This window comes from Enterococcus sp. BWR-S5, from assembly GCF_016745255.1.
Classification (GTDB): Bacteria; Bacillota; Bacilli; order Lactobacillales; family Enterococcaceae; genus Enterococcus_L.
Map to the genome: position 1 here is coordinate 1 of NZ_JADOEQ010000012.1, position 57,671 is coordinate 57,671.

The 57,671-nt window shown below is 39.9% G+C and carries 52 protein-coding genes (1 of these 52 running past the window's edge); 41 read left to right on the forward strand and 11 right to left on the reverse strand.

Annotation, left to right across the window (positions count from 1 at the left end):
* Positions 1 to 172 precede the first annotated feature (172 nt).
* Positions 173 to 598 carry a helix-turn-helix domain-containing protein gene (locus IW510_RS13615; RefSeq protein ID WP_202060547.1) on the reverse strand — a complete coding sequence of 142 codons (426 nt, stop codon included), beginning with the start codon at positions 596 to 598 and terminating at the stop codon, positions 173 to 175.
* A 175-nt stretch (positions 599 to 773) separates the two neighbouring features.
* On the opposite strand from IW510_RS13615, the gene IW510_RS13620 reads away from it, so the two are divergent.
* Positions 774 to 1,979, forward strand: a complete 1,206-nt coding sequence (locus IW510_RS13620; protein ID WP_202060549.1) for a serine/threonine-protein kinase — start codon at positions 774 to 776, stop codon at positions 1,977 to 1,979.
* Positions 1,980 to 2,638: 659 nt separating this feature from the next.
* Here the strand turns inward: IW510_RS13620 and IW510_RS13625 are convergent.
* Complete coding sequence (locus tag IW510_RS13625) at positions 2,639 to 3,862, reverse strand: YdcF family protein (protein WP_202060551.1); 1,224 nt, start codon at positions 3,860 to 3,862, stop codon at positions 2,639 to 2,641.
* A 298-nt stretch (positions 3,863 to 4,160) separates the two neighbouring features.
* Here IW510_RS13625 and IW510_RS13630 point away from each other — a divergent pair, with 298 nt between their 5' ends.
* The 6 genes from IW510_RS13630 to icd all read left to right on the forward strand — a co-directional run bounded on the left by IW510_RS13630 (position 4,161) and on the right by icd (position 11,405).
* Positions 4,161 to 4,541: a PH domain-containing protein gene (locus IW510_RS13630; protein ID WP_202060553.1), complete on the forward strand. Its 381-nt coding sequence runs from the start codon at positions 4,161 to 4,163 to the stop codon at positions 4,539 to 4,541.
* Positions 4,542 to 4,595: 54 nt separating this feature from the next.
* Positions 4,596 to 5,042 carry a hypothetical protein gene (locus IW510_RS13635; RefSeq protein ID WP_202060554.1) on the forward strand — a complete coding sequence of 149 codons (447 nt, stop codon included), beginning with the start codon at positions 4,596 to 4,598 and terminating at the stop codon, positions 5,040 to 5,042.
* A gap of 276 nt (positions 5,043 to 5,318) precedes the next feature.
* The gene (locus IW510_RS13640; protein ID WP_202060555.1) at positions 5,319 to 5,858 is read left to right on the forward strand and encodes a GNAT family N-acetyltransferase; all 540 of its coding nucleotides are present in this window, start codon (positions 5,319 to 5,321) and stop codon (positions 5,856 to 5,858) included.
* A 438-nt stretch (positions 5,859 to 6,296) separates the two neighbouring features.
* Positions 6,297 to 8,975, forward strand: coding sequence for an aconitate hydratase AcnA (acnA, locus tag IW510_RS13645; RefSeq protein WP_202060556.1), 2,679 nt, complete (start codon positions 6,297 to 6,299; stop codon positions 8,973 to 8,975).
* A gap of 13 nt (positions 8,976 to 8,988) precedes the next feature.
* Entirely contained in the window at positions 8,989 to 10,131 is a 1,143-nt protein-coding gene (locus IW510_RS13650; protein WP_202060558.1) for a citrate/2-methylcitrate synthase, read from the forward strand.
* 20 nt (positions 10,132 to 10,151) lie between these two features.
* Complete coding sequence (gene icd / locus IW510_RS13655) at positions 10,152 to 11,405, forward strand: NADP-dependent isocitrate dehydrogenase (RefSeq protein ID WP_202060792.1); 1,254 nt, start codon at positions 10,152 to 10,154, stop codon at positions 11,403 to 11,405.
* 102 nt (positions 11,406 to 11,507) lie between these two features.
* On the opposite strand, the gene IW510_RS13660 is transcribed toward icd, so the two are convergent.
* From IW510_RS13660 to IW510_RS13680, 5 genes are all read right to left on the reverse strand, one after another.
* A complete protein-coding gene (locus IW510_RS13660; RefSeq protein WP_202060560.1) occupies positions 11,508 to 12,503 on the reverse strand; it encodes an RnfABCDGE type electron transport complex subunit D in 996 nt (331 codons plus the stop codon).
* A gap of 2 nt (positions 12,504 to 12,505) precedes the next feature.
* Positions 12,506 to 13,816 (reverse strand): electron transport complex subunit RsxC, encoded by a 1,311-nt coding sequence (rsxC, locus tag IW510_RS13665; RefSeq protein ID WP_202060562.1) that lies wholly within the window; start codon positions 13,814 to 13,816, stop codon positions 12,506 to 12,508.
* A gap of 206 nt (positions 13,817 to 14,022) precedes the next feature.
* On the reverse strand, positions 14,023 to 14,223 hold the full coding sequence (locus tag IW510_RS13670; protein ID WP_086275065.1) for a cold-shock protein: 201 nt from the start codon (positions 14,221 to 14,223) through the stop codon (positions 14,023 to 14,025).
* A gap of 496 nt (positions 14,224 to 14,719) precedes the next feature.
* Entirely contained in the window at positions 14,720 to 15,121 is a 402-nt protein-coding gene (locus tag IW510_RS13675) for a hypothetical protein (protein ID WP_202060563.1), read from the reverse strand.
* A 240-nt stretch (positions 15,122 to 15,361) separates the two neighbouring features.
* Complete coding sequence (locus IW510_RS13680) at positions 15,362 to 16,492, reverse strand: baeRF6 domain-containing protein (protein ID WP_202060564.1); 1,131 nt, start codon at positions 16,490 to 16,492, stop codon at positions 15,362 to 15,364.
* A 545-nt stretch (positions 16,493 to 17,037) separates the two neighbouring features.
* Between IW510_RS13680 and IW510_RS13685 the strand changes: the two genes are divergently transcribed.
* From IW510_RS13685 to IW510_RS13705, 5 genes are all read left to right on the forward strand, one after another.
* Positions 17,038 to 17,640, forward strand: a complete 603-nt coding sequence (locus IW510_RS13685; RefSeq protein ID WP_202060565.1) for a TetR/AcrR family transcriptional regulator — start codon at positions 17,038 to 17,040, stop codon at positions 17,638 to 17,640.
* A gap of 223 nt (positions 17,641 to 17,863) precedes the next feature.
* Positions 17,864 to 18,544 (forward strand): metal-dependent hydrolase, encoded by a 681-nt coding sequence (locus IW510_RS13690; RefSeq protein WP_202060567.1) that lies wholly within the window; start codon positions 17,864 to 17,866, stop codon positions 18,542 to 18,544.
* 9 nt (positions 18,545 to 18,553) lie between these two features.
* Positions 18,554 to 19,888, forward strand: a complete 1,335-nt coding sequence (locus IW510_RS13695; protein ID WP_202060568.1) for a DRTGG domain-containing protein — start codon at positions 18,554 to 18,556, stop codon at positions 19,886 to 19,888.
* Positions 19,889 to 19,900: 12 nt separating this feature from the next.
* On the forward strand, positions 19,901 to 20,854 hold the full coding sequence (locus IW510_RS13700) for a DHH family phosphoesterase (protein WP_202060569.1): 954 nt from the start codon (positions 19,901 to 19,903) through the stop codon (positions 20,852 to 20,854).
* 444 nt (positions 20,855 to 21,298) lie between these two features.
* Positions 21,299 to 21,640 (forward strand): zinc ribbon domain-containing protein YjdM, encoded by a 342-nt coding sequence (locus tag IW510_RS13705; RefSeq protein ID WP_202060570.1) that lies wholly within the window; start codon positions 21,299 to 21,301, stop codon positions 21,638 to 21,640.
* A 159-nt stretch (positions 21,641 to 21,799) separates the two neighbouring features.
* Here the strand turns inward: IW510_RS13705 and IW510_RS13710 are convergent, their stop codons facing one another.
* From IW510_RS13710 to IW510_RS13720, 3 genes are all read right to left on the reverse strand, one after another.
* The gene (locus IW510_RS13710) at positions 21,800 to 23,200 is read right to left on the reverse strand and encodes a glutamate decarboxylase (protein ID WP_202060572.1); all 1,401 of its coding nucleotides are present in this window, start codon (positions 23,198 to 23,200) and stop codon (positions 21,800 to 21,802) included.
* Positions 23,201 to 23,267: 67 nt separating this feature from the next.
* Positions 23,268 to 23,918 (reverse strand): putative ABC transporter permease, encoded by a 651-nt coding sequence (locus IW510_RS13715; protein WP_202060574.1) that lies wholly within the window; start codon positions 23,916 to 23,918, stop codon positions 23,268 to 23,270.
* Positions 23,919 to 24,032: 114 nt separating this feature from the next.
* Positions 24,033 to 24,362, reverse strand: coding sequence for a hypothetical protein (locus IW510_RS13720; RefSeq protein ID WP_202060576.1), 330 nt, complete (start codon positions 24,360 to 24,362; stop codon positions 24,033 to 24,035).
* A 192-nt stretch (positions 24,363 to 24,554) separates the two neighbouring features.
* Between IW510_RS13720 and IW510_RS13725 the strand changes: the two genes are divergently transcribed.
* The 4 genes from IW510_RS13725 (at position 24,555) to ribF (ending at position 29,234) form a co-directional block, all read left to right on the forward strand.
* The gene (locus tag IW510_RS13725) at positions 24,555 to 25,742 is read left to right on the forward strand and encodes a VanZ family protein (RefSeq protein ID WP_202060578.1); all 1,188 of its coding nucleotides are present in this window, start codon (positions 24,555 to 24,557) and stop codon (positions 25,740 to 25,742) included.
* A 13-nt stretch (positions 25,743 to 25,755) separates the two neighbouring features.
* Positions 25,756 to 27,147 carry a DEAD/DEAH box helicase gene (locus IW510_RS13730; protein ID WP_202060580.1) on the forward strand — a complete coding sequence of 464 codons (1,392 nt, stop codon included), beginning with the start codon at positions 25,756 to 25,758 and terminating at the stop codon, positions 27,145 to 27,147.
* A gap of 212 nt (positions 27,148 to 27,359) precedes the next feature.
* Entirely contained in the window at positions 27,360 to 28,280 is a 921-nt protein-coding gene (gene truB, locus IW510_RS13735; RefSeq protein WP_202060582.1) for a tRNA pseudouridine(55) synthase TruB, read from the forward strand.
* A gap of 18 nt (positions 28,281 to 28,298) precedes the next feature.
* Positions 28,299 to 29,234 (forward strand): riboflavin biosynthesis protein RibF, encoded by a 936-nt coding sequence (gene ribF / locus IW510_RS13740; protein WP_202060584.1) that lies wholly within the window; start codon positions 28,299 to 28,301, stop codon positions 29,232 to 29,234.
* A 71-nt stretch (positions 29,235 to 29,305) separates the two neighbouring features.
* Here ribF and IW510_RS13745 read toward each other — a convergent pair whose 3' ends face one another.
* Positions 29,306 to 29,935: a DUF3885 domain-containing protein gene (locus tag IW510_RS13745; protein ID WP_202060586.1), complete on the reverse strand. Its 630-nt coding sequence runs from the start codon at positions 29,933 to 29,935 to the stop codon at positions 29,306 to 29,308.
* Positions 29,936 to 30,395: 460 nt separating this feature from the next.
* Here IW510_RS13745 and IW510_RS13750 point away from each other — a divergent pair, with 460 nt between their 5' ends.
* The 25 genes from IW510_RS13750 to dnaK form a co-directional block, all read left to right on the forward strand.
* On the forward strand, positions 30,396 to 31,100 hold the full coding sequence (locus tag IW510_RS13750) for an alpha/beta hydrolase (RefSeq protein WP_202060588.1): 705 nt from the start codon (positions 30,396 to 30,398) through the stop codon (positions 31,098 to 31,100).
* Between the two features lie 585 nt (positions 31,101 to 31,685).
* The gene (locus tag IW510_RS13755) at positions 31,686 to 32,801 is read left to right on the forward strand and encodes a tyrosine-type recombinase/integrase (protein ID WP_202060590.1); all 1,116 of its coding nucleotides are present in this window, start codon (positions 31,686 to 31,688) and stop codon (positions 32,799 to 32,801) included.
* A 228-nt stretch (positions 32,802 to 33,029) separates the two neighbouring features.
* Positions 33,030 to 33,974: a hypothetical protein gene (locus IW510_RS13760; RefSeq protein WP_202060593.1), complete on the forward strand. Its 945-nt coding sequence runs from the start codon at positions 33,030 to 33,032 to the stop codon at positions 33,972 to 33,974.
* Positions 33,904 to 35,052, forward strand: coding sequence for a hypothetical protein (locus IW510_RS13765; RefSeq protein WP_202060594.1), 1,149 nt, complete (start codon positions 33,904 to 33,906; stop codon positions 35,050 to 35,052). The genes IW510_RS13760 and IW510_RS13765 overlap by 71 nt, the downstream gene beginning before the upstream one ends.
* A gap of 105 nt (positions 35,053 to 35,157) precedes the next feature.
* Positions 35,158 to 35,880, forward strand: a complete 723-nt coding sequence (locus IW510_RS13770; protein ID WP_202060596.1) for a winged helix-turn-helix domain-containing protein — start codon at positions 35,158 to 35,160, stop codon at positions 35,878 to 35,880.
* A gap of 139 nt (positions 35,881 to 36,019) precedes the next feature.
* Entirely contained in the window at positions 36,020 to 36,325 is a 306-nt protein-coding gene (locus IW510_RS13775; RefSeq protein ID WP_202060598.1) for a hypothetical protein, read from the forward strand.
* Positions 36,318 to 37,571, forward strand: coding sequence for a glucosaminidase domain-containing protein (locus IW510_RS13780; protein WP_236674752.1), 1,254 nt, complete (start codon positions 36,318 to 36,320; stop codon positions 37,569 to 37,571). Before IW510_RS13775 ends, IW510_RS13780 begins: the two co-directional genes overlap by 8 nt.
* Before the next feature lie 56 nt (positions 37,572 to 37,627).
* Positions 37,628 to 38,323, forward strand: coding sequence for a prepilin-type N-terminal cleavage/methylation domain-containing protein (locus IW510_RS13785; protein ID WP_202060600.1), 696 nt, complete (start codon positions 37,628 to 37,630; stop codon positions 38,321 to 38,323).
* A gap of 10 nt (positions 38,324 to 38,333) precedes the next feature.
* Positions 38,334 to 39,023, forward strand: coding sequence for a PulJ/GspJ family protein (locus tag IW510_RS13790; RefSeq protein ID WP_202060602.1), 690 nt, complete (start codon positions 38,334 to 38,336; stop codon positions 39,021 to 39,023).
* Positions 39,010 to 41,013 (forward strand): hypothetical protein, encoded by a 2,004-nt coding sequence (locus tag IW510_RS13795; protein WP_202060604.1) that lies wholly within the window; start codon positions 39,010 to 39,012, stop codon positions 41,011 to 41,013. Before IW510_RS13790 ends, IW510_RS13795 begins: the two co-directional genes overlap by 14 nt.
* Before the next feature lie 110 nt (positions 41,014 to 41,123).
* Positions 41,124 to 42,689 (forward strand): GspE/PulE family protein, encoded by a 1,566-nt coding sequence (locus IW510_RS13800; RefSeq protein ID WP_202060606.1) that lies wholly within the window; start codon positions 41,124 to 41,126, stop codon positions 42,687 to 42,689.
* A 27-nt stretch (positions 42,690 to 42,716) separates the two neighbouring features.
* On the forward strand, positions 42,717 to 43,931 hold the full coding sequence (locus IW510_RS13805; RefSeq protein ID WP_202060608.1) for a type IV pilus twitching motility protein PilT: 1,215 nt from the start codon (positions 42,717 to 42,719) through the stop codon (positions 43,929 to 43,931).
* On the forward strand, positions 43,931 to 45,142 hold the full coding sequence (locus tag IW510_RS13810; RefSeq protein WP_202060610.1) for a type II secretion system F family protein: 1,212 nt from the start codon (positions 43,931 to 43,933) through the stop codon (positions 45,140 to 45,142). Before IW510_RS13805 ends, IW510_RS13810 begins: the two co-directional genes overlap by 1 nt.
* A gap of 137 nt (positions 45,143 to 45,279) precedes the next feature.
* Complete coding sequence (locus IW510_RS13815) at positions 45,280 to 45,741, forward strand: type II secretion system protein (RefSeq protein WP_202060611.1); 462 nt, start codon at positions 45,280 to 45,282, stop codon at positions 45,739 to 45,741.
* A gap of 47 nt (positions 45,742 to 45,788) precedes the next feature.
* Positions 45,789 to 46,544, forward strand: a complete 756-nt coding sequence (locus IW510_RS13820; protein ID WP_202060612.1) for a prepilin peptidase — start codon at positions 45,789 to 45,791, stop codon at positions 46,542 to 46,544.
* Positions 46,545 to 46,585: 41 nt separating this feature from the next.
* On the forward strand, positions 46,586 to 47,620 hold the full coding sequence (pilM, locus tag IW510_RS13825; protein WP_202060613.1) for a type IV pilus biogenesis protein PilM: 1,035 nt from the start codon (positions 46,586 to 46,588) through the stop codon (positions 47,618 to 47,620).
* Positions 47,621 to 47,623: 3 nt separating this feature from the next.
* Entirely contained in the window at positions 47,624 to 48,238 is a 615-nt protein-coding gene (locus tag IW510_RS13830; RefSeq protein ID WP_202060614.1) for a hypothetical protein, read from the forward strand.
* Positions 48,231 to 48,848 carry a hypothetical protein gene (locus tag IW510_RS13835; protein ID WP_202060616.1) on the forward strand — a complete coding sequence of 206 codons (618 nt, stop codon included), beginning with the start codon at positions 48,231 to 48,233 and terminating at the stop codon, positions 48,846 to 48,848. The genes IW510_RS13830 and IW510_RS13835 overlap by 8 nt, the downstream gene beginning before the upstream one ends.
* Positions 48,849 to 48,963: 115 nt before the next feature.
* Positions 48,964 to 52,872 carry a pectate lyase-like adhesive domain-containing protein gene (locus IW510_RS13840; RefSeq protein ID WP_202060617.1) on the forward strand — a complete coding sequence of 1,303 codons (3,909 nt, stop codon included), beginning with the start codon at positions 48,964 to 48,966 and terminating at the stop codon, positions 52,870 to 52,872.
* 5 nt (positions 52,873 to 52,877) lie between these two features.
* Positions 52,878 to 53,213 carry a DUF7006 family protein gene (locus IW510_RS13845; protein ID WP_202060619.1) on the forward strand — a complete coding sequence of 112 codons (336 nt, stop codon included), beginning with the start codon at positions 52,878 to 52,880 and terminating at the stop codon, positions 53,211 to 53,213.
* Between the two features lie 165 nt (positions 53,214 to 53,378).
* The gene (locus IW510_RS13850; protein WP_202060621.1) at positions 53,379 to 53,783 is read left to right on the forward strand and encodes a hypothetical protein; all 405 of its coding nucleotides are present in this window, start codon (positions 53,379 to 53,381) and stop codon (positions 53,781 to 53,783) included.
* 520 nt (positions 53,784 to 54,303) lie between these two features.
* Complete coding sequence (gene hemW / locus IW510_RS13855) at positions 54,304 to 55,467, forward strand: radical SAM family heme chaperone HemW (RefSeq protein ID WP_202060623.1); 1,164 nt, start codon at positions 54,304 to 54,306, stop codon at positions 55,465 to 55,467.
* A gap of 156 nt (positions 55,468 to 55,623) precedes the next feature.
* Entirely contained in the window at positions 55,624 to 56,667 is a 1,044-nt protein-coding gene (hrcA, locus tag IW510_RS13860; protein ID WP_202060624.1) for a heat-inducible transcriptional repressor HrcA, read from the forward strand.
* A 61-nt stretch (positions 56,668 to 56,728) separates the two neighbouring features.
* Positions 56,729 to 57,253 (forward strand): nucleotide exchange factor GrpE, encoded by a 525-nt coding sequence (gene grpE / locus IW510_RS13865; protein WP_442896431.1) that lies wholly within the window; start codon positions 56,729 to 56,731, stop codon positions 57,251 to 57,253.
* Positions 57,254 to 57,321: 68 nt separating this feature from the next.
* On the forward strand, positions 57,322 to 57,671 hold the 5' end (the start) of the coding sequence (gene dnaK, locus IW510_RS13870; protein ID WP_202060627.1) for a molecular chaperone DnaK. It continues 1,480 nt past the right edge of the window; 350 of the gene's 1,830 nt are visible here — the first part of the coding sequence; it begins with the start codon at positions 57,322 to 57,324; its stop codon lies beyond the right edge, outside the window.

Below are 57,671 nucleotides of genomic sequence, written 5' to 3' on the forward strand. Positions count from 1 at the left end.
TAGAAAAAAATAGAGAGATAGCGGTTGGCGGTCTCTTAAAAAGCTCCCTTGAAGGGAGCAGCAAGTAATGAGCCCTTCTAGGGCTATTAAAAAGCCACCCGCTATGCGGGTGGATAATTACTTGTTCTTCGGTTAATTATCGCATCTTCTTTTTTAGAGTCTGAAAAAGGGTTTAAGTAAAAGTTTTCAATCCTTCTTCGTACAGCAGCTCATCAATTTCAGCAATCGAAAGCTGGCGACTAATTCCGTAAATAACAATAGCATCCCAATGATGTTTCGGGTATAGCTGAGCAAAGCCGCTTTTTTTTAGAAGTGTATTTGTCTCTTCCAATGTAAGCTCAAATCCAATGGAAAGAGCGATCATTTTTTCTCTAGGAGGCTTTCTTTTTCCATCGAAATATTGATAGCCAGTCGTTTCTGTGATTCCTGATTTTCTCAATACCTTGCCTTTGGTTAAGTTTTTCTTTATGAGCCAATCATTTAAATGTTTACTAGTTTCGTTATCAATCGTGTAAGGCTTTGTATCTGAAAGTGCTGCTTGGAAGTTTTCTGCTTTCTTTAGAGAATGTAGCAGCTTATCTGTATCCTTTTCTTTCATCGTTAACTCCTTTAAATAGTTATAAAAATAGTATACAATGACTTAGTGAAAGTTGGTAGAATATTCGAGCATATTTAAAAAAATTTAGCTATGACTACGTTTATTTTTTTGATAGGCTCTAACTGGGTTGGTGAAAAAAACAAGTGAGGTTGTTAAACAAATGGAGAACAATGAAATGAACAGTTGTGCTGCAAATGGGTATAAATATATTGAGCAATTGACCGATAAAGAAAATGGTCCCCTTATGGTACGTAATAATAAAACACAGAAATTTTGGGTACAGAAGGAGTATCCCGGATTTTTAGCAGATAGCTTGGAAACATTGAAAAAAATACAACATAAGAATCTTCCGAAAATTGAAGAGATTATTGTTTCGGGAGATAAAGTCTTTTTATATGAAGAGTATATTCATGGAAAGACATTGAGTGAGATTATCTATGCTTCTGATTCAATGTCGGGAGAAGAAATTTTGAGATTGGCGCAGAATATCTTAGCTGCACTAGCTGCTTTGCATAAAGAGGGCCTGATTCACAGAGATATCAAACCATCTAATATTATGCTGACCAATGATCAGACAGTCAAACTAATTGATTTTGATGCAGTCCGCAGAATAAGTGGGGATAAGGAGAATGACACGATTCAGTTAGGCACGGTAGGGTTTGCTGCGCCGGAGCAATTTGGTTTTGCCGAATCGGATGCCCGCAGTGACATCTACTCACTGGGCGTAGTCATGAATATTTGTTCTACACGAGATTATCCTAAAAATCGGTTGACGGAAGATCCTTTGATACAGTCAATTGTTATTCAGGCAACAAAAATAGATCCCAAAGATCGCTACCAACAGGTTGCAGAGATGGCAGCAGCAGTAGAAGCGCAGCTTTCAGGAGCAGCCGCTGGAGGTCATGGGGAGCCGTACAATGCGAGTCAACTGGAAGAGGAGTTACAGGAACAAACTGCCAAGGCTGAACTTTACGAAGAGGAGGAGCTGGCCTTTGCTAAGGATAGGAAGTGGAAAAGGGAGTTTTCACTTGTAAGTATCATTCGTGGCGTCCTTCGAGCTTTTCAATACATTCCGGGATTTCGAACAAGACAGATTTGGAAAATGTTTCTGGCTATCGTAGGTTATGCTTTCCTGTTCATGATTATGACATCCAGTTCATCCTATGAGGATACCTTTGAGAAGCGAATCCGTTGGGCAATCGATTGTCTGTTTATCTTTATCTTGCCGCTTCTTTTATATGCCAATTTTCTTGATTTTCATAAGCATATTTCCTTGTTGAACTCAAACTCTGTTGTGAAAAAGTTTTTCGGGTATGTATTTCTAACGATTGTCTGGTTTGTGTTGGCTATTGTGTATACACTTTATTTGAGAGGAACCTGAGAATAAGTCTCTCGGAAAGCTGGAGACACTTTCCACTAGTTATCAAACGATTTCTTACTTTTATCTTATGCATATTGCATAAGATTTTTTCTTTTCTATTCAGTATGATAAAAATAGAAAGATGAACTAAATAACAGAAGAAATGAAAAGGTTGGTTTAATTAGACTTCAGTTTTGAAAAGTAAAAAGGTGGAAAAAACGGAGCGAAGAGATTGAAAACAGGTGTTGATTACTTACTCTAATAATGGTTCTAGGAGAACAATTATTGTCTAGGTATGTCACCATCTCTTTTAATCGAATCTCATTGTGAAGTTATTCTGTTGTTATCCCCGTGTAACAAACTCCTTGTTTATAGAAAGGCGAGTAGCTCTTGTCCCTATCAGGAGCTGCCTGCTTTAATAAGATAAGTTATCTGTCCCTTTTTTGTAATCTGCATGAATTATTGTTTGTTGGTAGCTGCTCAGTATGAAAGTGACAGAGCTTATAAGAGAATAGTTAAATGGAGAGCTATAGCTATGTTATTTAGTTCATTATTTCTAATAACCGAAAATTAGATAGAAATGGTAATCCAAAGAGATAGTGAAAGAGTTAATTCAAAGTATAAAAAAAAGGAAATGAAGCTGGTGAGGATTGCTTCATTTCCTTTTTGGTGCTTTTTTATTAACCGGCAGATAAAAAAGTGGTAAGCAGCTGAAGCAAGGACACAAGAAGGATCAATACAACGATTGTTCCGCAGATAAGCATATGTCTTTTTTTCCTCATCAGGACGATTGCTGCGAACTCTCTTAAAAAGGCGTTCGGAAGAAAATAAAACGCAGTTTTTGCTCCAATACCATCTGCTTTTAATCCTGCTTGTCGAGCAAACAATCCGGCACGAAATAAATGAAAATTGTTGGTTGTAAAAATTGCGTGATACTTATCACTGCCAAAGTCTGTGTTCATAATTTCCTTGGAGAAGCGCATATTTTCTAAGGTGTTCACAGAATTTGCTTCCACAAGAATATCCTCCTCAGGAATCCCTTTTTCCATAGCAAACTGTTTCATCGCCAATCCCTCAGCCAGATGCTCGTCATCTCCTTTGCCTCCCGACATCACGAGCTTTAGTGCTTTTTTGTTCTTTTTCTTTTGTTTATTATAGAACTGTATCGCCTTTTCAATACGGTTGCCAAGAAGCGGAGGCACACGTTTTCCATCAATCAAGCCAGCGCCTAAAACAATAATATAGTCTTGATTGTATCTAGGTCTGTTGAACTGATAGAGAATTGAGATTGTCAAAAAGTTGTAGAAGACAATTGCAAAATACCCTAATAGTATAGGAATAATGGAAAAGAGTGAAGCCATCCACGAAGGTAAAAAATGACCGGAAACATAATTAAGTATCAGAAGCGCCGTTAGCCCAACTGCAAGAAACAGGGTAAGCAGGTTTGCCAACGAGTGACCTTCCTTTCGCCAAACAATCAGAGCGTTCCAGTAAAGGAAGATAATCAAGGCGTACAGCCCAACCAGAGCCAAAAGCAAGAGCCCGAAAAGGACGCTAACCAGAAAAAGGATGAGAAGCGAATCCTGTGTCTGAATAGCCAGCAACCCCAAATAGCCGCCAAAGCTGACAAGAAAAATATTGAACAGTAAACCGTTGCTCAGTTTTCGTTTTTCTTTTTTATAGAGAAAGAAAAAGATTCCCAGAAAAGCAAGCGGGATACCGATAAGATAGCTTCCCGCTTTTACTTCAAGCTGAAGTATATAAATGAGAAAGCAGATGCCGAACCATCCCAGCTCGTACAACAGCCAATTGCCTTTTTCTTTTCGTGTCTTATTCCATATAGGAATAAGAACAAGTCCTAAAACAAAAAAAATAAATAATGACATTTCGAAATAAAACTTCATGTAAATAACTCCTTTACCTATAAGCTAGACAATTCCTGTAAATAGGTTTATATAGTGAAAGCCATTGCTTCCGTTCCGCTGTCGTATAGCCTTTTTACAGGATTCTATATACTTAGTATAGCGAAAATAGCGTGGAAAAGATAACATAATCTCTCTTATTCTTTCACTTGGCTTAGGCAATAAAGGAAAGCAAGCTTCTCTAAAATGAATAAATCGGATGAGACGATTTCGAGCAGTTTTTGCTCTGTCTGGTGGGATTTGCTATAATTGATTCAATAACTTCAAGGAGGAACAGTACATGGGATTATTCAGCGGGATGATTGGAAATGCTTCTGCACATTCAACCGAAAAAGTAGAAGATAAATTAAGGGATTTTTTAGCGCCGGGGGAACGTGTTGAGCTAGCCTATAAGTTGATTAGAGATATGGTCGTATTTACAGATATGCGTTTAATTTTGATTGATAAGCAAGGGATGACAGGGAAGAAGACAGAATATAAATGTATTCCATATCGTTCGATTTCACGCTTTTCAGTGGAAACGTCGGGTCATTTTGATTTGGATTCAGAGTTAAATATTTGGGTGGGCAGCAGTGCTGAGCCTGCTGAGGTTTTGCAGTTTGGCAAAGACAAGAATATTTTGGAAGTTCAACGTGCGTTGGCTACTGCTGTCTTGAGATAGTCTTTTTGATTGATTTGGAAAGAAATCATACGAAGAATAGTGAGGTAAGTGATCGTGTCTGAGTCTTATACATATATTATATCGGCAGACCCCAGACATCGACTATCAGAGGATACCGCTGAGCAGATGCTGGAGCTGTTGAGGAGACATGTTCTATCAGATACGGCAATTACCTATGAGCAGTTTCCTCAGCTGCGCTTTATCGATAGTGGTCAAAATTTTTCACAGGTCTGCTGTCCTTATTGCAATAAAACGATTACCGATTGGTGGAGTGCAGAAATGGAGCGCTGCCATTCTTCTGGGTTCTCTGATTTGTATGTGGTTGTCCCCTGCTGTCAACTGACAACCATGCTTAGCCAATTACAGTATTCTTGGCCTTGTGGTTTTGCAGAATATGCCTTTCGTATTGGGAAGGCTGAAAAAAGACTGTCTTCAAAGCTGTTGACGGAGATAGAGGCTTTGATTGGTACAGGGCTGGTTTTGATTTATCAGCATGTCTAATCTGTAGAAATATAGAGGAAAGAAAAACTGGTCATGTTTTACAGTTGAGGTTGTTTCTCTTTTTGATACCTTTTATAATAGTAGATATATGAAGCGGATCAATAGTTTTATTGTTGAGGAATCACTAGTGTAGGAAGTGAACACGATGTATTTTTCCCAGCACAAACATATTCGGGCTTTGTACAGTTTGTAGAAGGAGGCTTTTGTTTGAAAAACTTATGTTTATTATCGGTAATCTGCTTTTCTCATAGATAATCAACGAGGAGAGTGTAGAAGATGAACAGATATGTAAAAGAAGCAAATAAAAGTGATAAAGAGACAGTTTATAGCATAGAAGAATTAGCTTTTGGCGAAACCGATGAGGCGATTTTGGTAGAAAAGTTAGTGGCTGATTCAACAGCTGAGCCCAATATGTCACTGCTGGCCTATGAAGGACAACAAGCGATTGGCCATATTTTATTCACCAAAGGAAGTATAGTTGGTGCTGAAGAACAGTTATCGGTCATGATTTTAGGGCCGCTGGCTGTCTTGCCTGACTACCAAAAACAAGGAATTGGCGGACTGTTGGTTCAAGAAGGCTTATCTCGATTAGAGCGGATGGGTGTTGATCTTGTTTTCGTTTTAGGCCATATTGAATATTATCCGAGACACGGGTTTAGACCGGCATTGCCGCAAGGCTTCCAACCGCCTTATCCGACAAAAAAAGGTCTTGAGGATGCATGGATGGTTTTAGATTTATCTAAGAAACAGAAGGCAGTAGATTGCCGCGGGAAGGTTCGATGTTCCGATGCATTTATGCTTCCTGAATATTGGTAATAAAACTGCGGTGGTAAAAATTAATTCATGAAAAATAGAAAACTGCGCTTTGCTTGTATTTACAAGCACGGCGCAGTTTTTTTCTGTCTCCTAGTGCAAGCAGTTTAGATAGCTGTTATTTAATAATCATTTTGATAAAAACATTTAAATGGAATAAAGCGGCTTCATTTTATCCAATCATCGATCACTACTTTCTAATGATGTAAAGTGAAAAAAGTATTAAAAAACAATGAGTTTTTGTGGTTTTACTTCTATATAAATACTAAGGGAATGATAAATAACTATTGCATGAGAAACGTATGCTGACATTGATGTGGGATGGTTGTGTGACCTGACTTACGGCTTCAAAAGGGCTAAAGTGTTTACATTTTATTTTTAAGTAGGTATAATAACTGAAAATTAGAAAAAAATGAGAAAACGAAGAGAGGAAGACGTTGGATGTTGCATAAACACTTCTTTGAGCGAAAGGGAACAAAATATTATTATGATTCATTAGCAGCATTAGAAGAACAGTATGGGATTACTCTTTCAAAGCTGCCTTATAGTATTCGAGTATTATTGGAAGGGCTCATTCGCCAAAAAAATGATTTTGAGATTACAGATGCGCATATTCGTGCACTGGCTTTTTGGAACCCTGAAAAGACAGTGGAGGGAGAAGTTCCTTTTAAACCGGCTCGCGTCATTCTGCAGGATTTTACAGGGGTTCCGGTTATTGTCGATTTAGCCTCTTTGCGGGAGACTTATGCAGCATTCGGCGGAGACCCACAGAATATCAATCCTGAAATTCCAGTTGATTTAGTAATTGATCACTCTGTTCAGGTAGATGTTGCCGGAAATAAATATGCATTAGAGCGTAATATGAAAATGGAATTTCAAAGAAACCAAGAGCGGTATAAGTTTTTGAATTGGGCTCAGACTGCTTTTGATAACTATCGTGTGGTTCCACCTGCTACTGGAATTGTTCATCAAGTGAATATCGAATACTTAGCAGATGTGGTGATTCAAAAGAGAATAGATGAAGAAACGATAGAAGTGTACCCTGATACGTTAGTTGGAACAGACTCCCATACTACGATGGTCAACGGTCTTGGCGTGCTTGGCTGGGGAGTGGGAGGTATAGAAGCTGAAGCCTGTATGTTGGGGGAACCGTCCTATTTTCCGGTACCGGAGGTTATTGGTGTACGTTTTATCAACCAATTAGCAACAGGAGCAACGGCAACGGATTTGGCTTTGAAAGTCACACAAGTTTTGAGAGAAACCAAGGTCGTTGGAAAATTTGTTGAGTTTTTTGGTGAAGGACTGTCTTCTTTAACTCTTGCAGATCGGGCAACAGTTGCCAATATGGCACCGGAGTATGGCGCAACCTGCGGCTTTTTCCCAGTTGATGATGAGACGATTCGTTACCTAGAGTTAACGGGAAGAGATGAGGAATCTATTGCTGTTGCTCAAACCTATCTGAAGGAAAATCATCTCTATTACTCAACAGATGATGCTATCAGCTATTCCCAAACGGTGGAAATAGATTTAAGTACCATTGAACCGAATTTGGCTGGTCCAAAAAGACCGCAGGATTTGATTCCTTTATCTAAAATGAAGGAGACCTTTGAGAAGACGTTTAAAGCGGACGACGTACAAAGTGAAGCAATCTCCGTCAAGCTAGACGGGGAAGAATATAAGCTGAAGGACGGGGCGGTTGCGATTGCTGCAATTACGTCCTGTACAAACACCTCAAATCCGCATGTGATGCTCAGCGCCGGACTAGTAGCGAAAAAAGCCGTAGAAAAAGGACTAAAGGTTCCTAAGTTTGTTAAGGCCTCATTAGCACCAGGCTCAAAGGTTGTGACTGCTTACTTGGAAAATGCTGGTTTACTCCCTTATCTTGAGAAGCTGGGATTTTATGTCGTCGGTTATGGCTGTACCACATGTATTGGAAATTCAGGCAGCTTAAGAGAAGAAATAGAAACGATTATGGAAAAGGAAGAACTGCTTCTTGCGGGTGTGTTAAGTGGTAATCGAAATTTTGAAGGCCGTATCCATCCGCTGGTCAAAGCGAATTACTTGGCATCGCCTCCTTTAGTGGTACTTTATGCGCTGGCAGGAACGACGGATATCGATTTGGTTAATGAACCCTTAGGGCATGACTCATCAGGCGAACCGGTTTTTCTGAAGGACATCTGGCCTGAAGAGGAAGAGATTCGTCAATATGTAAATGACTGGGTAACGCCTGAATTATTTCAAACCCATTATCAGCAGGTCTTCGATGCAAATGAAGAATGGAATAATTTTCATTCAGAGCCAACGCCGCTGTATAACTGGCAGGAAAGCTCCACATATATTGCGAATCCACCTTATTTTGAAGGAATGGCTACCGAAATTGGAGCGATTAAGGAGTTGAAAGGGCTGTCTGTACTTGCTAAATTTGGTGATTCAGTGACGACAGACCACATTTCTCCAGCGGGAATCATTCAGCGAAATAGTCCGGCAGGCAGTTATCTGACAGAGCATGGTGTCACCGTTCGAGATTTTAACTCCTATGGCTCTAGAAGAGGACATCATGAGGTAATGATGCGGGGAACGTTAGCAAATATTCGGATTAGAAATCAGCTGGTACCTGAAATAGAAGGTGGTTATACAAAGTATTTTCCAACAGGAGATACGTTGTCGATATACGATGCTGCGATGAACTATAAAGAACAAGGGACAGGAACAATTATTCTTGCCGGTGAGGACTACGGAATGGGGTCATCTCGGGATTGGGCAGCCAAAGGGGTTCAATTATTGGGTGTTCAGGCTGTAATTGCCAAGAGCTATGAGCGTATCCATCGTTCGAATCTAGTGATGATGGGGATTCTGCCTTTACAGTATCAAGCGGGAGAAGATGCTGAGTATTTAGGTTTAGATGGAACAGAGCAATTTGATGTAGCTATTTCGGAGGATGTCTCTGTAGGTGATGAAATTGTTGTAAAAGCATATAAAAAAAATGGAGAGGTCGTTACGTTTACGACGATTGTCCGTTTTGATTCAGCGGTTGATGTCAGCTACTATCAGCATGGCGGTATTCTGCCGATGGTCATTCGCAAAAAGCTTTCCAAAGAAGCTGTAAGTAATCAAAAGTAAGGGAGGAACACAAATGAAGGTTCACAAAGGACTGGACGGCGTAGTCGTTTCTGAAACACGAATCAGTGCGATTGTAGATAACCAATTATTGTTTGCCGGATATAATATTGATGAGTTGATTGAAAATGAGATTCCTTTTGAAGAAGTAATCTACTTGCTATGGTACTTACAGGTACCTACGTCAGAAGAGCTGGCAGCCTTTCAACAGGTTCTTTATGCTCAAATGCCGGTTTCAGATACAATTATTACAAGCTTGAAGATTCAGACTCGTGAGCATCTTCATCCAATGAGTGTCCTTCGTTCGACAATTTCCCTTTTGGGTGTTTTTGATCCGGATGCAGAAGAGACAGACCGTGAGGCAATCTATAATCAAAGTATCGCAATTCAAGCAAAGATGCCGACGATTATTGCGGCATACGCACGATTGCGGCGAGGGCTTGACCCTATTCCTCCTAAGCAGGATGGAACGCCTTTAGCTGCCAATTTTCTGTATATGCTGACAGGGGAAGAGCCGGATAGTGAGCATGTGAAGGCGATGAACCGTTCGCTGGTTCTTCATGCCGATCATGATTTCAATGCCAGCACATTTACTGCACGTGTTTGTGCTTCAACTCTATCCGATGTTTATTCCTGCATCACTGCTGCGATTGGTTCTCTAAAGGGACCTCTTCATGGCGGTGCAAATGAGAAAGTTTTTGATATGCTCAGAGAGATTGATGAAGGGGAGCTTACAGCTGAAGAATACCTTGACCAAAAAATGGATCGTAAAGAAAAGGTTATGGGGTTTGGTCATCGCGTATATAAAATAGAAGACCCGCGTAAGAAGCACCTGAAGAAGATGGCTCAGGAGCTGACTACTTCCACCGGAAAACAGCAATGGTACTTCTTATCGTGTCAAATTGAACAGTATCTGAAGGAGAAAAAAGGCTTGATTCCAAATGTCGATTTTTATTCAGCAACGGTTTATCATTGTCTTAATATTGATAGTGACCTCTTCACTTTACTCTTTGCCATGAGCCGAGTTTCCGGCTGGCTAGGTCATATTTACGAACAAAAAAATGAAGATTGTCTGATTCGACCACGTTCGCTTTATGTGGGAGAAAGGCATGAGCAGTATCCGGTTAATCGGAGAGAAGAAGGGGGAATGGAAGCTTGAAGCATGAAGGACAACTGACAATGAATCAAGGGAAAATACAAGTGCCTAATCAGCCAATCATTCCATTTATTGAAGGAGATGGCATTGGTCCTGAAATATGGGCTGCCAGCAGAAAGGTATTTGATGCAGCGGTAGAGAAAGCGTATCAAGGAACACGTAAGGTTGCTTGGAAAGAGGTGCTTGCGGGAGAGAAGGCGCACCGAGAAACAGGTGACTGGCTGCCGGAAGAAACACTGGAAACAATCCGAAAGCATCTCGTTGCCATCAAAGGCCCGTTGACAACACCAATTGGCGGAGGCTTTCGTTCGCTGAATGTAACGCTTCGTCAAGAACTGGATCTTTATATTTGCTATCGACCTGTCCGCTATTTCAAAGGGGTGCCATCTCCATTGAAGCACCCTGAACGAACGGATATGCAGATTTTTCGAGAAAATACTGAGGATATTTATGCGGGTATCGAATTTCCTGCTGAAAGTGAAGAGGCCCTTAAGCTCATTTCATTTTTGAAAAATGAGTTGGGCAGCGAGAAAATTCGCTTTCCAAAAACCTCGGCAATTGGCATCAAGCCTGTATCAAAGGAAGGCACAGAACGACTTGTCCGAGGCGCAATTGAACAGGCAATCAGTCAAAACAGGACATCTGTTACACTTGTTCATAAAGGCAATATCATGAAATTTACAGAAGGTGGATTTAAGCAATGGGGCTATGAGTTGGCGGAAAAGGAATTTGGCACTCAAGTTTTTACTTGGCCTCAGTATCTAGCTGTTAAAACAGCTGAAGGACTTGAAGCTGCTGACCGAGCATTGGCTGAAGCGAAACAAGCAGGCAAGCTGATTATCAAGGATCGTATTGCTGATATCTTTTTGCAGGAGATATTGATTCGACCGGAAGAGTATGATGTTATTGCTACCTTGAACTTGAATGGCGATTACATTTCGGATGCTTTAGCGGCTCAGGTGGGCGGCATCGGAATTGCTCCGGGAGCCAACATGAATCTCCAATCAGGTCATGCGATATTCGAAGCAACCCATGGCACGGCTCCTGAATATGCCGGCTTGGATCAGTTGAATCCGTCCTCACTCTTATTATCTGGCGCATTATTGTTTGATTATCTGGGTTGGTCGGAAGTGGCAACCCTTATTACAGAAAGTATTGCTGAAGCGATAGAAAACAAGACCGTGACGAAAGATTTTGCCGATCAGATGGAGGCAGCTGAAAGCTTGAAATGCTCTGAGTTTGGTGAGTTGCTGGTTGAATTGATTCAAAGGAAATAGTTAACTAAAATAAAAAAGTAGAAAAGGTTCGTTTGTTCTTCTCAAATTTGAAGAATAGAAACGGAGCTTTTCTACTTTTTATGTTCAGGGTAGTTATACAGTTCAATTGTTTTTTATAGATTGCCCATAGGGTTTAGGGATAACGAAGTAATCAATTACAGGAACAAAGCAATTCATGATTAATAAAACAAAGGTCATTCCCTCCGGCATAGAAGTGAATGTACGCCAAATCATCAAAAGAGCTCCACAACAAATACCATAAAGTATTTGTCCGTTTGAAGTAGTAGGAGAAGTGCTATAATCCGTGGCCATAAAGAAGGCTCCCAGCATTGTTGCTCCACCAAATATATGAGCAAAAGCAATCGTCCAATCACCATTTCCTGCAATCAAAGCTAAAATAGCAACTGTTCCAATCATGCAGATGGGAATTTGCCAAGTAATCACTTTTTTGTAAAGTAAGAAAAGGCCGCCTAATAGAAGTAAGAGAGCTGTTGTTTCAGCATTTTTACCGGGAATTAATCCTATGAGGTTATCAAGCATTTGCCTTTGTGAGAAGCCATCACCGGATTCAGCAATCATCAATGGTGTTGGAGAAGAGACGACGTCTAATCCATGGGTAGAGAAAAATAGTTGTGGTTGAACATTTTCCGACATTTCTTGAACGAAAAGTAAACGGAGTACAGCTCTACCAGCTAAAGCGGGATTCAATATATTTCTTCCGATACCGCCAAATAGTTCTTTGGATAAAATAATTGCAATGCTTCCTCCTAAAATAGGAAACCACAATGGAACACTGGCTGGTAAACTCATTGCCAACAAAGTTGCTGTGACTATTGCAGAATGGTCATTTAATGCTTCTATTTTTTTTATCTTGAACCAAAGATACTCTGATGCTAAACAAGTTATAATAGAAATTGCATAAAGTAAAAGTGAGTGAAGACCATAAAAAAGGAAAGAAGCTATGATACTTGGTAAAAGAGCGAGTAAAACAAGATCCATAAGATTTCTTGTTTTTTCTTGAACGAGCAGATGAGGTGAAGCTTCCATCATAGGGTATCGCTTACTACGGAATGACTCAAACTGTTGGTTTCTTTCCATGATTATGCCTGCCTTTCTTCAATAATCTTCTGCCCGGCAATAATATGTTTTGCTAAATGTCGGCGGGCAGGGCATATATAAGTGCAGCACCCACAATTGATACAACGGTCAGCATACAGCTTTTTCATGCGTTTCCAATTCTGTTTTAGGTAATTTTTTTCTAATTGATGAGGGAGTAGTCCTATTGGACAGACATTCACGCAACGAGCGCAGTCAATGCAAGGGCTTGGTGTACTGTCTTCATCATGCGTCTCATTGATAATAATCAATCCGTTTGCTGCTTTTGTTAATGAAGCATCCAATGTATCGATGGTTCGACCCATCATAAAGCCTCCGATAATCACTTTAGAAGGCGGTCCATCAAATCCACCACAAAATTCAATCATATCACTAACAGTAGTCCCCATTGGAAAACGAACATTTTTTTGATTTTGGACATCACCGACAACCGAACAAATTCGATGACTTAAAGGTGTGCCCTCCATCACTGCATCATAAATTGCTGCGGTAGTAGATACATTAATGACTAAATAGCCTAAATCTCTGGTAGATCCGCCAGTAGGTTCCTCTAAACCTGTCACTGCTTTAAAAAGAAGTTCGGTACTCCCTTGTGGATAAATGGAAGGGACTTCAAGTACGGTAAGATTTGGTATGCAGTCACACCATTTACGCATGACTGAAATTGCTTCTTGCTTATCGTCTTCGATGACGATAATCCCTTCTTTGGCGGCTACTGCTTTTAGTACTAATTGGCATCCCTTGGATAATTTTTCACCTTGTGTAGCCATTAAGGCTGCATCTGCCATAAGTAAGGGTTCACATTCTGCGCCATTAAAAATGCATGTATGAATATTTTCCCTAGGGCTCAATTTTACATGACTAGGAAAAGTTGCTCCACCTAAACCAACGACACCAGCAGCTTCTACACGATCGACAATCATTTCTTGAGTGAATCTATCCATTGAATAGGGCTTTTCTTTGCATACTGTTTCTTGAAAATCATTTTCGATTACAACACAAAGTGATTTGTCTCCTTGTCCTTGATCAATCGGTTTTACAGCAACAATTGTTCCAGATACACTTGCGTGAATATGAGCGCCTAATCCATCCCCGCTGGTTGCAATTGTTTGTCCTAGTGTGACTGTCGCTCCAATTTCCACTACTACTTCTGAAGCATCACCAATGTGTTGTTGAACAGGAATATATACTCTTTTAGGCTGAATTGTTTCAATAGCTTTATAGTTATTGATTCCACGTAAGTGCAAGACATCATTTTCATGAAGATTCAATCCGCCATTAAACGATTTTCTCATGTCACTTCCTCCAATATATATCATAATTTCATTATAACATGGTCTATTTGAGGTAAAAAAAATAGAGCCTTTGGTGCCATCATAAAATTGGAAAGTGTTTAGTTTGAAGAATACATTGGAAGATGGAAAAAGGATGGGGAGATGAATAAAAGAATAATATAAAACAAAAAAGCCTGACCGAAGTCAGGCTAAAAGTTTAATTTGAATTAAGCTTTGTTAACGTTAGTAGCTTGTGGTCCGCGTTGTCCGTCTTCGATGTCGAAAGTAACTGCTTGACCTTCTTCTAAAGTTTTAAATCCGTCGCCTTGGATAGCTGAGAAATGTACGAAAACGTCGTTTCCGTTTTCAGCAGTGATGAATCCAAAACCTTTGTCTGAGTTAAACCATTTTACTGTACCTGTTTCCATGATAGAAAATCCTCCTTATGTTTCAAAAAATTATTTTGCAATTACTTGAAAGGTGAAAATGTGGAGGATGTTTACTATATCAATGAAACAACTACACATATATTACCGAACAAAAACTACATTTATTACTATAACATACATTTTTCCATTTGCATAGTAAATAGACCAATTATTAAATTTTTCATTAGTGTAAAATATTTTTCCTCCTATCAAAAAAATTAATGGTATACTATATACAAGTTAAGCATTTGAATATGAAAGCGAAACAGTAATCGTCTTGATGAAATCTATTCCGAAGGCGCAGTCTTGGAGCTGCATAGATTTGAAAGTAGGAAGGGTTCAAATTGTTTAGATGAGAGTGATTAGCTGAGCGCTAATAGATAGTTTTACCTGAGTTTCTAGCTAATAAAGTATTTAATGAACTTAATATCAAAAAGTACCCGCAACGCTTGAATAAGCCTTGCGGGTACGTCTAATTTTCGGGATGTTTTTTTTTCTAGCGTCGCTTTGGCAGAATGGATTTGAACATCAAATTAGCGCCGCCGATAATTAGAGTGAGCATCACGATATAGGAAAACAAAGACGTCCTAGACAAACGAATATGGACAGTCATAACGATGCTGACAACAATCAGAAGTGCACCGGCGATGGCTAAAATCCGACCAATAATTGATTTAGTATTATTGAATATCATAACAATACCAATAACTAGAGGGATAACTGTCCAGCCATTTGAAATACCAAAGCCGCCAATTCGAAACATGCTGTAGCTAAACCAAGAAGAACTAACAGTGAGCTGATTGAAAAATAGAAATAAGCCAATCGCCAGTAACGCCATTCCAATGAAAAAATTTGGCGGTTTAGGTTCTTTTCTACTGTATTTTTTGGGGTTGTTCATTTTGTTTCTACTCCTTTCATCATCCGACAGGAAAAATCAATAAAACTACGGGTAATCTCTTATCTTATACCATAACAATCTTTTTCTTTTTACATTCAGTAAGTCGCTGTCAGACGGTTTTCTCTTACTTTATCATAAAATGAACAGGTTTTGAACCTGCAAAATGCATACTTTGACAAGCGAAAAGACACGAAGCTGGTTGATTACTCAGCTTCGTGTCTTTTTTAGTTGCAGAAAGTATCAGTATCTTAAAATAGCTGCTAAGGATTTTTCATCAGGTGCTGCCTGTTGGTCTAAGACAAACACTTTTCCACCTGTTTTGATAACAGCATAGGCCGTATTATTCAACAGCTTTCTTCGATCAAATTCAATAGACGACATTTCTGTCGTTTCGTTAATAAAATTGGAAGTAGCAATAAAGAAGTGAGACAGTCGTCCTTCACTGGCTGCCGGAACAATATCAACCAGCTGATCGACAAACTTCTTATCCAACAGTTCATTATAAGAGGCTGTTTCCAGTTGTTCCAGCTCCTGAGTAATCTTTTGAGCACCGACTTTGATTTCTTTTAGAGAAACCTGTGCCGGTGAAGCTGAGACAGCTGCAGTTGTATTTAAATAAGGATTTTTTGCCAGTTTTTTGAACATCGCTTGGTTTTCAGGCAATGCGTAGAGGAAAATCGGCAGCTTGTCAGGATTTTCAAAAGTATCCTTGAAATAAGTGTCAATTGCTTGATAGTAATTAACCCAATCGATTTCAACCTCTTCATCTTTAGGGTTAATCCCGTGATAAGCAACACCTTCTTTTCCGGAACCATTGTAGCCTGAACCGGCTTTCGTTGAATAATTCAGATTGCCTCCGGTCAGCTCATCACCAAGCGTACCGACCAAATCAGTAGGAGCATCCTCCGGTAATTCTACCGCAGATACCTGCTGTCCATTCACAAGATAAAGTGACATAGAATCTCTATTCAAAGCAAGGAGGTAGTAGTCATAGGTGAACTGCTGATCCTTAATAATCCCTAATAGATAAGGCTTTTTCCCAACATAGTATTGGTCATCCACCGGGACATTTAATTTATATAAGAACGTTTCATCTTTTGTAAAAATAATCGTGATGCTTTTTGTTGTATTCCTCCAAAATGCGGCATCCGCTTCTAAATCATTGATTTTTTTCTGGAAAGGAGCCCAGTCAAAATCGGCAAAACGTTTTTCAAAACGTATTTTTGCAGCTTTCGCCAAATTCTTGAAGGCAAGAATGTCTTTACTGATATCTTGATGAGCGACATGGGTATTCAAAACAAACGTGACAAAAGGACCTTGAATTTCATCTGAGAATAGTTCATTAAAACGAGTTTTTCCATTATCTGACATAATCGATTCCTCCTATAGTGAAACGTTTTCTAGCGCTATACAACCTGCTAAATAGTAGTATTTCTTTGCTTGTACGATCAGTAAAGGAAAGATGCTGTATTTAACAAGATTTATATATAAAAAGTGTAGCACAAGGACAAGAATGTTTAAAATGATATGATTAACTGAAAATAGGGACAAATAGCGGTTTTCTCATGGAAAATTTAATAAATCCATAGAGCTTCCTCATGTTTGCCGTTTCAATCTGTAATAAAATAGGTGTATGCCAATTATCCCGAATTGGTTTTTCATACTTACTCCTACCAAGAGTAAATAACAACCTTCATTTCCACCACATTACCCGATGTGGTGGTTTTTTTTTGTGCTCTACATTCGTAAAAAGCTAAGCAGTAATTTGAAGCAGTCGATTTCTCAACACACTGTTGATTTTTTATTCCAGCTATCTTATCATGAAGAAAATAGAAGGGATATTTCTTAAGGTCAAAAAATGAGAAGTACCTTGTCATTTGAAAAGAAATTTTGATTTTAGGAAAATGGGAGAGTATATGTCAACGAAAGCAGAAAAAACCAGAAGGCATATTGTTGATGTCTTTATGAAATTACTAAATGAATGCGGCTTTGAAAAAATTACCGTTGCGAGTATAGCAAAGGAAGCGAAAATCAATCGAGGCACCTTCTACTTACATTTTACAGATAAATATGCTGTATTAGAGGAAGTTCAGGAGGATATTTATCGAAACTTTGAGGAGATAGTGACGAAATATATTGGTGTTTCTCTTATAGAAAAGCAACTAGATGAGTCAGCAACCTTGGAAGAGCTGTTTCGAGTTGCTTGTCTGCAGCTAATGAAGTTTTTGTATGACCGAAAAGAGGTGGCGCAAATTTTTCTTGGAGTGCACGGTGACAGCCAGTTTATAGAGCGACTCGAAAAGGTCTACACGGATGTAGTTAGAGGGAAAATAAAGAAAAAAATCTCTGTTTTAGAGGATTTTCAGTTAGAATTTGTTTTTGCCGGTGCAATTGCAATTGTAAAAAAATGGATTCGTGAAGGTGCGATACAGCCTCCGGAGGAAATGGCCAGATTGTTAGCAGAGTGTATGACATCATCGCCTATTGAAATATTTGAACGAATTGAAGTGGCAAAATAGGCAAAGTATAACAGTGGATAGTAAAAAATGATAAAGAAATAATTCAAAGACTGCTGCAGGATTCTTGCGGGAGTCTTTCTTTATTTTTTTAGAAGAATAAGCATCTGTTATACTGCCAATCAAAAACTGTACTAAAATTTGTTTTTTTCTGCTATAATTTACAGAGAAGAGATACAGCATACTGTAGAGGGCTGATGCTTTTGTTTGAGCAGGGAGGCAGAAAATGAAACTGATTTTTCATGGTCATTCATGTGTAGAGATACAATTAAGCGATGGAAGCAACCTTTTGATTGATCCATTTATAACTGGAAACCCAGTCAGTGATTTGATTAGCGATGAGGTAAACACAGATGTAATTCTTGTTACACATGGTCATGATGACCATCTTGGCGATATGGTTCCCATTGCAAAAAAGAATGATGCGTTACTTGTAAGTATAGTAGAAATTGCTAATTTTGCAGAGAAACAGGGCATTTCGAGCCACGGTATGAACTTAGGCGGCAAACATGAATTTTTCTTTGGACGAGTGCAGTTTGTACCGGCATTACATAGCTCCGGTTATGATTATCAAGGGGAGACCTTATATATGGGAGAACCGGCAGGCATCATTTTTCAGGCAGAAGGAAAAACCATTTATCATGCCGGCGATACGGCGTTATTCACGGATATGGCTTTGTTGAATAAGTTTTATGATATTGATATTGCTTTTCTTCCTATTGGAGATAATTTCACGATGGGACCTGAAGAAGCAGCCATTGCAGCTGAGTACATCAATGCCAAAACAGTTGTGCCGATTCACTACAATACCTTTGAGCTGATTCGTCAGGATGCTTCGGCATTTGTTGAGCGGTTAAAACCGGGTGTTGGCAAAATCATGATGGTTGGAGACAGTATAGAACTATAGGAGGATACTATGGCGACAAAACATGATCAAATTTTACAGCATATTGAAGGCCTGCCAATTGGCGATAGAATCTCAGTTAGAAGCATCGCAAAAAACTTGGGTGTCAGTGAAGGAACGGCCTACAGGGCAATCAAGGATGCTGAAAATATCGGGTTGGTTTCTACGATTCAACGCGTAGGGACGATTCGAATTGAACGAAAACTAAAAAAACATATAGAAAAGTTGACCTTTGGAGAAGTGGTCCGAATCATTGAAGGAGATGTCTTGGGCGGTTCTGCTGGGCTTGATAAGGTATTAAACAAGTTTGTGATTGGGGCGATGACCAAAAAGGCAATGGTGCGCTATATTACACCAGGCTCGTTGATGATTGTCGGAAATCGTCATGAGGTTCAAAAGCTTGCCTTGGAGAATGGCGCAGCAGTACTAATCACCGGAGGATTTGACACCGACGAAGAAATTGAAAAGCTGGCGGATGAACTGGAAATGCCGGTGTTGCGGACAACGTACGATACGTTTACGGTTGCCACAATGATTAACCGTGCCTTGAGCGATCAGCTAATCAAAAAGGATATCATGCTAGTCAGTGATATTTATACGACGCTTGAGAAGACAAATTATTTAAGTGTTACGAACACAATTGCGGATTATCAAAAGCTGTCCGAAGGAACTACCCATTCTCGTTTTCCTGTTGTTAATAAAAACATGCGGCTTGTTGGAATCATTACGGCAAAGGATGTCATTGGCAAAAATGATGTGACAACGATTGATAAGGTGATGACAAAAGAACCGATTGTCGTCAAAAAGACGATGAGTGTGGCTAGTGTCAGTCACCAAATGATTTGGGATGGACTGGAAGTCATGCCAGTGGTAGAGGATGATTTCTCTTTAATCGGTTTGGTTTCTCGGCAGGACGTCATGAAAGCAATGCAGCTTGTGCAACGGCAAACTCAGATAGCAGATACGATTTCCGATCAAATCTCAGGTGAGGTTGTAATTGCAGAAGACCAGAATCAGGAGAAGGGGAAACTGGAAACACCATCCTTTACTTTCCATGTAACTCCGCAAATGGTTAATGGGGTCGGAACAATTTCTTTTGGTGTGTTAAGCGAAATTGTTTCTAATGTCACGCAGCGGACAATGATTGTCAATCAAAAAAGAAATGTGCTGATTGAGCAAGTCAATCTTCACTATCTGCGTTTGATTCAGCTGGAAAGTGATTTAGATATTCGCCCAAGAATTTTAGAACTAGGAAGACGTTCAGCCAAGCTGGATGTAGAAATTTATCTGGAAAATGCGTTGGTAGCGAAAGCTATCGTTGTATGTCAGGTAATGGAGCGTTCGTAGGAGGAAGAAAGAATGAGTGTGAGAAATGATATTCTCTCGATGATTAAAAGTTATGAAACAATTATTATCCATCGCCATCAACGACCGGATCCTGATGCTATCGGCTCACAGGTCGGTTTGGCAGAAATGCTTCGTGCCAGCTTTCCTAAAAAAACGATTTATCAGGTTGGTGGTCCAGTAGAAGGCTTGGAATTTTTAGCCGTGATGGAGGATGTGGAGGATAGCGTTTATCAGGATGCTTTAGTCATTGTAACAGATACAGCGAATTCTCCGCGGATTAGTGACAATCGCTATTCACTAGGAGAAAAGCTAATTAAAATCGACCACCATCCAAATGATGAGCCTTATGGAGATTTGGTGTGGGTAAACACGAATGCAAGCAGCTGTAGTGAGATGATTATGGATTTTTATCTGGCATTTCAGGATGAATTGGTTTTGACGGATAATGCGGCCAGATTACTATATGCGGGAATCGTTGGTGACACGGGGCGTTTCCTATATCCTGCAACAACCGCTCATACCTTAGAGGTTGCTGCTGTATTGCGTGGGTATGCATTTGATGCCACAGCGCTGAACCGAGAGTTAGAGCAGATTTCTATGTCTGTTGCGAAGCTTGCCGGTTACGTATATCAAAATCTTGCTGTCGATGCCGTCGGAGCAGGGAAAGTCCTTATTTCTCAAGAGAAACTTACAGAGTTTGGAGTGGTTGATTCAGAAACCGCCGCTGTTGTTCCATTGCCTGGAACAATTGATGAAGTGCTGGCATGGGGGCTGTTTGTTCAACAGCCGGAAGGATATTATCGTGTTCGCCTTCGCTCGAAAGGGCCTGTAATTAATGAAATCGCGAAACGTCATCATGGGGGCGGTCATCCGCTGGCAAGCGGAGCCAATGCCAGAGATATGGACGAGGTTAATGAAATCTATGCGGAAATTCAGCAGGCTTGTCAGGCGTTCCGTAAGGAGTAGAGAGTAATAACAGAGTAAAGAGGATTGGAATGAGTAATCTGCCAATCCTCTTTTTTTGTGCTTAAGAATAGAAATGGTTTTTATAGCTACCTGATGCCTTTGGGTAGCTGTTCCAAGTGTTCAGCTACGCCCATATTTATTCCTCTGAAAAAGAGTTTTTGGCTACTCTTTTCTTTTTGACTGAAATACGATAGAATGAAAAAGATGTTATTTAGTATCAATAATGCTAAGGAAAACCCCAGCATCTTTAGCGTTTTCACAAATTCGAAAGCTTTGAGCTTGATGCCATGGCTCACTTGAAAAAGTGCTTCTACGAGTCTCACGTCATTTCGATTCTCGAAGCAAAGCACAAAGCCTAGCTTGCTTGGCTATCGGACCAAAGGAAACAAAGAATCGGCTAGTTACCTAGCAGATTCTATCATTAATTTATAAAGGAGAACGAACATGGAAACTTTACCAAACTGTCCGGAATGCGGATCAACGTATACATATGAGGATCGGGGAATGATGATTTGCCCAGAATGCGCTCACGAATGGACACCGGGAGATGCTGTGGAGGAAAATGATTCAGCAATTAAGGATTCGAATGGCAATGTACTTGCTGATGGCGATACAGTCACTGTCATCAAAGATTTGAAAGTAAAAGGAGCAAGCGGAGCGATTAAGCAAGGAACAAAGGTTAAAAACATCCGTTTAGTTGAAAGCAGCGATGGTCATAACATCGATTGTAAAGTAGATGGCTTTGGACCAATGAAGCTGAAATCTGAGTTTGTTAAAAAGGCATAAAAAATAAGGGTAGCTTGAAATTTGCTGCCCTTATTTTTTTTTAAGAGAATTAAAAGATAGGAGTAGAGTACCCATTTATAAGTGTCGATAATCAATTGTGCCTCAAGCCCCTGATGTTGTGAACCTACTACTATCCTCGTGATAATAAATAACGGTGTCTTAATGGCTGAAGCCATATTTTTTGATTTCTTCCGGTTTATGGTAGACAAGATGTGCGTTATTTAAGGCGTGAATTGCTTCATTGAAATCCTCAATAAAATCGGCAGCCATATTCATGCCAAAATCACCACGAACAACGATTCGTTGAATAACGGTTGTGTCCAGCGCTTTAGGAAGCGGATATGCTGGAATTTGCCACCCCTTCATCAATAAACGATCAGATAAATCATAAAGTGTCCATTCTGTTTTTGAATCGGCTTTTAATTTGTAGCAAATCAATGGTAACTGTGAGCCATCATTGATAATGTCAAAGCAATTTGTTTTTTGAATTTCCTTTGCTAGAAAAACAGCAATTTCATGGGTTCTCTCGTGTATTGCCTGGTAGCCATTGAAGCCATAGCGTACAAAGTTATAATATTGACCGATTAATTGTGCAGCGCTATGAGAAAAATTGATAGCCATTGTCGGTAGCTCTCCTCCCAAATAGCTGACATCAAAGACAAGCTCGCTAGGTAGATACAGCTTATCTCGCCAAACAATCCAACCGACACCAGGGTATACTAGTCCATATTTGTGACCAGAGGCATTAATGGAAAGAACATTTTTCAGTTGAAAATCCCAAATCAAATCGGGTTCTACAAAAGGTGTATACAGACCACCTGATGCTGCATCGACATGAATATATACTTTGTGCTCAGTTTGAGAGTTATAGGCTTCAACGAGATTGTTTAAGGCTTTGATATCATCATAGCGGCCGGTGTAAGTAATACCCAATATACCAACGATGCCAATGGTGTATTCATCAACATAATCCATGACGGTACCTAGGTTGAGTGACATATGGTTTTCATCAATGGGTACTTCACGCAATTCGATATCCCAATAGACACAGAACTTTTCCCAGCAAACCTGATAAGCGGATGAAATAACCAAGTTTGGTTTTTTTACAGCGGTATCCACTCCTAATTTTTCCGCACGCTTTCGCCATGAGAATTTCATGGCTAAGCCGGCCAACATACATGCTTCAGACGAGCCAATCGTTGATGTACCTATAAATTGTTCGGTCTCTTGGGCATGCCACAATGAGGCAATCATATTTACGCAGCGATTCTCAATTTCAGCAGTTCGTGGGTATTCAGATTTATCCACTGCATTTTTATCTAATGTCAAGCGCATCAATTCAACTGCCTCAGGCTCCATATAGGTTTGGCAAAAGGTTGCCAGATTTAAACGAGCATTTCCTTCATCTAGCATTTCATCCTGAACAAGCTGAAATGCGGTGCGGGGTTCAATTGATTCTTCATTCAATTTGTATTTAGGTAAATCAACCTTTTCGCTTTCTGAGCCAAAAATTGGTTCTAAAAAGTCAGTTTCATCACGATCTCTTTTTCCATAAAGCATTGCTACCAACCTCCAGATATAGTGATTTGATTTGGCGTAGAAAAGTAATTATAGTACCGAGATTACATCAATTTGGGATAATTCCGGGGGCAATTACATATTTTGTTAAGGAACAAATAACGAAATAAATTGTAAGCAGAATAATGATGGTACTAAAATGTGCTCTTTTTCGCCACTTGTAATAAAGTTTATCTACTTGAGGCTTGAGCCATTGAATGGTGATAACAGATAGAAGTCCCCAGACAATTGCTGACTGCAGGCAAATACGCCCCTGAAAATTCATGAATTCATGGGAATAATTCCAGTAAGAATGATGGAGAATGTCGGAACAGAAATAACTGCCCAAAAGCTCAAAAAGAGTCATGAAGCTCATTCCCCAGAAAAACAGCTTGATTGGTTCATTTTTTAAATGTCGAAGCGAGTAAATAATTAAAATTGCTCCATAGCCGTACATATCAATTACCGGCAATCCCCAGATTACACGCATGCTTCCCAGTACTGAATCTACTGGAAGGTTAGGTAAATAATAGTGAAGGTCTCTGTAGGCAAAAAAGAGTCCTCGAAAGGTGAACTCATGGAAGTTGATGAGTACCACTGTGGTTTCAAAAAGCCAGCCAAAAAAACCGAAGACGAATAAGTAAGTTAGTAGCTGGATGTAGTGAAAGGTTTCTAAATCCTCTATAATTCTTTCAGCAATGGACAGCTCGTTATTTTTCATAATCGTATCCTTTTCACATAAAAAGTACTGTAATCTGTGTGGTTATCCTGTAGTCGGCAAAGTGAAATCGATTGCGGATTCAGTTATCTACCAATGGATAAGAGTATAGAGTAATCAGCCTGTATGGTGTTCCTTCCGCTCTTGCTGAAATTGGTAAATCCTTCTGATACCACGCCAGCAGTTCAACACGACTAGCAAGAGACCCATAATCAAAGGAAGCCATAAAATCTCGGGAGAGTAGCCAAGCTGAAGCTCTAAATGTGTATCTGCTGACCAGAATTCCTGAAGCACCTGAAAGCTGAAAACGGTCAGAAACGAAGCAATCAATAACAGAATGAATCCAAGATAATATTGAATATGTGATTTTTTTCTAATCCATTCAACGATTAAGTAGAGAAGAATCAAAAATAAAGGAACGCCGAAAGCAAAATAGCCGTTGAGCATGATTTTTCCTCCTTGCAATCAAATTATGCAGTATTTTTCAGGGTGGATATGAATAGGCAGACCGCTAAAAAACTCTTCTCCTTATGATACCCGTAATCGTCATAATTTTCAAAAAATCCCTTTTCTAGTCGCTTGAAATGACAAATCGGTGTTTTTTTTATAGACTGGAGATAACGAAGGGGGAGAAACAGTATGCAGGCATATGAAGGGCCAATCAAAACAGCTATTTTTATTTTTCCATTTTTGGCATTTGCTATTTCATTTGTTTTCATCATTTATGAGTATAGAAAGTATGGAACCTTTCTATTTCGAAGAGCACTCATTCTTTATTCATTTGTCTTCTATTTATTGTGTGCATATTTTCTAATTATTTTGCCATTGCCCCCTCGAGCGGAAGTGGCTCATTATACGAGCCAGATTATTGAACTACGTCCGTTTTATACTGTTGTTCGCTTTTTAGATGAGACAACCTTAGTTCTGGGGAATCCCAGTACCTATCTTCCCGCATTAAAGCAGGGTGTTGTTTTAGAGCCGCTCTTTAATATTTTATTGCTAGTACCCTTTGGTATTTATTTAAGGTATTATTTCAAATTCTCGTTTAAAAAAGTTGTTTTTTCAGGATTCCTACTCTCACTCTTTTTTGAGTTGACACAGCTTAGCGGATTGTATTTTATCTACCCACGTCCTTATCGTTTGGCAGATGTAAATGATCTGATTAATAATACATTAGGTGCTGCGATTGGATACGCAGTGACCCCGGTATTTACATTCTTGTTGCCGACACGAACGGATATTGATGAGGCTGCGTATAAAAAAGGACAGGATGTTACTATTTTTCGAAGGTTTGCTGCATTCATGATTGATTGGATAATGATTTGGTTCGTGTCGTTTATACTTGAGATTTTCCTGCAGCTGATTCCTCAATATAAAGCATGGGATGCACAGGTTCATGTGTTTGACAGCCGTTGGATGTTCTTCCTCACTGTTTTTTTAGTATTCATGGTGCTTCCTGCCTGTTGGAATGGGCAGACGGTTGGGAAAAAGATTGTACGAATCAGAGTGATGGAAGAAGGACAGCCTAACGTTCGTTTTCGGGCACTATTGATGAGATATGGCTATTTTTATTATATTTTTAGTCTTAGTTCGGCTTTTTTAGCCTATGCTTCAAATTGGCTGAACTCAGGCAATCGTTGGCTTCAAATTGTCAGCTTCATTTTGACGATACTTTGCTTTTTGTTGAACACACTTTTTGTTGTTAACATTGGCTACTCTATTTTGAAGAAAAGAAGACGGCTATTTTATGAGAAAGCCAGTCACACTTATACTGTCAGTACAATTAAGGTAAAGGAAAAGTTTGAAAAAAGCAGCGAGCTAGACTGAAATTTATGTTATAATGCTTGAGGACTTATATACAAGAGAGAAAAGAGGTGGGCAAGTGAGTTCATTTGAGCAGTTTCAATTTCAGCCTTTTATTATGAAGGCGATAGAAGATAAAGGATTTAAGGCGCCAACAGAGGTACAGGAAAAATTAATCCCTGTGATTAAAAAAGGGAAGAGTGTTGTTGGCCAGTCGCAGACAGGTAGCGGGAAAACACATACCTTCTTATTACCGTTGATGGATAAAATTGACCCAACAATAGATGAGGTACGTTTAGTAATCACGGCGCCAAGCCGGGAATTAGCTGGACAAATTTATCGGGAAGCCAGTCAAATTGCACAATTCAGTCAGCCGGAGTTACGGGTGTCGAATTTTGTAGGCGGTACAGACAAGAAGCGTCAAATCGGTAAGCTTGAAAATCAACAGCCTCATGTAGTGATTGGTACGCCCGGACGTATTTTAGACCTGATTAATGAGCAAGCCTTAAAGGTTCATACTGCTGACTATTTTGTTGTTGATGAAGCAGATATGACATTAGACATGGGATTCTTGGAAGAGGTGGATCAAATTGCAGGACGATTGCCTGAACATTTGCAGATGCTGGTATTCTCAGCAACTATCCCGGAAAAGCTGAAACCATTCCTTAAGAAGTACATGGAAAATCCTGTTGTTGAGCATATTAAACCGAAGGCTGTTATTTCAGAAACAATTGATAACTGGCTGGTTTCAACAAAAGGAAAAGATAAGAATCGTTTGATTTATCAGCTGCTGACACTAGGTCATCCGTATTTGGCGATTGTGTTTGCTAATACGAAGCAGCGAGTAGATGAAATTACGGATTACTTAAAAAAACAAGGCTTGAGGGTTGCGAAGATTCATGGGGATATTACTCCGCGGGAAAGAAAACGTGTGATGCGTCAAGTCCAAAATCTGGAATTCCAATATGTTGTAGCAACAGACTTGGCTGCTCGTGGGATTGATATCGAAGGGGTTTCTCATGTAATTAATGCAGAAGTTCCGGCAGAACTGGACTTTTTCATTCACCGTGTTGGACGAACAGGAAGAAATGGACTGGAAGGTACAGCGATTACCCTTTATGACCCAGCAGACGATTTAATGATTTCTCAAATAGAACAACTAGGTGTGAAATTCTATCCGAAGGAAATCAAAGACGGGGAAATTGTCGAGACCTACGATCGAAATCGTCGAACAAAACGAGTGAAGTCTAAGGATGAGTTGGACCCAACATTGATTGGTCTGGTCAAAAAGAAAAAGAAAAAAGTTAAGCCTGGTTATAAGAAAAAAATTAATTGGGCAATCGCTGATAGCAATAAGAAAAAGCGTAAGGTAGAGCGTCGACAACAGACGCGTACTGCGAGAAAATCGAAGAAAAATTCAAATCAGTAAAGAATTGAGTTTACTGATTTGAACAGGTTGCAGTAATGTGAACTGTTAATAAGAGGTTCTGAGTATTGCCGAAGAGGCGAACAGCTCAGAACCCTTTATTTGTATAAACATATGATTGAATATACTATAGAAAAATCAGGCGATTTCCTGAATGTTTCTCGCTTCGTTCTATGCTATAATAACCAAGTTAGTATGAAAATGGAGGAAATACAATGGATGGCATCCTGCCTTTATGGAAAGAAAAAGGAATGACCAGTCATGACTGTGTCTTTAAACTACGAAAAATTTTACATACAAAAAAAATTGGTCACGGTGGTACGTTAGATCCTGACGTTTCCGGTGTGCTTCCGATTTGCATCGGGAAAGGTACAAAGGTAATTGAGTATATGGTTGATTCAGGAAAGACCTATGAGGGGGAAATTACCTTAGGCTTTTCGACAACAACCGAAGATATCAGTGGAGAAATTGTTGAGCGAGAGCACTTGAGCAAGCCCTTCACCTTTGAGGAAATTGACCAGGCAATGCAACAAATGACTGGTGAAATTACACAAATACCGCCTATGTTTTCGGCGGTCAAGGTTAATGGCAAACGCTTATATGAATATGCCAGAAATGGTGAAGAGGTCGAGCGTCCGCAGCGAAAAGCAATGATTTATTCCTTTGAACGGACTAGCGAGCCTGTTTTCAATGAGGAAGAGGGCACACAAAGCTGGGGATTCAAGGTTGTTTGCGGAAAAGGAACCTACGTCCGTACCCTCTCAGTTGATACCGGAAAGGCGTTAGGTGTGCCGGCGCATATGTCTGAGCTGGTTCGTACAGCCAGCGGGGGCTTGAATCAAGAGCAATGTGTGACTTTATCTGAGGTTGCGGAAAAAATGGAACAGGAAGCAATTGCAGATGTTCTGCTGCCTATTGAAATAGGTGTTTCCGGATTTCCCAGAATTGATTTAACGGATGAACAGTATAGTAGGGTAAGGAACGGTGTATTTCTTAGCAGAGAAGAGCTGGGACTGTCTGAACCGGTTGAAAGCCTGCTTGCGTTCTATTATCAAGGACTCGTTGTCAGTCTTTATCAACAGCATCCGGAAAAGAGCAGTATGCTGAAGCCAAGCAAAGTGCTGAGAAATAATTAGAGAAAGAAGTTTTGTGTGATGAAAATTATATCCATTCGTCATCCGTACGATTCAACACAAATACCAAACGATGACGTCGTAATGGTTTTAGGTTTTTTTGATGGTGTTCATCAAGGCCATAAGAGAGTGATTCAAGCAGGGAAAAAAATTGCTGAGGAAAAAGGATTGAAGCTGGCGGTGATGACATTTAATCAGCACCCATCGATTGTTTTTCAGAAAATCGAGCCTCAGGCAATGAAATATTTAACTAGCCTAAAGCAAAAAGAAGAACGGATGGCTGAATTAGATGTAGATATTCTGTATGTTATTGACTTTACTTCTGATTTTGCTAAGCTGCCTCCACAAGAGTTTGTGGATCAATACATTGTTGGCCTCCATGGAAAAGTTGCAGTTTCAGGCTTTGACTATACCTACGGACCACGGGATATCGCTGATGTTGCGCACCTGCCGGAGTATGCACAAGACAGATTTGATATTGTGACCGTTCAAAAAGAGGAGCTGGATGGTGAAAAAATCAGTTCTACTCGAATTAGAGAGATGATGGAGAGCGGCAAAATGGAAGAGGTAACAGAGCTTCTGGGCTATGTTTATGAAACCGAAGGAACAGTGGTTCACGGAGATGCTCGTGGACGTGAACTGGGTTTTCCAACAGCGAATATTCGAGTAAAAAGCACGGTACGTTTGCCGCGGATTGGTGTCTATGCTGTTCAAATCAAGATTGGCGAAACTTGGTATGCAGGAATGGGCTCGATTGGGCACAATGATACCTTTGGTGAAGGTCGTGAACTGACGGTAGAGGTCTATATCTTAGATTTTAAAAAGGATATCTACGGTGAACAGGTTGTGGTTCGCTGGAATCATTATTTGCGAGATCAGGTGAAATTTGATGGTGCTGCTAAGCTAATTGAGCAATTGAAACAGGATGAGGCTGATACAGCGGCTTATTTTGACTAAAGTATTGAACCCTCTGATGGAAATAGCGTATTTTTACAGCTGTTTTCCCATCAGGGGTTCTTTTTTTTGGGTCAGTCTTGAAACCAACTGTCAATTTCTTTTCTATCATAATCTAAAATATACTTTTGGTATTTTTGGTAATAAAAGGCAGCCGTTTCTTTATCCGGTGACCAAATATCACACCCGCGATCATCATAAATATGAAATAGCAGTTTTTTAGAGGAATTATAAAAGAAGGTTCGCTCAGTGATTTTAGGTACCAGAGGATTTAAGCTGTGAAAATCCGAATATAAGCAGGCTGTAATCAGCTTATTCAGATAGAGGTCCTTACGTTGAACTGAAAACAGTAAAATACCTGTCACGCCATCATAATAGTCGCTGAATGCTTCGGTAGTAAAATAATCAATGTGGCGAATACGATTTCTTTTCAAAAATTTTTGAAAACGTGTAACATGACCATATTCCGGAATGACAATTCCGATAACTACTAAGTCTTCTTCGGCAAAGATATCCGCAGTAATCGCTTTGGGAAGCCACGAGATAGCTTGAATTGTCTGTACCGCACCATGGCTGAAATCAGTTGTCAGTTCTAATCGAATATTGTATTTTTCTTTGTATGTATGGTGTTTTCTTAAAAAGAGCTTCTTTAGTTCATCCAACATAATGGCCGCCTTTCGATTTTCATTTGATACACTATACATATCAGGAATCTCTTGCTATTTAAGAGGGTTCTTTCAAGCGATGTTGACAATGGGCATCAATGGTTTGATTGTATCAAAAGAAGTATTGATAAACAATCAGAGGGAGGAAGAATTCCAGCGTTTGAAAAGGCGCATTTCCTATTGCAAGCACAAAAACAGATTGACAAGGGCAGACATTTCAAAGAATATGGAAGAAACGCACAAATGACGTGTGGTATTCTTGCTTACGAAGATTTGAAAGATATGAAAGGTCTTCTTCCTCCATAGGTAGTCTCTTTATCAAAAACTGTTGATATTGCTTATATTAGGGAAGAAAAGCATTCAGAAGTGGGGAAATTAGGATGATAGTACAGCTAATAATCGAGAAAACATAATCAATAGATGTGACAGCATTAAGGTGTCACGCCATAAAAATGCAAGGTATTTTATCATAGTTGAAAAGAGATGGGGAAAAGATAGAATGAAAAGGGAATATATTACGATAAGTCAGTCACCTGCGATTGTCTTTGGTGAACAGTCGGAGAAGGTTTTTCTTTTTGTTCATGGTCAACATGGCAATAAGGAAGAGGCGGAGGCCTTTGCGCAGAAAGTCTCGATTAAAGGGTGGCAGGTAGTGAGTATTGATTTGCCGGAGCATGGTGAGAGGAAGAAGGAGCAGGGGTTTGTACCATGGCTTGTTATTCCTGAGCTTCAAGAGGTCTGGCAATATATAGAGTCGAGATGGCATCAGGTACGCTTAAGAGCTAACAGTATTGGTGCTTGGTTTAGTATGCTCGCTCTGTCTGACAAGTCCATTGAACAAAGCTTGTTTGTTTCTCCGTTGGTGGATATGGAGCAGTTGATTCTTACCATGATGAGCTGGGCTGGTGTGTCTGAAGATCATTTGGAGGAAGAAGGCATCATTCAAACAGACTTTGGTCAAGAGCTTTCTTGGGCGTACTTACTCTATACACGGCAATATCCTGTAAAAAGCTGGAAGAGTCCAACGTCCATTTTGTATGGAGGGAAAGACAATCTGACAGAGCGTCATATAGTTGAGAAATTCTCTTCAGCATTTGACTGTAAGCTTACAGTGATGGAAGAAGGGGAGCACTGGTTTCATACAGCCGAACAATTGGATTACTTGAATAAATGGTTGGAGGCAGAGTTGACCTTACTGGACTAACAGAAGAAAACGAAAATAACACGATACGACTTCTCAAGATGGGAAGTCGTATCGTGTTTTTCTTCTCTCTAAAGTCAGAAAAAACTTCAAGAAAAAATCTATTTAGTTACATTCCGTCCAGCATTAGCTTATACAAAAAAGTGGAAATATCTGACAGTGTATTGGCGGATAAAACGAGTCATCGTTTATCTTTTTTTTATTTGAAAAATTTCGAATTTCCTAACAATTATTAGATTCAGTGTGTTATTTTAATAATAGTGTATAGGAATTTTGTGTTAGATTATTAACAGAAAAAAATAAAAAAATGTGTCATTATACTTTCTTAATTCAACTAAAATTGAGAAATAAAAAATATCTAATAGACAGATTATTTTATGGATTTTCATGATTTGCTCATTTTATGACAATATCATTCTAACAATCCGTTCATTTTCTGTCAAGAAAATCTCAGAAATATTTTTTTGTATTTGTTTTAATCTAAAAAAAGAAACAAAATTCAAATTAAATGCAGAAATGATGTGAAAAATATGAAATAAGCCGTCAAAAAGATTGTCAAAAAATAATTGAAGAAAGGACGCGGTTATTTTGGCGAAAAAAGGTGAAAATATTTATAAACGAAAAGATGGTCGCTGGGAGGGTCGTTATATTAAGACTCGATCAACCAGTGGGAAAATCGTCTATGGTTCAGTTTATGGAAAAAGATATACCGAAGTCAAAGAAAAACTAATCCAAGTCAAAGCGAAGCGATTAGAAAAAAGCGGGCCGCTTAATCCGTACTATGGTTCTTTTGGGGATTGGCTGCAATACTGGGTAACAACACAGGTGAAAAACAAGGTGAAGCCTACGACCTATTCTAATTATTACCGCTTAATAAAGAAACATATCCTCCCTTTGTTAGGAAACTATTCTCTAACAAAGCTGCAGGCCAAAGATGTTCAAAATTTTATTTATGTTCTGCAAAAGGACCTGACTGCAGGATCAATCAAAAATGTATTCAACATTGTTAAAAAGTCGCTGTTCGATGCAAAAAGACAATCCTATATTTCGGAAAACCCCTGCGACTTTGTAGAGCTGCCAAAAATGCGAAAAAAAGAAGTTTGTGCGCTAACACTGAATCAACAGAAGCGCTTGGAGATTGTCGCGTTTCAGGAGGAAGGCTGTTCACCGGTCATTCTTTCCCTGTATTCAGGAATGAGAATTGGGGAAATCAGCGGCTTGAAATGGTCTGATATCGACTTTGAAAATGAACTGATTTACGTACGTCGAACGATAGCCAGAGTTTTGGATGAATCATCTGGAGCATCTAAAACAAAATTAATCGAAGGAAGCCCCAAATCAAGATATTCGGTTCGGCAAATTCCCTTAGCCTACAATCTGAAAAGCTATTTATATGACAAAAGCAGGGGGGCGACCTCTGACTATGTGATAGGGAACGGTCGTGGTTTGGTGGAACCTCGAACAGTAACCAATCACTTCAAAAAAAATCTAAAAGCTGCAGGTTTGGATAATGTAAAATTCCATATTCTGAGACATACATTCGCAACTAGATGCATAGAAAAGGGCATCGACATAGCCAGTTTAAGTAAAATACTTGGGCATCAGTCAGTAAAAATGACGTTAGATACTTATACCGATTCACTAATGGAGACTAGGAGATTAGCCATGGCAACCATAGATACTATGTTTCATGAGTCGTTATAACACGTCAGAAAAGTGGTCACATTTTCTTGAAACGCTTGGTATCTGTCGGTACAAAAAGTTTTTTCTCAATTTTAGTTGAATTAAGAAAGTTGTCAACTAATTGAACTGGGGAGAAAATACCAAAGAAGAAATTATAGTATTTGATTTATTTAATTGCAGTTATTGGATATCTGATTTTCAGAAACAAAGAGAATAAAATTAAGTTTTGGATTGGAGCAGTGATAGAGAATGTTTGGACTAGGGAAGCGTAAAGATAATCAGGAATATGATGAAGTGTACATCTATGAAGACGAGGAAGATTACGGAGATTACGCAGATTACGAAGAAGAAGAATATGACGAACAGCCTCAGTTAAGCTCAAAGAAAAGAAAAAGTCGGGAAAGTCGCCCTCAGGAAGACCGCCATCAATATGAGGAAGCAATGATTTCTCGCCAAGAAGAAGGCTTTAGACAGGAGATTGATCATTTGGAGGATACAGTGGAACGTTTGACAGATCAATTGGAAGAAAAGCAAGAGGAGCTGTATCGTCTTACCAACCTATTAACCGAAAAAGAGAGCAAGGCAGATGCCGTGTCAAGTGCGTTGCGTAAGCAACTGGATGAAGAGATTGCTCAAATCCGTAGTGACTCAGAAGCTGTATTAAGAGAGTACAAGAATCACATTGAAGGGCTGGAGGATGAACTGGCTGACCGTAAACAACAAGTCAGAAAGCAGGATCACCAAGTAGATACAGTTAAGCACACCTATGAAAAGAAAATAATTAGTCAGGAACAGCAGATTAAGGAATTGCAAATTCAATTGCAGCAGCAGGAATCATTGAAGAGTGATTTAGCGAACATCATTATTGAGACCAAAGAGCAGCAAAAAGAAGTCGTTGCTCGTGCCCAATGGGAAGGAAATCAAATTCGCGAAGCCGCTGAAGCTGATGCCCACAAAATACTGAATGAATCTGCTGTAGAACTGCACATGATTAAGCAGGAAGCAGAAAAATACCGCGAAAGACTGGTTGAAATGAAGCTGGAATCAGATCATACATTTGACCGACTAATTGCCAGTGCAGAACGAGTGAGTCATCTGGAAATACGGGGAGGGAAATTTGCCAGTGAAGAAAAAAGAACTGCAGGTGACCATCTACCCGATATCAGCCCCGTCAACAGACGAGCTTCTTTATGAAACAGAAATCTTAAAAGAAGTTTGCCGAACTTGTGAAACTCTTCATTTGGAAAGGCAGTATCAGGGGAAGTATGTACATGAACAGGTCAATGAGCGCTTTCGAGCTATGTTTGAAGTCATGACAGCTGTCCACCATATGGAGATTTCAATATTATCAGGGAGATTAGATTGGGAGCGGGCTCTGCAGGAATTAGCAGTTCTGCTCCCTCAGTTTGCCTGGCTAGGCTGTAAAGTGGAAAAAAGGAAACATAATCGACAATGTTATTATATAGAGTTTGTACCGATTGTATACAAACCACAGGGCTTTCCCTTTGATATCCAACTAAAGGCAAGTATCCAGCAGCAACTGTTTTACTCAACTGAGGAAGCAGTAAAAGCTTTGTGCAGCCAAATTGAACAGCTATTAGTAGAGAAAGAGCTATGGATGTCAGAAGAGGTCTCAATAAGCGAGACAAAACTTTTTTCTTCAAAAAAAATTAAAAACGATGCGCCGCCGATTTCTCAAGAAACTGCCAGTATGGAGAATCAGCTGCTAGTTTGTCGAGAAGAAATCAAACGTACCGCCTATTCTAAAGAACGGATGCGCATTGCCAATGAAAAATTAGAGCTATTAATAGAAAAGCTGGAGCAAACGATTGTTGACTGTGGAATCAGTTATTTAAAGCAACCGGAGGAAGGGGAAAATACCTCTCACTATTTACGTATCAGCTTAAGAGAGTATGCCTACCTAAAACAAAAAGCTAAGGATTTAGAAAAGCTATGGCTGTGCAATAAAGACCTGCTGAAAAAGGCAGAGGAATTAACAGCAAAAAATGAATCAAGATACAAGAAGAAGGAAATTGAGCAATTGCGGGAGATGATATTTGAGAGTGATATCTATCTGGTAATCGAAGAGTGCCGCGCCATTGATACAAGAGCCGTCATTAATCAATCGCCTTGGTTTCGACAGCCTTATGTCAAACTGATGCAGGGAGATTACCGCAGCTTGCTAAGTAAAGCAGCCTATTTTGACTTATTACAGGGAGAAAACTATTTTTTAAGGAAATTGATTTATGAACAGGAATCTGAAGCAGTCTGATAGAAGCGATAGAACGCTTGAAGAGCTATTGATGTCTTAAGAGAGGCTGCAGGAGTTTAGGAAATGGGATTACTTTGAAACATGGTAATGGATAGGGGGAATAACATGTACACAGTTGGTGTCATCAATATCAATGATAAGCTAAGTGACAGATATATTAATGAGCTGTTGGATAACAACTATAACGTGCTATTTATGGAGGCAGACGAGCTGTTAACAAATATGGAGACATTTGATGCGATACTTTTGCATTTCCATGAAGAAAATGAAGAAGTACTTTGGGAAATCTGCAACTTGGTCTTTCAAATCAAAGAGAAATCAAATGCCTTTATATGGACCTTTTCGAATCAAATCGTGGAGATTAATAGACTGGTTTATCTAAAGCTGGGCGTTCATGGCAATATTCCGGCTTGGAGCACACCAACAGAGCTTGAGCTCATTTTACATAATACACTCAGCCATTATAAATCTAGCTCTGTGAACCAATTGGCACAGTCTGAATCACAGACTGCGGAGCTTTTGACGATTTATGAGCGTAATCGAAGTATCCAGATAAACGGAGGTATCGAGATTGGACTGACGAAGCTTGAGTATCGTTTACTGACCATTTTATGTAGTAAAAAGGGTGAGATTCTCGGATATGAAGAGCTGAGAAACTTTATTTGGCAAGAAGAGGATGTAGAGTCCTATCGGGCACGACTCGCCAATCTGGTTTTCTATTTAAGAAAGAAAATTGAAAAGCATGCGGACTGTTCAGAATTTATTCAAACAATTTGGTCTAGAGGCTATATGCTTGATATCGAAATTGAACACGCTTCAGCTTGTTGAGCAATCGATTCATAGAAGGATTAATTTAGAAATAGATTACTTTTAATTGTTTGAAAATTCTGGAAATTTAGCGAACCAAAAAATAGGAACAAATCAGTTGTTTTCTGTTTACGTTCAGTATGGAAAAGGAGTTAAGAACATGGATAGACGAGGCATTCAGGTGAAGCGCTACACGCTATTATATTGGTTGCATTCTATTACTTCGCTTGTACTGCTGTTTATATTTAGTATTGCATTTTTCTTTTGCTATTTTACCGGCTTTCAAGAAAAAATGACTCTGGCACATTTGGTTTTACTGATGTTGTTAATACTATTGGCGATTTTTTTTCGAATGAATGCCTGCCATTATCAAACCTTCTTATGGAAGGAAGCAGAGGCAACAAAAATAAGAATAAGCAGAGAACGAATGCAGCAGCTGAGAGGGGACAGACGGTTCTATGAATAGAAAAGCAAAATATCTGGTTGGGGGATTGACCTGTGGTGCCGTGCTGGCTATTGGCATGAAATTAACCCCAGGACATTTGATGGCGATGGAGCAAATGCAAACTGAAAGTAGCAAAACAGACGAGACAGCAACAAGTATGGCAATGGACAGCTATGTTGAAGCTGAGCCAATTGAAGAGAGCAGCTCTTCGGAAGAAATTGAGTACGTGGAAACGACAGAATCATTGACATCTTCTGAATTCGAAGAACCTCATTCATCAACCGATGAACCAGTAAGTCCCTCGACTACGAGCGAGAGCACTGTTGAAAAAACGCCGGAAAGCTCGTCTGATTCTGCTGGACACATAAATATTGTAGAAAACCAGCCTGTGCAAGAGCAAGTAGAAGAGCCCAGCATAGATTTATCAGAATATCTGCCGGGGATTGCTGAAACCGTAGAGGTAGAAGAAAACTATCAGTTTTCAGTAGTAAAAAATCAAAGTACAGGTGAATTTGTTGATTCAATCAGTGAGTTTGCTCAAGAGATTGCTTGGGAAAATGATTTATACGCATCTGTCATGATTAGCCAAGCAATTCTTGAAACCGGCTCTGGCAGCAGTAGTCTTTCAAGTCCGCCAAATTACAATCTATTCGGTGTGAAGGGAAGCTACGAAGGCAAAAGTGTTAGTTTTTCCACGCAAGAGGATAACGGCAGCGGCAGCTTGTATACCATAAAAGCCAGCTTTAGACGATACCCAAGTTATAAGGAATCGTTAGAGGATTATGCGAAGCTGCTGAAAAATGGAATTGATGGAAATAAGAGTTTTTATGATAAGACATGGAAATCCAATAGTGAAAATTATAAAGATGTGACTACTTTCCTAACAGGTAGATATGCAACGGATACAAAATATGGCAGTAAGTTGAATGCATTAATTGAGGCATATGATTTAACACAATATGATGCAAAACCGGGAACCAAAAAGCAATCAGAGAAGACAAAAGAATCAGAAGAAGCCGATAAAAAGGCAACAACGACCAAGAAAAAGAAAAATTCTTATCAATCCAAGGAGCAGGATGAGAGCGAAGATGACGGGCGTACGGAGACAACTGCTAACAAAACAACGTATACCATCAAAAGCTGGGTAGAAGAAAAGCTGTCCATTTTTAAACAGCCCGCGAAAGAAATTCCCGGCAGTCAAAATATTACGACGCCGATTATTGATAACGAAGCATCAACTGCTGTGAAGGACAAGAAACATGAGTAAGAGTATGTGGCATCAGAGGAGTATTTGGGGTTCTGAGCGACGTGAAAGGAAATAGGATGAAGAAGCTTACGCTTAATCGAACGAGACAACGGAATAGAAAAGAGGCAGTTTGGGAAGATGAACATGGCTTTTCATTATTGGAAGTTCTTTTTGCGATTGTTCTTCTAGGCGTTTGCTTCCTCTTCATTGTTTCAATGATTTATCAAAACAGGCAGGCAATCCAGCTCAACAAAAAAAAGGAAGAAGCAATTTTTGTGCGCGAGGATGTAAAAGAATGGTTGGGCTATAAGGCGCAAATACAGGATATAGCTAATTTGAATGCGTTTGTCTTTGTGGAATCCTCGGCTGCTTTTACTGGAGAACAGATGGAGAGAAGAAGCCACTTGATTTTAGATAATTCCGGTATTCAAAAGGAATCTGGAACAAATAAAGCAACCTATGGTGAGCTTGAGATGCCGCTCAGTGATCCTGACCGTGGCACATTTATTCGAAAAATCAATTATCATCTGACCGATTCTGATTTTTTACCTGAGTCACTGCGCTCGACTGTCAATCAATTATACATAGGGCAGTATATTAGTCATTCCGGTGAAGAGACTGATTTTTTGGTGGAAGTGATTGTGCAGCGAAAAGCCGGACTCGTTGACTACAATCCGCGAACAGATGGAGTGGGTCTTAGTATCAAGGTCTATGACAAAAAAAATGGCAATTTACTAACGGAGACTTACATCAATTGGGTGGCGGAATCCTAGGAGGGATAACTTGAGAAAGCTAATAGAGGATGAGCGAGGCTTATCTTTAATGGAACTAATTGGCGCTATTATCCTTTTTGGACTGGCTTCTCTGCTGTTCGGCGGTGTCTTGTTCAGTATCGCCAAAGCCTCGGAAATACAAGGGCAGCAGGTAAATCTCCAACAAACTGCCAATGGCATGATTGCTCAAATGGAAAGTATCAGTAAAATCGAAAACATTTATGAAGAAGCTGGTTATCGCGGAAAATTCAATAGTAGCAGCTGGACAGATACACATATTATAAAATCTCTTTCAGAGGATAAGCTGACAGAGCTTCAGCCTTTTTCTCAAGGAGAAAATCCGTTGTATCTTTCAGATATTTTGGATACGACGAATAAGCGAGCGATGAACTACCAGGTCAAGGCGAAGCAAATCAAAATCAAACTGATACAGCAGAAAAATGAAAATGAGAGCACGAATACTATTTATGCAACACCAAATTATCGAGATACATTCACTATTCAGACGAGCGGCATCATTCTTTTTTATGAAGGGGATATTTCTTTTGCCGACTATTACGAGAGCAGTACAGGGCTCTGGGCAATAGAAGAGCTTTTAAAGCAAAATGAAGCAGAAATTGTCTATAGCAGAAGATTTGTTTTGACTTATAGAGACGATGAAAAGGCAAGTGGGGAGGTTCCGGGAAATGGAAGATGGTAGAGATGAAGGCGGCTATGCGCTGTTGTATGCCTTAGGTGCAATTATATTGGTCAATTTGATTATTGGCGCCATCTTTGTTTTGGCGAGAACCGTCTTTTTTCAAGTCGAACAGGTTGATACGTTCAAACAGGTAAAAGATGTTGAAGAGTATGCGCTTCAGGAGGCTGGCGGCAAAATCAAGAAGAAGCTAGAGGCAGAGCTGGCTGATTTGGGGGCAGGAATTAATTTCGGAACGGATGAGGTAACACTTAGGAATCTTGTGAAAAGCTGGATTGTTGATTTTGAGTTGGCTAATGAGGATATCGGTAGCAAGGAGCAATTCTCTTATAAGGTTTCATTTAAAAACAGTGAGCTTACAGCTAAAAAAGTTCTTCCTTATGTGTTAGATACAGAGATTGGCAGCTACGGTTGGAAACAATCTGCGGTTTCCTTGGATAAAGTGACCAACATCGAGTTGACCTTTCCGATTACAGCCGAAATTACAGAGGAAAAAAATGGAAAAACCACAACAGCAACTGCAAGCTGTGACTATATTTATGAAATTCAGTGGGATGAAGCAGATGTCAATGAAGAGATTTTAGCGTTGGATGTTTGGCGCAACGTCTTCTACTCCTATTATTTACCGAATAGTGCTCAAGCAATTTCGGCGGATGAATGGATGAGGAAGTTTGATCGAATCTATCGGTATCAAACTGACAGTCTTCTATTTGACTATACCTCTTATAATAATTCCACTGCTTTTCAGTATGGGCAGGTAAATGGACAGGTGGTGGATGTTCGAGATGGCACTTCACTAGATTTCTCAAGTGGTGATAAGACAATTCGTGACATTACTTTTTCCGGTTCCTTCTTTTTGGAACATGGAGTAACAATCAAGGGAGCAGCCAGTGGTCGACTTCAAACAAATAATTTATTCGTAATGCGTAATTCCGCTGATTATGCCTCTCCTCAGTTAAATTATCTGCAATTAAATCAAGTATCCGCCCAAATTGGTACATTGATAGACCTGTCGAGAGAACAATCACGTTTGATTGTAGATACACCTCGATTTGATACAGGAAATCTCTTGATAAACAATACGAACACGGTGAAAAAAGAGAACAGTTCCTCAGAAGGCGTCCTATTTTCCAAGGGAGATTTGATAATTGATAAGCTTGCGGGTTCAGAAGCCTTCTCTTTCGCAAATTATGCAGTAGAATCTGGAAAAAATAATCCGAAAGACAACTTGTGGAATGAATTCCTGAAAGGCTCTATGGTAGTAGCCAGTTCTAATTTATTTGCCGGTCCGGTGAGTGAAGATGCTTCACTTCATTCAGAGCAGGACGATCATCGAAACATCTCTGTTAAGGGGAACTTTCTGTTAACAAATGCGATGCTATCGAGTGAATCAGGAGAAGAAGGGTTTTCTTATTTCAAAGAAAGCGGTGATTTTACTCACCCAAATACACCATCTAAAATCACCTTGGATGGCTCGGACACTAAGCTGACGGTTTATGGAAAAAGTTTTATTGATTCTCCAAAAACGGAACGTAGAAAAGCGCTCACAGAAGATGGTGGTACAGCCTTTAATGGCTTTTATAAGGATAAAGAATCTTGGAATTGTATCACACTTAAAAATGGTGCCAGCATGGAGCTGGATTATACAGGGGTTGAACCCTTTAATCTTGATATTCAAAAAGGGTCCTATTTATCCTTAAAAACCTTGCCGGAATTAGCATTATTCGATACCAGTTTTATTGAGTACAGTGTCAGCCGCAGTCAATTAAATGGCAAGCTGATTATACAGCCTTTTAACAGAAGTGATGCATCAAATTTGGAAGCTGAATTGAGAAGCAGCAGTATCCCTGTTGTCATGACAAACAGCTTTGCTGAAGCAGTTGCAGCGGATGATGGACAGGTAGTGATTGTTCAGCCGGTAAATACATCAAATAAGGATTCAATTCAAATGATTTCAAGAACCTTTGAGTATGTTAAGACGATTGATTATTAAGCGGTTCAGAATCAGGTCGTTTGTAAGAATCAAAAAAGAGTAATATGCAGCGACACAAGTAAGAGTATATTCCAAGTGAGGAATATATCAGCGATAAAGGAGCGAGTGGGTTGAGCTATGAGGAACGATTAGGTGGAAAAACTAGATACAGAGCTGATAGATCCGAGCCGGAAAAGCGGCCTACTGTCAGTCAATCGATTGACCTTTTTAATACGGAGTTAGATAAAGGGCTATTGGGGTTAATACCGAGAAGCTTTGCCAAGGAGCACAGTGTTTTTCCAATTAGAAGAAAACGAAATCGTTTAGTCGTTGCTATGGGTAATCCAGGCGATTATGCTGCATTGAACGAGCTGCGCCTAACAACTGGTCTGCTGATTGAACCGGTTCGAGCCAATGAAGCAGATATTCAGCAGATGATTGTTCGTGATTATCCATCTGATATTAATATTGATGGGTTGTTCGAAGCAGATATTCCCGATCAAGCCACCTCAATGCTTAGTGAAACGGGCAATGATGATTCACCGATTATCAAGCTGGTTAATACACTTTTGCAAGATGCTATTGATCGGCGAGCCAGCGATATTCATTTTGATCCGCAGGAAAAATATCTTGCTGTACGTATCCGTACAGATGGAGAAATGAAGGAGCTGAAGATTCTTCCTAAAAATGTTCAGTCTGCGGTGACCTCCCGCTTGAAAATTATCTCATCATTAGATATTACGGAAACGCGGGTTCCTCAGGATGGTCGAGCCATGCTGAAGAATGGACACAAGATTATTGATTTGCGGGTATCAGTATTACCTACAATTCACGGTGAAAAAATCGTTATTCGAATTTTGGATCGATCAATCGGAATTCGTAAACTGGAAGATTTTAAGTTCAATCCGAAAACCTTAACCGATTTTCGCAAGCTGCTGAAACAGCCGCATGGCATCATTTTGGTTACAGGTCCGACTGGTTCAGGGAAGTCGTCTACTCTTTATGCCGCTTTAGGTGAATTGAATCAACCGAATGTCAATATCATTACTGTTGAAGATCCAGTGGAGTATCAGCTGGAGGGCATCAATCAGGTTGCTGTGAACAGTAGTATAGGTTTGTCTTTTGCCAGTGGTCTACGCTCCATTTTGCGACAAGACCCGAATATCGTCATGGTGGGAGAAATTCGAGATGGAGAAACAGCCGAGATAGCAATTCGGGCATCAATGACTGGACACTTGGTGCTGTCAACGCTGCATACGAATGATTCCGTCAGTACAGTCAATCGCTTAGTAGATATGGGTGTAGATTCCTTTCTGGTAGCGAATTCTCTGGCAGGCGTTCTAGCACAACGACTGGTGCGAACGATTTGCTCTAACTGCAAGCAGGAGGAGCATGTGACGAATAGAGAAGCTGCTTTTTTAGAGGAGTATCAGCTTCATGCAACACGACTGGCTAAAGGAGCAGGCTGCGCCAAATGTGGGTACACAGGATATCAAGGACGGATGGCTGTTCAGGAGCTGTTGGTAGTCACTCCGGAAATGCGACGAATGATTACTCGCCAGGCTTCGAATGATGAGCTTCAGAAATATGTGCAGGATTTAGGGATGAAGTTTCTGATTAACGATGGTCTGGATAAGGTACTGGCTGGCTATACGACAATTGAAGAAGTCCTAAAAGTAGCGGCAGAAGAGTCATAGATTTTTTATGAATGGGGATAAGAGGTAATGAGAGACGAAGAAATAAAACGGTCCAAAAGATACAGTGAAAGAACCGAGAAAGAATTGGAGGATATTTTGGATTCACGTCCTCCCTATCGTCCACGTCGTCAAGGCGTATCAGATGCTTTAGAAGGGCGATCAAGATCAAACGAATCCTATAAAAAGCCCAACTCACCAAAGCAGCAGCTTAATGCTTGGCTGCAGCGTGCGGTGAAATTGGAGGTATCGGATATCCATTTGATTGAGAATATACCGCCAATGTATCGCTTGCATGGCGGATTACAGGCGATTGAAGGAGCCCCTACATTGACATCAGAGCGAATTGCAGCTATGGCAGAAGCAATCTGTACGGAAAAGCAGTGGCAAGAATTCAATCAAGCCGGTGAAGTCGATTTAGCCTATGAACTGAAGGATATCAGTCGATTTCGGGTGAACATCTTCAAACAGCTAGGTGCAGTGGCCATTGCTTTGCGGCAAATCCCAATTGGTATCCCTTCTCTTGATTCGTTGGGAGTGCCGGATGTTTTACGCCGTATGATTCATAAAAGTCAAGGTCTGTTCTTAGTGACAGGTCCCACGGGTTCTGGGAAATCAACGACACTTGCAGCCATGCTGGATTATCTAAATGATTCAAAAAAGACACATGTTTTAACTTTGGAAGACCCCGTTGAGTATGTTCATAACCATAAAAAAAGCATTATCTCTCAAAGAGAAGTTGGTCGGGATACGGAGTCATTTTCTAATGGCTTAAGGGCTGCTTTACGGCAAGACCCAGATGTCATTTTAGTTGGTGAAATGCGTGATTTTGAGACGATTTCGATTGCCTTAACAGCAGCAGAAACCGGGCACTTAGTCTTAGGAACACTTCATACTTCAAGCGCTCCATCTACGATTGAACGGATTGTTGATGTCTTTCCGTCGGAACAGCAGTCGCAAGTGCGAACACAGCTGGCCGGAGCATTAGTTGGTATCCTGTCGCAACGATTATTACCAACGCGCGATGGGAAAGGACGAGTAGCGTCGACTGAAATGCTGGTAAATACAAAAGGGATTGCGAGTATCATTCGTTCAGGGAAAACCCATCAAATCAACAATATGCTGCAAATGGGGAAAAGTGAAGGGATGCATACAATGAGTAACTCCATTCAACGACTTATTCAAACTGGTCGGGTAGATGCCGATATCGCAGCAACCTATCTCGAAGAAGGGAGCGATTTTTAGTGCCTTTATTTACCTATCAGGGAATGAGCTATAACGGAGAAAAATCCCGCGGAAGTATTCGAGCAAACTCAGCCATAGAAGCCGGCAATCTTTTGAAAAAGAAGCATATTAAACCGCTCTCTCTTGTAGAGCAAAAGGAAACGATGGCAAATAAGGAGTTGGATTTTTTTTCAAAAACCAGCTTAAAAGTACTCGTTGCTTATTTACAGCAATATTCTACTTTAATTAATGCCGGGATTACAGTACTTGAAGCTGCCAATATGTTGGAGGAGCAACAGCAGGATAAAAAGTTCAAAAAAGTATTGTCAGAAGTGAAGCAGGATTTGGAGGCAGGACATACGCTTTCAGACAGTTATCGCAAACACCCAAACTCATTTCCACCATTATTGGTGAACGTGATTGCTGTAGCAGAAATATCCGGATCATTGGAGAAAAACCTGCAGCAAATGGCTAGATACTATGAAAAAAGTGCCGAGAATCGGAGCAGTATTATTACAGCGATGATTTATCCAATTTTGATGTTGATTGCTTCGATTGGTGTCGGGATTTTCCTAATGATTTCAATTGTTCCGATGTTTGTCAGTGTATTTGAAAGTTTCGATGCAGAACTGCCGGCAATCACCAAAATAACAATGAAAATCAGTGAATTTCTTCAAACAAAAGGAATTGTCCTTTTCTTAGTGATTTTTCTCATTTGGCTAGGAATTTTTATCGGGAAAAAGAATGCTTCCTTTCGCTTGCAGTATGACACCTTTAAGCTGAAGATTCCCATTTTTGGTGAGTTCATCCAAAAAAGTTATTTCTCCGTGTTTATGACGACACTTTCTTCTTTGCTGTCTAGTTCAGTTCCGATGGTGACAGCTTTATCTATGAGTAAAGAGGTTGTGAATAATAAGTTTATTCAGAATATGGTGATGCAGTGTGAGATAGAGGTGGAGCAGGGCGGAAGGTTAAGTAATGTATTTTCTCAAAATTGGGCTGTTCCGATATTGGCAACTCAGATGGTAAAAATTGGAGAGAATACTGGTTCGCTTGAAGACATGCTGGAAAAACTCAGCAAAATTTTTGAAGCGGAAGCAGATGAAATGAGCGTGCGTATCAAGACGATTATGGAGCCATTGGTCATGCTGATTATTAGTGGAATTGTCGGGTTTATTGTAGCGGCAATTATGATTCCAATGTTTGCTATGTATGGCTCTATTCAAGGATAACGAATTGTCTGAGTGTACGTTAATTAAAATATCTATCGTTCCGATTTCAAGGAATAAAACAAAAAGAGTTATTAACTGGGAACCTGGACTTCCAGATAATATATACAAAATAAGAATCACAGAAGGAGATTTATCAAATGTCAGAAGTTTTAGTGTTACAGGAAGAAAGCAGAATGAGTCGTCTATTAAAGGACGAACGTGGGATGACTTTAGTTGAATTGTTGGCTACAGTTGTTATTTTAGCAATCATCGCAGGTATTGGGATTGTTGCAATCGGAAATGTTATTCAAAATTCACGTGAGGATGCTGCTGTGTCAGAAATTCAACAAGCAATGAATGCAGCGAATCTTTATCAATTAGATCCAACAGTAACAGGAACAACTTTCCAATTAGATGCCGTTCAATCTGCTGGGTATTTACAGCAAGTTGGTAATTGGAATGACTTAACATCAGTTATCTTTACTGTTGCACCTGATGGAAGCATAAGCATTGATGTACCTGCAGGACAATTGTCTGCTGGTAACCTTACAAGTGAAGCGTTTACTGGAGATGCCGATGCGGTTGCGACTCTAAAAAGAGGCGATTTATTCACTCATTAATTTGAACAGCTGACTAGTAAGTGTTTAGCATGAAGAAGGAGTTTTTTATGAATATATTGAGTTACACCATATCTGCAAGAATCGTTTATTGCTATATATTTATCATAGGAATGTGTCTGGGCTCGTTCTTCATGGTTGCTGGTTATCGAATCCCAAGAAAGGAAACATTGATGGGGCGTTCTCATTGTGAGGAGTGTCAACAGGAGTTAGTCTGGTGGCAGCTGATCCCCGTCGTTTCATATGTCTTTTTAAAGGGAAAATGTGCCTACTGTACTTCAAAGATAGGGGCTGCTGCTCCTGTTTTTGAAGTGCTTGCGGGCATACTATACATGGTTACAGCCATCATCTTTGATTTATCTCCTGAGGTGCTGGTAGGCTGGACACTCATTTCATTGCTATTAATCATCAGTGTTTCTGATGCCTTGTATCAAATAATTCCCAACAAAGTATTGTTGCCGTTTTTTATCGCAGCAATTCTTGAACGAATCCTTATTCCTCAAAATGATTATTGGTGGTATCCGTTGGCGGGTTTTTTAGTGGGCTTTGTACCCCTCTACCTTTTAGGAGAAGTCAGTAAAAATGGTATGGGTGGCGGTGATATCAAGCTTTTTGCTGTATTAGGTATCTTTTTAGGACCTGTACAGGTATTTCTTTCATTGTTTTTATCCGCAGTAATTGCTCTTGTTTTTGCCATTATTATATCTGTTTACAAGAAAGAAAAGCAGAAATATATCCCGTTTGGACCATTTATCGCTATTAGCTCGGTACTTGTTTACCTTTTTTCAGGAGGATTGATAGGGTGAGCATGGAAATTATTTTATTTTGAAAAAAGGCAGGTAGGAAGATGTTTGGAAAAAAGAAGCACACGGCAATTGGTATCGATATTCAGAAAAACGTTTTGAGGTACTGCACAATAAAAGGCGGTCAATTTGTTTTTGGCGAAAAGGTAACAAACGGCTCCATTTTCAAGGATGGAAAAATTAGAAATCCGGAGGAGTTTATCCATACCTTACAGCAGGTCGCAGCGGAAGTACATATGAGAAATCCGGAGTTTATTATTTCTGTGATGAACGGTAAACTTCTGATTCGACAAATTCCTTTAGGAAATATGAAAAGTGAGAAAGAGATTCGTGAGTTCTTGTATTTTGAGTTAGGTGACTCCATTTCCTTGCCCTTTGAAAATCCTATATTTGATTTATTAATCTTGGAACAGCAAAGCAAAAAGAAGCTGCCTAAGAAGAAAGGCAAAGTGACTCAGGAAAAAAGCTCGCGAAGAGCAGTAAAAATTCAGCGAAATCGTTTTGCTGTCAATGGAAAAGTTCCGGTAGTGATTACCTCGGAACCAATTTTAGAAGAAATTGGCTACCTTATTCAGCGTAGCGGAGGACAATTGATTGGTGTTGATTGCAGTGCTTTAGCCTATACTCGTGTATTGCAAAAGCGTATCAATTGGGGTCAAAATTTTGTTTTAGTAGAACTAGACTCCGGAACGGCAACTATTACGATTTTTGAACAGTTAGTTCCCGTTTACGTGCAGTATGAGGAATACAACCAAGTGAATTGGCGCTATATTGAACATGATAAGGTTGCCAAGACTGAGTTCAATCATTCAGTTGAGCTTGAAGAGCTTGACAAGCTTGGACGAACAATTGATAACGTTATTCGTTATTTTGAAACAGAGATATCTCCCGGTAAAGAGCTGGTACAGATTTACGTCGTTGGCGGTCATCCATTGTTGAGTGATGAGGTCGTGGAGATTATCCAAGAAACAAATGAACTGCCGGTAAAGGACCTGCAATCACCGCTGCGAGTTGCAAATCAAAAACGTTTGCCTGAGCGCTTTTTATTGGCTGCCGGTTTGGCAATGAAAGAGGTTTAACCGATGAATGTTAATTTGCTACCTAAAAAGTTTATAAAAAATCGAGCAATGGAGGTCATCATTGTATTGACCTCAATAATAACTGCTATTCTGATTGTTGCATTTTTGATTGCACATTTATTTTTTTCCACACAGGTAAAAACCTATAAAAATGCTGTACAGATGGCTCAGTTGGAGAAAGTCGGACTGGAAAGAAGTATCACAGAGTTTCAACAGGAGCAGTCAAAGGACATGCAAGAGTTCATTGGTGTATTGAAGGGAGAGCAACGGCTGATGGAACCAATCATGACTTCCATAAGTGAAGTGGCAAAGGAGCTGTCCTTGACGTTGACAAACTACGATATCTATCTGACAGAGGGAGATATCCTGGATAATCAGCTATTGGCAGGAGCTGATGGTACAGAGCTTCTTCCTTCAATAACTGTTAAATTTAGAGGAGACCTATTTGCAAGTGCACCAAGCTTTAAGGAACGCATCGAAAAGATTGAATGGGTCTATGATTGCCAACCGGTTTTGATGAATCGTGACAACGACTATACAGAATCTGAATTTATTATTCGATTAAAAAAGGCTGAAGTACCAGTGGTAGCCAAGGTAGAGGAGGCTGCTGATGAATAAGGTCATATTTACCAGAAAGCACATTATCATTGCATCGCTAATTCTAATTTTGGGTGTAGCATTGAGCGTGGGTAGTTGGATGTTGATTATCGAACCAAGCAGAAAAGAATTAGGGGATTTGAGTCAAAATCTGAAAACGGTCAAGCAGGAAGCTTCTGAAAAAGAGAAGGTATTACGAACAGTGAAAGGACTTCCTTCTTTATTAGAGTCAGACTTTGTAGCTAATGAACCGACGATTCCAAATGGTCTTCAACTGCAGGACTATTTTAACCAATTAAAACAACTGGATGACTCTATGGGGATTTCTTTTCAGCACGTCTCGTTTGAAAATACAACGATTTTTCCGGAAAGTATAGATGGAGTTCCGAGCAATGCACTGAAACAGCTGCAAAACACTACGATTGGTTTTGATGTATTGGCTTCAGGAGAGCAAGAACTGCTGAAATTTGTGAAGGAGCTGGAAACCTCGAATCGTTTTACAAAAATAGAACAGGTGACCTATCGTTGTAATCCCGATTCTTTGGGAGAGGACAGCTACGCTTATTCTGCCAGTATCATGCTGCAAATGTATACTCTCTCCTATGCAGAAACTGGAAAGCCGGTTGAGTAGTTGTAGGCAGAAAATGGGTTTATCAAGGAATAGAAAAAATAGTTATTGTATTGGTATATAAAGGGGATGGCCCAAAGCGGCGTCCCCTCAATTTTGATATAAGGAGTTGATAAGTATGAAAAAGAGCCGTAGGAGACTTGTTCAGCCTAAGATTTTTGTAGTGATAGGCAGTGTATTGCTTGCCGTTTCTCTGATGATTTTCTTAATTGTAAGTTTTTTGGGGAATCTTGGGAAAAATACGTATGCACTCTCAAGTGAATACGATGACAAGGTGAATCACTATTATGTAAACATTGACATTGATCAACCTAGAGAGGAAACAATTCTTCTTCAATCTTCTGATGCCATGTCTGTTTCGATGGAAACGTTGGAGGATTTTCAATCAGATGAGGTAGAGCTTGAAGCTGCTCCTGATGAAGAAGAAGGGGTACAGCTTAAAATTAAAGCAACGAAAGAAAAGGTGCGTTTAGCGATTCCCGTACCAATTCTTGATACTGGTGAACAGACCTTTCAGATTGTGCGAAATGGAAAGGTAGTTCAAAAGCATAAAGTAGACATCTCGGAAAACAACAAAGAACAGGTCGAAGAACTGGAAGAGTTGGTTTCGGAGGAAGAACAGGAGCAACTGTCTGCCTTTGCAGAAGGCCAAGTAAAGATGTTTGATTTAACAGTGCGGCACTTAGGCGAACAATTTCAGCTTTTGGATGATGGTTCAGAGGGAACAGCAGTCGTTAGTGATTATCAAGGGTTAATTGCAGCGGTTAATAATGCTGCTATTTCCCGAATTGAGTTTGCTGCGAATATTGTTGCAACAAGTACCAGCCTGTCGAATATTACACGCGATTTGGCTATTGATGGGAAGGGCTACTCGTTGACGACGACTGCCAACACTGCATTCAAATTGGGCGATACGAAAAAGCTGGATTGTACATTTGAGCTGCTTAATCTTTCGGTTAATTACTCTGCCAAAAGAGATGGGTTTATCACTTCTTCCAGTGCGGCAACTTCTCTTTACTGGTCTGTCAAGCTGAAGAACATCGAGGGCTCTTATGAACAGATAGGAACAGCTGGGTCTTATTTTCTTGATGTTCCTCGCGGCAATGTTGAAATACAAGGCTATTTCTGGTGGTACAGCAACAAGACTGTACCTAGCTTAAGCAGTTCGAAAGGTGTAATTTGTACAGCGAATGTTCACATTACAAATGGGGCAGATGTTGTGATTACGGCAGCACATGCGATTATTCGCCTACTTCCGGGGACAGCATCGGTTGAGACTTCTTTAATTGTAGACCAAGGCTCTAAGGTCAAGCTTTCCAGTGAGCTCCGTCAAGCTGTCTGGGCAAATACTGAGGGAGACAATAATGTTATCATCTTTTCTGTTGTTGATGAAGGAACAGAGCTGATTGCAACATCTAAGGGAACCTTCTATGGCTCAGATGGTGGAGTCATCACTCTACAGGGAAGTGCAAAAGATGGAAGAGACTCAAAAACAGAGGTATTGGGTGGCGCGGTAGTAAGCGCTCATGCACAAGCCTCTAGTTCTGAGGCCGGAAAAGCCAACCCGAAGACAACCTCCGCTTTTGTTAATCAGGTCAAGGACGGGATCTTCAATTTGGATGGCAAAGGAACAGTGTTGAATCTGGAGGCGGATGGTGAAGCGCATAACTATTGTGCAACCTTACGCTTCAGATTAGTTGGTGCCCAAACATTTTCAGTAACCAATCAGGCGCAGATGAACGTGACCAAGCATTCTGGTTCAGCAGCGGCTATTCGACTCTATGGGAAAAATAATAGTTTTATTGCTAAATCAGGCGGTAAGGTAAATATTATAAAAGAAGGAACCAACCGAGCACAAAACGGTGGTGACACCGGTGGACAGCAGGCTATTCAGTTTACTGTTGACAGCGGCGGTGTGTCTTATTTTGAAGTAGAGGACTCTGGCAGTACAATTTACGCAAAATCTGATGATGGACCGGCTATTGAAGCATTGAGCGGTAATTTCCAATTTACTATCGGAAAAGACGCAACATTCCGAATGGAAGGAACCACCTATGGCGAAAATAGAGGGATTGTTCACGCGGGAGCTTCAAGAATCGATATTCAAGTAGATGAACCGATTTTCTATGATTTCAGAAATAATCGTGTGAACGGCGGGCAGGTCTTTTCTACAGGAAGCTCCGGAACCAATCAGGTATTTGCATCGAAGAAGGTCAGCCTTTCTGTCTGGAAAAAGAAAAACAATGTGGACTTAGATGCCAACCCAGATGTTTTTTGGAGTAAAATCGGCTATGAGCTGACAGGAAGAAATTTTGGAACAATTGCTTACTCTGAATTCCCGAATCAATTCAATTCGACAAACTATGAAGGTGCAGATAAATATACCCGAATGACTGGAAACAATTATCGAGCAGTGATTGATGAGTTGAGGGTTCCAACGAATGCGGATAAGCATGTTTATGGACATGTAACTGTTCCTTATTCAGATGATGGCAGCGAGACGCGAGATGCCTGGGAGGAAGAGGTATGGGTTACTGTTCAAATCTTAAGAGCCGACGGTACCGAAAAGGAACGAGCAGTCGTGCCAACAAAAGGTAAAAATGATACATTACCTGGTGTATCCATTTATGGAGAGGAAGCAAGAGGCGGAATTTTTGATTGGGAATTGAGTGATTTCCTAAGCGCCGGTGACCAAATCAAGGTTCTTGCTGCTTATCGCGGCGGTTCCAATGACACAAACTCTAGCCAAAATATCCATAGTATTGATGAAGACATTAAGGTTGAAGCGGTCACTGTACAAGACGTCACACCGCCACTATCACTGAGCTCGGATATGGAGAAAGTAGCAGATACGACGAAGCAGTTAACTGGAACCATCGATTTATGGGATGAACGCGACCAACGAATGGTTGATAAGCTGTTCATTTTTGCGAAAAAAGATAATGAGTTTTTAACAGATGATTCTGGGAATTTGCTTTATAAGGAAATTACGGCAGCGAGTGAACCTGCTTCAGAAGGAGCAACTTCTAAAAAGAAATGGGTTTTTGATTTAGCAGGCTATCTTCTTGTTGGAGAAACAATTGAGATTTTTGCTAAGGATGCTGCGACAATCGAAGGAAATATTGGTGCATTACCTGAGAGCTATACAGAAAACCCTAATGGCGCACCTGGAAACATCAATCCGTCTGCATTAAGCTATGACAGTTATACCGGCTACCATGATGCAGTTGGAGATAATCGTTTTACGCCATCGCTGTATTTTGATGTGAAGGCGGCTGCACCATCAAACCCTGAAATCACAATTGACGTGCCGGAAGGCTTTGATCGAAATGAAGAAGGCGTCCCTATTTTAACGGAAGGCAATCAGTTGCTTTATGAAATAATCGTGAAGAGTGGGGATAACCGAGATTCAGGCAGAGACCCGGTAAAAAATCTGAAGGTCACTGTTACGCTGTCACCTCAACTTCAATACGATGCATTTGATAAGCTGCTCAATAATGCAGCTGTTGATTCATATGAGTACAAAGCGGCAGAAAATCTGCTTGATATCTACCTGAAATCAGAGCTGAAGCCTGGAAATATTGCTTCCTTCAGTCTCAGTGCAATCGTGAAGGATGACAGTCAACCGATTACGACGACGGCATCGGTCATTGGTGATTCAACCTTAGAGGAACCATTTATCGTTGGGCCACCAAATGACCTTCATAATCATAAAAAGCTTTCAGCTTCAGATGATGTGTTGGTTGTTCCGGGTATTAAGAAGGAGAACGGAGAAGCAGTCTATCTTTCCGTTGTAAATCAGCGCGTGAAGGTTTTCTATTCCAATATTAGTGAGTTTACCGTATACATGGATGGGAAAAAATATAAATCATATACTGTTCCACTAAAGAAAACTACGGATTCAAAGCAGTTGGATATACCGATTGATGACATTCGGAATAAGATATCGGTAAAATATAACGATGGTACAGGAGATAAATGGGTATATTGGAACAACGATTGGAATTTTGTGACAGATCAGGAGTGAGAGGGATGACTTTTTCATGGGAGCTTGAATTAGAAGTGTTTTGTACAGGGGAGATTGATCAACAGCTAGAGCAGTATTACAAAAAAATGCAGAAACAAGCGAGAGATTTAGTAGAACAGATTAATGGAAAGAACTTTTCAGAAAGTCTTTCACTGCTTCATGGAATCGATGAAAAATGTCAGCTGCTATTTTTCTTTTTGGAGCATACAGATGAACTGTGGTTTAAGAACAGTGAAGAGGTTATTGCATGTATTGAGTCAGACTATAAGCGGTCCTATTTGGAAAAGCTTCCGCTACAGTTTGAGCATGGAAGACATTCAATACTTTATACTATCCGTTGAGTGATTTAGAAGGAAAGCTGATTTATTTTTGTTGTGCAAGTAAGATATAGGAGTGAAGCGGGTAGTTGCTATTGTATGAATAGGCAACTATCTGCTTTGTTTGCTTTATGGTCTTCAATTTTTTTGTTCTTACATATGAAATTCAATTGTAGAGGAGAATAGAAAATGTCCGATAATTCAACGTTAGTTGCCTACTTGTTGACAGATACTTTTAATGTTAAGCAAGCAAAAGCCAAAATGTACATTGAAGAGCAACCATATTTTAAAGTACCGGCACTTTATTTTCATTTAAAAGAAGATGAACATACGGAACACGATTATCAACGAATAAAGGAAGCCGTGGAGTCCTTTAAAGGAAACATAGAATGGCACTTTGGAAAGGCGTACCCATCAAGGCTGAATTATGAAATTGTTCCCAAAATTATGTGGGAAATGGACAACCGCTATCCGGATAAATTATTCAAAGATGCTGTATCCAGTGAGTTGTATAAGGAAATATGTGAATTAGCGATTTCTGATATCCCTGCACTATATGAACACATGAAGAAGTCTTTTGAAGAGGGCAGTTAGCTGGTAAGGCTGTAAGTAAATATTTTGATAGAACGTAGGCTACTTAAGAATTAGGAGGATACAAAATAAGAAGCAATAAGAATAGTAATAAATCATGAGGCTGTTGTATCAAATGAGGAGCATACGATGACTTTGTGATTTATAGTATCCACTTCCTATTTTTACATCTAAATAGTCGTTAACTTTTGAGTCTGACAAATATGCAGCTAAGAAATACACTGTAATGAATTTTTGCAATCAATTGTTTTGCACGCATTTTTCAATGGTTTTAGTCATGAAAAAATTAGGGAGAAAATATCAAAAAGCGTTGAGAGTTTTACAGATGCAGAAAGGAGGGCAACTCTCTTTTTATACAACATCAAATGAAAGTATGTTAAACTGGCTAATGGATATAGCGCATTTTTCAGCTTTCACAGTTGTAGGCTACTATCTGGAAATTGATTAAAATACGCGGTTGAGCTAGTCGTTTGGAAGATATCCAACTAGTATTTCTGTACTGAATATAAAGGAAATGATACGAATGATTGAAAATGAGAAAATTAGCACTAACAAGGTCTCAGCCTACATCCACATCCCGTTTTGCGAGCATATCTGTTTCTATTGCGACTTCAATAAAGTTTTTTTGGAAGGACAGCCGGTAGATGAGTATATAGAAGCCCTGTTGAAGGAAATTCAACTGACAACTGCCAAACACCCTGAGAAGCAGATGGAAACCTTATACATAGGCGGAGGAACACCGACGTCATTGACGGCCAAGCAATTGGATCGCTTGCTGTCAGGTGTTCGAGAGCTATTGCCTTTCGATGATCGAAGAGAATTTACGGTTGAAGCGAATCCGGGAGATGTGACTCAGGAAAAGCTTCGAGTGATGAAAAATTATGGAGTAAATCGTTTATCAATGGGGGTTCAAACCTTTGATGACCGTTTGCTAAAAAAAATCGGACGCAAGCACACAGCGGAAGATGTCTATGAGACAATGCGTTTTCTGGAAAAAGAAAATTTTGAAAATGTCAGTATCGACTTAATCTATGCGCTTCCCGGTCAAACAGTTGAAGGCTTTCAAGATACCTTACGAAAAGCAATCGAGCTTGACTTACCTCATTACTCTTTGTACTCATTGATTCTTGAGAACAAAACGATGTTTATGAATTGGGTCAAGCAAGGGCGATTGGAATTGCCGGGAGAAGATGCAGAAGCTGGTATGTTTGAGACAACGATTGAAGAGATGGCCAAATCAGGGAGACATCAATATGAAGTAAGTAATTTTGCTTTGAAGGGAAAAGAGAGTCAGCATAATTTAGTTTATTGGAACAACGAGCATTACTACGGTTTTGGTGCAGGTGCCAGCGGGTATCTTGGTGATGTACGTTACCGCAACTATGGTCCGATTCAACATTATTTACGACCATTAAGAGAAGGCAAACTGCCGATATTGGAAACAGAGCAGCTAACTCGAAAAAATCAAATGGAAGAAGAGATGTTTCTGGGCTTGCGAAAGCTGGATGGCGTCAGCAAAGACCGTTTCTCAGAAAAATTTCAAGAAACAATCCAGCAGGTTTATGGTCCTGTTCTTGAAAAGCTGAGAGCAGAAGGTTTACTTGCTGAATCAGAAAAATATTTCAGCTTGACTGAAAAGGGACTTTATATAGGAAATGAAGTGTTTGAGTCCTTCTTATTGGATTAAAACGTATGGAAAAACAGCATCACAGTAATTTTTAGCACTCGATTATAAAGAGTGCTAAAAATTACTGTTTTTTTCTTGACAATTCAAGCAGGACTTGCTATATTTATACTTGTGTTAGCACTCATTAGATAAGAGTGCTAATGGAGGGTGGTAATTATGCTTACAGAAAGACAAAATGAAATATTGAGACTTATCATCCAACACTACACAACTACAGGAACACCTGTAGGTTCGAAAAAATTGATGGAGGATGGCATTAAGTCCAGCTCTGCGACAATTCGGAATGAAATGAAGGCGTTGGAGGAATATGGTTTGTTGCTGAAGACACACTCTTCTTCCGGAAGAGTTCCCTCGATGGCGGGATATCGTTATTACGTCGATCATCTATTGAAGCCGATGGAAGTAGATTCGGGAGAAGTCAGTCTTATCCGTCAATCGTTTGGAACAGAATTTCGTGAAATCAATGATATCATCGAACAATCAGCAAAGATTTTATCTGAGCTGACCAGCTACACCGCTTTTTCTTTGGGACCTGAGGTAAAAGAACGAAAATTAACAGGATTTCGGATGGTTCCTTTGAATGACCGCCAAGTAATCGCGATCATCGTAACGGATAAGGGGAATGTGGAGAATCAAGTCTTTGCGATACCCGCTTCTGTTTCAAGTGAAGATTTAGAGAAAATGACAAAAATCATCAATGATAAGCTAGTCGGGCAACCCTTGCTGACTGTGTATCATCGCTTAAGAACAGAGATACCTATGATTTTGCATCGGTACTTTCAAACACCGGAAGGCATGATGAATTTGTTTGATTCAATGCTGGGACATATTTTTGAAGAAAAGGTATATGTTAGCGGTCGTTTGAACCTGTTAGACTTTGATGATGGACTGGATAATGAACAGTTGAAATCAGTCTACTCTTTTATGAAGAATACAGAAGAACTGACTCATTTGCTGGATATATCGGGTGATGCTGCCGTACCTATCAGCTTTAAAATTGGTAGAGAGATTGGTAATGATTTACTTGATAATATGAGTATGATTACCGCGACTTATGAAGTAGCAGGACACGGCAAAGGAACAATTGCTTTGTTGGGACCGACAAGTATGCCATACTCAAAAATGTTCAGTCTGGTTGATGTATTCAGGCATGAACTGGCATCACAACTAGGTTCTTACTATAGATTTCTTGATGGATAACGCTTTGCGATATTCTTAAAGATAAAAATGATTCTACGAAATGAGAAGGGAAGTTGCAAGATTGGATAAAGAAAACCAGGAAGAAGTAAAAGATGAGATTCAGGATCAGACAGAAAACGTGGAAGAAGCAGAAGGCTCGGAAACGGATACGCTGAAAAATGAATTGAATGACATGGAAGATAAATTTCTACGTGCACGAGCGGAAATTGCGAATATGAGCAATCGTTTCAAAAATGAGCGTGAGCTTTTGGTTCGCTACAGATCGCAGGATTTAGGAAAGAAAATTTTGCCGGCGATGGATAATTTGGAACGTGCAATGGCTATTGAAGTGGATGACGAACAGGGAGCCAGCTTGAAAAAGGGCATCTCAATGGTTCATGAAAGTCTGTTGAATGCGCTGAAAGAAGAAGGCATCGAAGAAATTCCTGCTGTAGGCGAGCCATTTGATCCAAATCTGCATCAGGCAGTACAAACTGTTCCTGCAGGTGAGGGCGTTGCAGCCGATACGATTGTTGAGGTTCTGCAAAAAGGCTACAAATTACAGGATCGGGTATTACGTGCCAGTATGGTCGTCGTTGCACAATAGAAAAGAAAATGCTTATTCAGAAATTTAGATAGAAAAAAATAAATTAAAAAGAACAGGAGATAATAACTATGAGTAAAATTATCGGTATTGACTTAGGTACAACCAACTCAGCAGTAGCTGTTTTAGAAGGTGGAGAAGCAAAAATCATTGCAAATCCGGAAGGAAACCGTACAACACCTTCAGTCGTTTCATTTAAAAATGGAGAAATCCAAGTAGGGGAAGTTGCAAAGCGTCAGGCAGTGACAAATCCTCATACTGTTTCATCTATCAAACGTTACATGGGTGAAGCCGGCTATAAAGTAGAAGCGGACGGCAAAACTTACACACCTCAGGAAATCTCTGCAATGGTTTTACAATACCTTAAAGGCTTTGCGGAAGAATATCTGGGAGAAAAAGTAGAAAAGGCAGTTATCACTGT

What these genes read in the sequence shown, in the direction of transcription:
- IW510_RS13615 (WP_202060547.1), bottom strand. Translation starts at nt 598, where the DNA reads ATGAAAGAAAAGGATACAGATAAGCTGCTACATTCTCTAAAGAAAGCA.
- IW510_RS13620 (WP_202060549.1), top strand. Translation starts at nt 774, where the DNA reads ATGAACAGTTGTGCTGCAAATGGGTATAAATATATTGAGCAATTGACC.
- IW510_RS13625 (WP_202060551.1), bottom strand. Translation starts at nt 3,862, where the DNA reads ATGAAGTTTTATTTCGAAATGTCATTATTTATTTTTTTTGTTTTAGGA.
- IW510_RS13630 (WP_202060553.1), top strand. Translation starts at nt 4,161, where the DNA reads ATGGGATTATTCAGCGGGATGATTGGAAATGCTTCTGCACATTCAACC.
- IW510_RS13640 (WP_202060555.1), top strand. Translation starts at nt 5,319, where the DNA reads ATGAACAGATATGTAAAAGAAGCAAATAAAAGTGATAAAGAGACAGTT.
- acnA (WP_202060556.1), top strand. Translation starts at nt 6,297, where the DNA reads ATGTTGCATAAACACTTCTTTGAGCGAAAGGGAACAAAATATTATTAT.
- IW510_RS13650 (WP_202060558.1), top strand. Translation starts at nt 8,989, where the DNA reads ATGAAGGTTCACAAAGGACTGGACGGCGTAGTCGTTTCTGAAACACGA.
- icd (WP_202060792.1), top strand. Translation starts at nt 10,152, where the DNA reads ATGAATCAAGGGAAAATACAAGTGCCTAATCAGCCAATCATTCCATTT.
- IW510_RS13660 (WP_202060560.1), bottom strand. Translation starts at nt 12,503, where the DNA reads ATGGAAAGAAACCAACAGTTTGAGTCATTCCGTAGTAAGCGATACCCT.
- rsxC (WP_202060562.1), bottom strand. Translation starts at nt 13,816, where the DNA reads ATGAGAAAATCGTTTAATGGCGGATTGAATCTTCATGAAAATGATGTC.
- IW510_RS13670 (WP_086275065.1), bottom strand. Translation starts at nt 14,223, where the DNA reads ATGGAAACAGGTACAGTAAAATGGTTTAACTCAGACAAAGGTTTTGGA.
- IW510_RS13675 (WP_202060563.1), bottom strand. Translation starts at nt 15,121, where the DNA reads ATGAACAACCCCAAAAAATACAGTAGAAAAGAACCTAAACCGCCAAAT.
- IW510_RS13680 (WP_202060564.1), bottom strand. Translation starts at nt 16,492, where the DNA reads ATGTCAGATAATGGAAAAACTCGTTTTAATGAACTATTCTCAGATGAA.
- IW510_RS13685 (WP_202060565.1), top strand. Translation starts at nt 17,038, where the DNA reads ATGTCAACGAAAGCAGAAAAAACCAGAAGGCATATTGTTGATGTCTTT.
- IW510_RS13690 (WP_202060567.1), top strand. Translation starts at nt 17,864, where the DNA reads ATGAAACTGATTTTTCATGGTCATTCATGTGTAGAGATACAATTAAGC.
- IW510_RS13695 (WP_202060568.1), top strand. Translation starts at nt 18,554, where the DNA reads ATGGCGACAAAACATGATCAAATTTTACAGCATATTGAAGGCCTGCCA.
- IW510_RS13700 (WP_202060569.1), top strand. Translation starts at nt 19,901, where the DNA reads ATGAGTGTGAGAAATGATATTCTCTCGATGATTAAAAGTTATGAAACA.
- IW510_RS13705 (WP_202060570.1), top strand. Translation starts at nt 21,299, where the DNA reads ATGGAAACTTTACCAAACTGTCCGGAATGCGGATCAACGTATACATAT.
- IW510_RS13710 (WP_202060572.1), bottom strand. Translation starts at nt 23,200, where the DNA reads ATGCTTTATGGAAAAAGAGATCGTGATGAAACTGACTTTTTAGAACCA.
- IW510_RS13715 (WP_202060574.1), bottom strand. Translation starts at nt 23,918, where the DNA reads ATGAAAAATAACGAGCTGTCCATTGCTGAAAGAATTATAGAGGATTTA.
- IW510_RS13720 (WP_202060576.1), bottom strand. Translation starts at nt 24,362, where the DNA reads ATGCTCAACGGCTATTTTGCTTTCGGCGTTCCTTTATTTTTGATTCTT.
- IW510_RS13725 (WP_202060578.1), top strand. Translation starts at nt 24,555, where the DNA reads ATGCAGGCATATGAAGGGCCAATCAAAACAGCTATTTTTATTTTTCCA.
- IW510_RS13730 (WP_202060580.1), top strand. Translation starts at nt 25,756, where the DNA reads ATGCTTGAGGACTTATATACAAGAGAGAAAAGAGGTGGGCAAGTGAGT.
- truB (WP_202060582.1), top strand. Translation starts at nt 27,360, where the DNA reads ATGGATGGCATCCTGCCTTTATGGAAAGAAAAAGGAATGACCAGTCAT.
- ribF (WP_202060584.1), top strand. Translation starts at nt 28,299, where the DNA reads ATGAAAATTATATCCATTCGTCATCCGTACGATTCAACACAAATACCA.
- IW510_RS13745 (WP_202060586.1), bottom strand. Translation starts at nt 29,935, where the DNA reads ATGTATAGTGTATCAAATGAAAATCGAAAGGCGGCCATTATGTTGGAT.
- IW510_RS13750 (WP_202060588.1), top strand. Translation starts at nt 30,396, where the DNA reads ATGAAAAGGGAATATATTACGATAAGTCAGTCACCTGCGATTGTCTTT.
- IW510_RS13760 (WP_202060593.1), top strand. Translation starts at nt 33,030, where the DNA reads ATGTTTGGACTAGGGAAGCGTAAAGATAATCAGGAATATGATGAAGTG.
- IW510_RS13770 (WP_202060596.1), top strand. Translation starts at nt 35,158, where the DNA reads ATGTACACAGTTGGTGTCATCAATATCAATGATAAGCTAAGTGACAGA.
- IW510_RS13775 (WP_202060598.1), top strand. Translation starts at nt 36,020, where the DNA reads ATGGATAGACGAGGCATTCAGGTGAAGCGCTACACGCTATTATATTGG.
- IW510_RS13780 (WP_236674752.1), top strand. Translation starts at nt 36,318, where the DNA reads ATGAATAGAAAAGCAAAATATCTGGTTGGGGGATTGACCTGTGGTGCC.
- IW510_RS13785 (WP_202060600.1), top strand. Translation starts at nt 37,628, where the DNA reads ATGAAGAAGCTTACGCTTAATCGAACGAGACAACGGAATAGAAAAGAG.
- IW510_RS13795 (WP_202060604.1), top strand. Translation starts at nt 39,010, where the DNA reads ATGGAAGATGGTAGAGATGAAGGCGGCTATGCGCTGTTGTATGCCTTA.
- IW510_RS13805 (WP_202060608.1), top strand. Translation starts at nt 42,717, where the DNA reads ATGAGAGACGAAGAAATAAAACGGTCCAAAAGATACAGTGAAAGAACC.
- IW510_RS13815 (WP_202060611.1), top strand. Translation starts at nt 45,280, where the DNA reads ATGTCAGAAGTTTTAGTGTTACAGGAAGAAAGCAGAATGAGTCGTCTA.
- IW510_RS13820 (WP_202060612.1), top strand. Translation starts at nt 45,789, where the DNA reads ATGAATATATTGAGTTACACCATATCTGCAAGAATCGTTTATTGCTAT.
- pilM (WP_202060613.1), top strand. Translation starts at nt 46,586, where the DNA reads ATGTTTGGAAAAAAGAAGCACACGGCAATTGGTATCGATATTCAGAAA.
- IW510_RS13830 (WP_202060614.1), top strand. Translation starts at nt 47,624, where the DNA reads ATGAATGTTAATTTGCTACCTAAAAAGTTTATAAAAAATCGAGCAATG.
- IW510_RS13835 (WP_202060616.1), top strand. Translation starts at nt 48,231, where the DNA reads ATGAATAAGGTCATATTTACCAGAAAGCACATTATCATTGCATCGCTA.
- IW510_RS13840 (WP_202060617.1), top strand. Translation starts at nt 48,964, where the DNA reads ATGAAAAAGAGCCGTAGGAGACTTGTTCAGCCTAAGATTTTTGTAGTG.
- IW510_RS13845 (WP_202060619.1), top strand. Translation starts at nt 52,878, where the DNA reads ATGACTTTTTCATGGGAGCTTGAATTAGAAGTGTTTTGTACAGGGGAG.
- IW510_RS13850 (WP_202060621.1), top strand. Translation starts at nt 53,379, where the DNA reads ATGTCCGATAATTCAACGTTAGTTGCCTACTTGTTGACAGATACTTTT.
- hemW (WP_202060623.1), top strand. Translation starts at nt 54,304, where the DNA reads ATGATTGAAAATGAGAAAATTAGCACTAACAAGGTCTCAGCCTACATC.
- hrcA (WP_202060624.1), top strand. Translation starts at nt 55,624, where the DNA reads ATGCTTACAGAAAGACAAAATGAAATATTGAGACTTATCATCCAACAC.